We start from the raw sequence: 57,671 nt of genomic DNA on the forward strand, positions 1-57,671 counted from the left end.
AGCGTCAGCGCAGGAAGCGGCTCGTCGCTCGCCCACTGGAAAGCGAGTAGCCTGGAACGGAAATCACCTTCATTTGAATTAGTAGTATTCACAAAGAGTCCCTTGACCATTTAGTTTTTCAACACTATGAGCAGATTTTCTATAGTAACTAGAAAATCTGCTATTTCACTTTAAAATATGTATTTTATCATTTCATGTATATTGCAATAAGGATTGTCACGACTCTGTGTTTCCCGAAATGCCATCATTTCTGTGCAATTTTTTATCGCAACCTCATGACGCAATGCGATAGGTGCAATAACTGACTCGTTCGCCTTATGACGAAAATAGCGTGAGACGCCTAGATGCTGTTCCATTTTGTCATTTAATACAGCACGAGGATACTTTTCTGAAATATCGACCTCCTCAAAATGTAAGAGTAGCCATAGTTCAAATGCTTCATTTGTGTAAGCAATGTAAATGTTTTTCTCCTCACAAAAATCATTGACTTCCTCTAATTGCCTTTCCGTTAAATCATCCTTATCAAAGACAATCCAGACCTCATCAAAATATTGATAGCTTGAATCTCGATAGGCATGCTGGGCTAGCTTAATCGCTGAACGTTTAACATTTTTTATTTTGACACTTACCATCTTAGAGCGCTTTAAAATACGCATTTGCTCAAAATAAATGCGCTCTGTTTCACCTTCACAATAAATTAAAATGGTTTTACGCAGTGTTCGATTTCCTTGTTGACGTACTCTCACTGCTCAGATACCTCCACTTCACTTAAATATTGATCTGATAAATATTCATTAATAATTGGTGTTGCACCAAACTCTCCTTTTAAGTAACGCTTTGCATAGGAAATATCTCCACGTTTCTTCTGCAAATCTGCAAAATCAAATAGGGAGTATAATTCTGATTCATTTTTAAAGCTTTTATTAACAAACCAAATTTGATCGGAACGGAGTGGCTGGTCTAGTAAATCAATTTCATGGCTAGTGACAACGAATTGATTGCAGACATTTCGCTTGCTGTTCATGATAGCCATTAAAAATTCGCAAATGGATACATGAAAGGCCGTATCAAATTCGTCTATAAAAATGGTCTTTCCTTTATTGTATGCATCGACCATAACACAGGCTAAATGCAGCATTCGCACAGTTCCCTTTGAATCCATCGTCCAATTAATCGTCTCTGTTCCAATTGGTGCACCTGCTTCATCGAACGATAAATAGTGCAAATCAATATCAACCTCTTGGATAACTTCGGGTGAGTCAAATTCATAGCCAATAGTATTTTTTTCTCTACGTTCAACCCGTCTAGCTGTTACATCCTGAATAGAAAAATCAGCAATTTTTAGTAGCTTGATTACCTCACTCTTAAATGGCTCCTCTTCAAGTTTACGAATAAGAGGGTGACTTGATAACCGATTGGCCTCATCTAAGAACAGAATTTTATGTAAAAACCATTCAAATATTTTCGTAGCATCAGAATCATTAAATACATTTAAAACAGATAAAAAAGCGGTATTATTCCTTGTATATTTTGTCAATTCAAGAGCTGTATGTTGAGCCGTTTCATATAAATATTCTGCCCCATCCCACTGTCTGCTAAAGAGCTGCTCCTTCGTGGACTTTGTTTCCTTAGTAAGGCTCTCATAAAGTACCTGTGATGCATTATACTGTACCTCATAATCATATAGAATCCCATCTAATAATAATGAAATCATAAACTCAGTTGGTTGCTCTTGCTGCCCCCCTAGCTTAAACGGTTGGTAGGGCAAGCGTAGTTGTTTAACATTATTAAGGTTTTCAAAATTAAATAATAGCGTACGCAACACTTTAATAGCTGTAAACAAATTTGATTTTCCACTGCCATTTGGTCCAAAAATAAAGGCGCTTTTTACAAGTCGAAAGGCATCCAGCTGAATAGTATGTGAGTCCTTTAATTTTCGAATACGGCTTCCCGCCACCATTGAAAATAGTGTTTCATCTTTATAACTTAAACAATTTTTCACTCTAAAATCTACAAGCATGTGTAAGCCCCCGTTCAATTCCACAACATTCCTTTAAAAGATTATTATACTATAGACGTGAAAAAAGACATATTACTCAGATTAATACTAATTAAATGCAGAATCAATTTCGCCTTGGCGTAATTGCGTTCGGATTTTAAATTGTGCTCGCACAATTTATTCCTTTGAAAATCCGTGACATCCGCCGGAGGCTTTGGGCCAACATGATGTTGGTCACTCAGTCGTTGCCACAGGACGTGGCGTTCTTAGACTGAGTTCCGTTATTTCAGTTGGTTTGGACACCCACTGAAAAGGAACCACATCCGCATTCATTTCGCCACCTTCAGAGATGGGGGTCTTCTGTAACTGACATTTCATTTACGCTACAAAAAATATTTGTTGAGTGAAGATTAATCTATAAAACGCTATAAGTTTAAAGTTTCTCGTTTTTCGTGGAACAAACAATACATTAACCATTTTTATTATTGGAAGACGATGATTTCCGCTACAGGCTACTCGCTGTCCTACGAGCGAACGTCGAGCCGCTTCCTCCGCCTTATTGTTGCTGTCGCTTCGCTTTCGCACAGATAAATCATTGTTGCTGTCGCTTCGCTTTCGCACAAAACACATTCGCTCCGTACTGGGGCTCCCAATTATTTTAATTTGATGGCGATAGAATACTAGAGTTGAAAAGTTTTATTTTTATTAATATCAATACAAAAGAAAGTAGTGAAAAAATAATGCCGCTCCAAATAAGTTGATGAATTCCTAATTGAGAAATAAACCAACCGCCAAAAGATGTTCCTAAAGTTATTCCAAGATTTGAAAATGAAACAAATAGGCTATTACCAAATTCAGGGGCTTCTTTAGCTTCACTTATTAACCATGCCTGACTAATGATTAAACCGCCAGAATGTACGATTCCCCAAATGAATACCATAAAAATCATTGGAACGAAATAAGAACCTAAATAATAAACGAATAAGTAAACGAATAAATATAGTACCGGAAAAGATATTACAGTTTTCAACATGTTTCTTTGTAAAAGAAATCCAAATAAAGAATTACCTAAAATCATAATTACACCAAATATTAGCAACATAATACTAATCAAGGAGCCATTCATGTGAGTGACTTTTGCAAGGTATTCGGCAAAATAACTGTATACCGAAAACATAGCTGCAAAAATAAATACAACAGCTCCTATATTTAACCATAATTCTGTTTTTCGTAATATACCGACTTGCTTGCCAAAAGACATTTTTTCTTTAACAGGCATAGAGGGTAGCAAAATTAATATTCCTATAAAGGCTACAGCATTTACAATCGCTCCAAACAAGAAAGCAATTTCTAATGAAAACTGTTCTGTAAGATAAGAAGTTAATGGTACACCTAAAGCAAAGCCAACCGTAATTCCCATGAAAACTTTAGTAACTGCTCGACTGCTTTTTTCTGGAGGAACAAGATTAGCTGCAGTTACAAGAGCTATTGAAAAGAATAGAGGGTGAAGTGCCGCAGGTATAATACGAAAAATAAGCATAATTTCAAAATGTGTTGTATAAGCATAAAAAATATTAGAAATAACAAATATAAATATTGTTGTTAATAAAAGTAGCTTACGATTAATCCCAGACACAAGTAATATTAAAAATGGCCCAGATATAGCAACAACTAGAGCAAATATACTTACTAACAAACCTGCTTGTGCGGTTGAAACCTCAAATTTTTGAGCTATTTGTGGTAATACTCCGACAATACTCATTTCTGTTGTAATAATTCCAAATACACCTATTGCTAGTATAAAAATAAGTAAAGAATTTATTTTTCGCATTTATAAAAATCTCCAATCTTAAATTGATTTAATAAAAATTAGTTGAATATTGTTACAAAAATTGATAGATGTGAAACCATAATTTATATATACATTTATATATATCTATATATATAGATATATAGAGCAAAAAAAAAGAAATCCTCCTTTCTATTTATAATTCTTTTTGAACGTACTCTCGAAATTCTTGTATGGTTTTCTCATTCCTACGATAATAAGTCCACTTTCCAATACGTTCGGATTGTAATAATCCAGCTTGTTGCATAGTTAATAAATAATTAGAGATAACCGATTGAGCCAGTCCTGCCTTTAATTGAATATCTCTTACACATACTCCAACTTGAAAACTAATCCCTTGTTGCAAATAAAGTTTTTCATCAAAAAATTCCTCTGGATTCTTTAACCATAATAATATTTGACGTCTTGTATCGTTTGATAATGCTTTATAGATTTGTGAAGGTTCCATAAAATTCATTATATCTATTTTTATAGATTTGTAAACGGAGCTTTAAAAATTAATATTATTCGTCTATTCAGAAATTTTATAGTCTTATACATTTGAATTATTACTGTGTTAGTATTACTTAACGCTCTCTATTCTGTAACCATTAGTCAAACAGATGAAAAAAGCGCTTCAAGAAATTTCAAATAAAGTTTCAGTTATGTAAATAAAAACTCAACGCCAAGGTTCCTAGCTTGGCGTTGAATGAATAAAAATAACTCTTCTATTAAATTCCCACTATTTTTTCATTTTGTAATGCCTGCAATGTACGCTCTATGCCTTCTGCAAAGGAAATCTTAGGCTTCCATCCAATTGCATTTGTAAGCTTTTCATTATTTAAAAATGAATGCTCGATATCACCTTCTCTTGCAGGAGCATATTGTATTTCTAATGGATGGTTTAAATGCTGTAGTAATAAAATTACTTGATGAATTGACCATGCCTCATTCGTTGAAACATTATAAATTCCTTGTAATTTCGCTTGAACACCAGCATAAATCGCATCTGCAATATCATCCACATAAATGAAATCACGTGTCTGTTCTCCATCTCCATAAATCGTAAAGGGCTTTCCTTCCATACTGCTTTTTAGCATGCTAGGAATAACAGCCGCTTCTCCCTGCATATATTGCCTTGGACCAAATACATTCGCAAATCTGTAAATTAATGTTGGCAATCCATAATCCTTTTGCCATTTTTCACAGTATGTTTCCCCAATGCTTTTATTTAGACCATACATAGAAATGGGTTCACTAATATCCGTTTCTTCTAACGGTGGATAATGACTATCTCCATACACAGCTGCTGACGAAGCAAAAACAAAATGCTTTACCTTATATTTTGACGATAAGAAAAGCATCTGACTAAGCCCAATAATGTTCGTCAATATATCCTTCACTGGCTCTTGCATTGATTTTTGAACACTAGTTTGGGCTGCACAATGCACAACAACGTCAAAGGCAATTTCCTTAAAGAAATGCTCACAGACCTCATCTTCGACATTCAAAAGATAGGATTTATGTTCAAATTCGACATTGCGTAAATGACCAGTGCTTAAATTATCAATGATATATATATTTGCCCCTTCATTATGAAATCGCCTCGCCACAGCACTCCCAATAAAACCGTAGCCACCTGTCACTAACACATTCATCCCATCGCCCCCAAAAACAATATGGTGTTTTATATGCAAGCATTGCCAAAAATATGCAAGTAACTTATTTACGGATTATTTTAACAGAGTGCTGTTGTTTTGTATTTATGGAATATGGGAGCTTTTTCGGGGGAAGATTGAATCAAAAAAACTGTGTCCAAGTATACTACTTCAGACACAGTTCATCACGTTTATGCTGGATTAACTTCTAATTCAACTGTCACTTTAATATCTTTACCAACTAAGACGCCACCTGTTTCCAATGCAGCATTCCAAGTAAGACCAAATTCCTCACGATTAATTGTTGTTTCAGCTTCAAAGCCATAAACTTCTTGGCCCCATGGATTTGTACCTTTCCCATTAAATTCAGTTTCAAAAGTTACTGATTTTGTTACATCTTTAATTGTTAAATCACCTGTAAGGGCATATTGGTCTGCTGATTTTTTAGTAATATTTGTTGATTTGAATGTAATTGTTGGATATGCGTCTGCATCAAAGAAATCCTCAGCTTTTAAGTGATTGTCACGATCTTCACTACGTGTGTTAATACTTGCTGCATCAATTGTGAAGCTAATGTTTGCTGTTGTTAAATCTGCAAGGTCTGCTGCTTCAATATCTGCTGTATAGCTATCAAATACACCTTTTACTTTTGATACCATCATGTGTTTTACTTGAAAGTTAATTGCTGAATGTCCTAAATCGATGTTCCATTTTGCCATTTTAAATTTCCTCCAATTGAGTTGTTATTTATCTCGATTTCGAGATATAAGATAAAATATGAAGCAACTACATTAATTATGTTACCCAAGGTAGTGTGGATTAAACATTGTAGTTACTTTTTTGTACATCCAATATCATAAAAGTTACTAAAAGTAATCAATTACTTTATGTAACCTACTATATATTAATAAACAATTTACGTCAAGTAATTATTTAGAACTTTTACAAATACATCATGAATGGTTGAATTCCTGTGATTCGAGCAGTTATTGGCTTGACCTGAGCTTTTTTCTTTGGGCTCAAAGCAGTAGTTTCTGGCTCAACCTGAGCGTCTTTCCCTGGGGACCCGAGCTGTTTTGGACCCGGTCTGAGCGTTTTTCCTGGGGACCCGAGCTGTTTTGGGCCCGGCCTGAGCGTTTTTCCTGGGGACCCGAGCTGTTTCGGACCCGCCCTGAGCGTTTTTCCTGGGACCTGAGCTGTTTCTAACTCGACCTGAGCGTTTTTCCTGGGAACCTGAGCTGTTTTGGGCCCGGCCTGAGCGTTTTTCCTGGAGACCCGAGCAGTTTTGGGCACGGCCTGAGCATTTTTCCTGGGGACCTGAGCTGTTTTGGGCCCGGCCTGAGCGTTTTTCCTGGGGACCCGAGCTGTTTTGGGCACGGCCTAACGTTTTTCCTGGGGACCTGAGCTGTTTTGGACCCGGCCTGAGCGTTTTTCCTGGGGACCCGAGCTGTTTTGGGCACGGCCTGAGCGTTTTTCCTGAAGACCCGAGCTGTTTTGGACCCGGTCTGAGCGTTTTTCCTGGGAACCTGAGCTGTTTTGAGCCCGGCCTGAGCGTTTTTCCTGGAGACCCGAGCTGTTTTGAGCCCGGCCTGAGGGTTTTTCCTGGGGACACGAGCTGTTTCGGACCCACCCTGTGCGTTTATCCTGGGACCTGAGCTGTTTTGGGCTCAACCCGAGTGTTTTTCTTTTGGGTCCGAGCAGTTGCTGGCTCAACCCGAGCGTTTTCTCTAGAGCCTAATCAAATTCTAGCCTGGCCAGAGAAATCTCCTTATTTCTAAAGTATTTTCATCAAACAAAAAGAAGCTTTCCCATTTAAATTGGGAAAACTCCTATCTATCAGCGTTTTACTAATTTACCTTGAACAACAAAACGATGATCATCACTTAAAACTGAATCTTTACAAGTAGACAAAGTTAGTATTTTATCCTTTGGACCAACATCTACATTCATTTCAATCAAAGATCGTGCTTGAATATCGTGTAAAAATGTTTGAAAAGCCTCATCGCTATCAAATTCTGTTTCAATATAATAAAAATCAATGGTTGTCTCATAGGCTGCGAAGACTTCAACATCGTATCCTTCATATAATGTGTCTAAGTAAATAATAGGATATTGATTTGCATAATCCTGCTTTAAATAATTTTTTAGACTGCCAAACATTGTGTCATTCTTCATGGCATGACCATACAAAATAGTATTTCGATTGATAGTCTGTACTTCATTGCGGTAATCCATAAAGACACTTCCCGCACGACTTTCTCTATCTTTAAAATTATGGTTTAAATAAAAATCATTGTTGTCGCTTTGAAGAATAGGGTTATTTAACTTTGTGCCATCGATAGAAATCCATCCAACGATATTTTTATTGACAGCAAGCAAGTCTTCAAATTGCGGTCGAATAGTATAGGGCGATAGAGGTTCCTCATTCTTTTTTTCTTTAGATGCTTTATCATGAGCAGCCAATGAAGATTCATAAATCGTTTGCACTTCTTCCAGAGATTTAGAAGTTTCATAATACGTATATAAATACTTTGCTAAAGAAAAGCCAGAAAATAAAAATATAGCTAAGTATACTATTGTTAATAGCTTAGAAGTCCATTTTTTCATACTGTCACCACCTAAATACCAAGGGGAACCATGTAAAATCCAAGTTGCTTATCCTCGTGAAAAATAGCCTCGACTCCATACACCTCTTTAATAACTTCCCTTGTAATCACATCTCTTGGTGCACCCTCGGCGACTATTTGTCCTGCCTTCATCAAGATAATATGATCGCTATAACGAATTGCCTGATTAATATCATGAAGTACCATAACAATTGTGAAGCCATGTTCCTCATTTAATGTCTTTACTAGCTCCAATAATTCAATTTGATAGAAAATATCCAAATAGGTTGTCGGCTCATCCAAGCATAAAATTTCAGATTGCTGCGCTAAGGCCATGGCAATCCATACTCGCTGACGCTCTCCACCCGATAAAGCCTCTAAATCGTTATTGCGTTTTTCGAGTAAATTTGTACAAGCAAGTGCCCATTCAATAGCTTTAGCGTCCTCCTCATGATTTCTTTTCAGTATTGTCTGATGCGGTAAACGTCCAAAGCTTACTAACTTTTCAATCGTTAAATCCTTTGGAATTTCATTTTGCTGATAAACAATGGCTAATTTTTTAGCAAACTCTTTTGATTTATAATGCAGTAAATCCTTGTTTTCTAATGATACATTCCCTGACTTTGGCATATTATTACGTGACATAACACTTAATAATGTTGATTTTCCGCAGCCATTAGGTCCTATAATTGTTGTGATTTTCCCCTTTTGGATAATTGTTGATACACCATCTAAATGATTTCGGGTATTATCATGCGATACGATAATATTTTGTATGTCCATGTTTCGTCACTCTTTTCGTAATAGGAATATTAAGAACGGCCCACCGATAATCGCCATAATGGTTGAAGCTGGTACTTCAATTGGGGCAACTATTGTACGTCCAATCGTGTCAGCCACTAATATCAGTAATGCTCCAGCTAAGGCTGTAAAGGGAATAAGCACCTTATGATCATGTCCCACTAAGCGACGAGCAATATGTGGTACTAACAAACCAACAAATGAAATAACGCCCGCTACAACAACAGAAACAGCCGATAATAATACTGCTACAGCAGCAATTATTAGTCGTGCTCGTGCAACAGGAAAGCCTAAGCTTTTCGCTGTTTTATCTTGTAAGACAAGAAGATTACACCAACTATACAGCGCGAAAGCTGCTATTAAACCAACAGTACCATATGTAACAATTGTCGAAACATCTTTCCATGTACGCATCGTTAGGTTTGAGCCAATGACACCCGTGACTGACGTATTTAATGAGCCACCTAGACTTATAAATGCCTCTGTTAGTCCTGTAAACATAGCATTAATCGCGATCCCAACTAATATGAGTTTCAACGGGCTTAACCCTGACTTCCATGACAACGCAAACACGAGTGCACAGGCAAATGCCCCGCCAATAAAGGCTAATACAGGTGTCATGAAAAATAATGCGGGAAAGAAGGAAATTATAAAGAGCTGTACAAATGCTGCCCCTGAAGATATACCGATTACACCTGCATCTGCTAAAGGATTGCGCATCACAGATTGTAACAGGACCCCTGAAACAGATAAAGCCGCTCCAGCAAATAGGGCAACGATAATACGCGGAAAACGTAAATCTCGGATGGCCTCCATTTGACTATTTCCATCCTCAAACAATGCCCCTATAAATTCGAAAAAGCCCATCTTAATGCTACCTGTTGTCGCTGCATAAACTGTTGAGACAAGTAATAATACAATTACAATTGAAAAACTTACAATTTTTTTTGTCATATTGGACTTCCTTTTTCATTTCAAATTCCGTCATTTTTTAGTCAGCATTTAAGCTATAAGAAAAGCGCTCTATGACAAGACTATGCTTGTGATATGAGCGACATTTTCAGATTGCTATTCTCGATAGAAGATTTCCATCAGTTGTCCTAAAGCTTGTGGTACTTGTAAGGAGGCTGTAGTGCCAAATAACTCCTCCTCTAAATCGTAGACTTTGCCATTTTTAACCGCTTCAAAGTGCTTCCAAATATCATTTGTTTTAAATTCCTCATCAAACATTTTTACTACTTCGTCAGGCATGCCATGAGATAAGCGCAAAATGATATCAGGATTACTATTATGGAGATACTCAGTATTTGAAGCTAAGTATTCAGCGTCCTGTCCTTCCATCACATTGATACCACCAGCACGTTTCACTAAATCGCCCGCATAAGAATTTTCAGTTGCCACTAAATAACTACCAGGAATTCCAAGTAAAATGAGTACGCGAGGTCCTTCTTTATTGCCAGCTACATTTTGAACAGCTTCAATATTTTTTTGTAATCCCTTCACTAACTCTTCAGCTTGTGCTTCTCGCTCATAGCGTTCACCAAGTTTTTGAATCTCAGAAAGCATCGCATCTACACTTTGAAAGTTTAAAAAATTGACTGGAATATTTAATTGCTTGAATTTATCTTGTAAATCATACTCTAACGTAGATACTGATAACACATCTGTCGGATTTAATGATTTCACAATTTCCATGTCTGGTTCCATCGCATTACCGATAGTTGGCAGACCATCAAAACGTTTTGCTAATTTTTTCTCCGTTTCTGGTACTGCTATAGCATCCAACTCAAGCTTATCCATTATTTCTGCAATAACAACAGTACCAGCAATGATACGCTGTTCATTCTTCTCAGTAGCTTTAGCAGAAACCTGCTCTTTTTCAGTTGATTCTCCCTTATTTTCTTGTTTACTGCTATCACTACAGCCAACAACTAGTAATACTAATGACATCAATGCTGCCATTACCAGCAACCATTTCCGTTTCTTTTGCATACTGTCATCTCCTATTTATTTCTGTTCAGTCATATCTTTTTTCGAATTTTTGATACGTCGAATGAGCAATAAGCCCGATAACATACAAACTCCTATAAGCAGGATTACCTTTACTACATTTAACTGTGCAAGCTGCTGATTAACTTTTGAATCTTGCGATGGTTTTTCAGTAGTGATTTCTTTCTTTATTTCTGCTTCCTCAGCCTCTTCTTTTTCATCATCTTCTGTAGGAGCATCAAATGTACGGTCAAATGCTAACTGCTCCTCCTTTGGCATAGTTGGCTGAAGTGAAGGAAGCCTTGGCAGAGCCGGTTTGGATATGCTTTCCTCTACCACTATTACTGGAGCTTGCTTTTCAACTTCTTTCTCAATTATCTGTGGTATCACGCTATTCACTTGCTCAGAGGAATTCACTTCAAAAGGCTTATTGAAAAGCTTGGCAACTTGCTGCTGTTCAAATTTTAGATTAACGAAATATTGATGATAATAAGAGATCTCAGGAATATCAACTTTCACCCACATACGTATAGGCTGTTCAAAATCATTAACAACAAATTCAACAATTTTAACATTATCAACAATAGAGACTTGCTTTGGCTCTACCTGATTTCCATGTTGATCTACAGTAAATCCTGTTATCCATGCGGATTTTAATATTGTCATTTGAGCATAGTATATACCATCTTTTTCTATGATCTTTGCCACTGGTTTTACATATGTATTCATTATAGAAGGCTCATTTTTGCCATCTACCAGCAATACATAATTCAACGTCCGTTCTTCAGATACTGTATCTTTCGAAGTAGTTTCTTCATTATCTGTATCTGGGATAGTCTCCTCATTTAGCGGTCTTAGTGTTTGCACATTTATTTGGAGTTCCTGCAAAAAAGAGAGGGACTCCACAGAAGATGTGTGTACTACACCGTTTACCCTAATCGGTAGATGTATATCTTTGACATCAAGCTGAACTAAATTTTCGTGCCCAACAGTGGAAGTTATATCATCATCTAGCTGTTTCATTTGGATGTCTGTGACAATCCATTGCTTTTCCAGTGATAGCTCTAGTTTATACTGACCATTCTTTACATCTAGAGTAGCCACTTCGCTAAAAATATTTTCTCCCAGTCCCTCCATAGATGAAAAACTTAGTTCAACTTGATAGCTTCCATTTTCAATTATAGTTTCTTCAGCATTGACCTGAAGCCAATGAAATGGAGGGAAAAGCATCAGCAAAATAGAGCTGAATAGTAATGCTTGATATATTTTTTTGTTGCTAATCACGATGAAAATCCCTCCAAATTCTTGAAAAGCACAGTAACTTCCTTCCTCAAATAAGTGAGAAAGGAAGTTGCTGTAATAATACTATTTACTCATGTATTGTAATGCACCATTTAAAATTTTTGCCATTTGTGTGCGTTTTAAAGGACTGTTTGCATTAATCACTGTTTTACCTTCAGCATTGACAGAGCCAGTCATAATTTTACCTGTATTTAGAAGGGCAAACGCTTTTTTCGCTTCTTCGCTTGTTACAGTTGCGCCATCAGCATAATAAGATAGGCTTGGATCACCATAGTTCATTTCTTTCCCTGCAACATGCGCTACTGCACGGTAAATCATTACAGCTGCCTGCTGGCGAGTAAGTGTACCATTTGGATTAAAGTTCTCTGCTTTCACAACAATTTTAGCCTCTGCTAAAGCATTGATTGCTTGTTTACGTTCTGCATCAAGTGCTGCTGTATCTTTAAATCCAGCATCTGTTGTTGATGATAAATTTAATGCACGAGCAATCATTAACGCAAATTGAGAGCGTGTAATATTGTCGTATGGTTTGAAGTTATCTTGCCCCTTCACAATTCCCTTGCTGTATAATGCTAGAATTGCTTCTTTATTACCATCATTGCTAATATCTTTAAATGGATTCACCACTGGCTTCACTGCGCCTTCCACTGCAATGCTGAATTGTACTTGGTGGTTGGTATCATAGTTCACGCCTGACTCATTTACAACAATACGCAGTTGAGCATTCACAAGTTTCTTTAAGTCCGCCACTTCAAATGAGTACATACTTGCATTTGTTGCTTTATCTTCACTTACTAAAGTTGCTGCTTTCCCTTCGACTGTGAATCCTTTAACATATTGGCCTTGAGGGAATGTCATCGTTACGATGTTTTTACCATCTACTACTGATACGCCTACTTTAGGTGCAATATATTGCTTCATCATAGATTCTTCAGAAGTACCGTTTTTGTAAACAGTAATTGCAACATCATTGACTTTAACTTCTTCCTTAACTTCTTCTTTTACTTCTTCTTTAACCTCTTCAGTTTTTCCATTTTCTTCAGTAGACGTTGCTTCGTTATTTTCTACTGCTTTTAAATCGAATTCATACCATTTATCCATCGTACCAGCTACTACATGTACTTTTGCAGGAGTTTTAACATTTGGTACTATTGGAAATGAAATTATGCTAGTTCCATCATTTTGAGCTTCAATTTTCGCATCTACAAATTTATCATCTTGTTTTACTTGAAAACCAGGAATCACTTTACTGAAATCAGCAACTACTGCAATTTGCAGAGTGTATGTACCATTTTTATTAACAAGAACGGCTTTTTCTGAAAAATATTTATCCATATAACCAGCTTCGTCAGATCCAGTTTTAAATGTTTGGAAAGTTACTTGTGAACCATTTTGCTCTGTTGTAGTCTCAGCCTTTACTTCCGTGTTTGTCGTCACTACCTCAGCTGCTGATGCAAATGATGGTACTGTTAGAGATGCTGCTAGCAATGAAGCTAGAACCATTTTTGTTGCGCGTGATTGACGTTTTTTAGTCATTATTGACCCTCCGTTTTGGATTGTAGTTTTTTTCTATAAAGTAAAAATGCTGATCCCACTAATGCAACGATTAATAAATAGGGTGTTGTATCGCTTGTTTGTGGATTTGGCACTTGACTTTCAGTAGTTGAATTCGTTGATGCTTTTACATCATTAGCCTTTGGCGCTGCTGAGCTTCCTGTAGATGCTGCATCAAAAACTAATGCAACGCTATATTCATGATGATAATTAATATCATCAATATCAATTTTCATTGAAGTCACAACAGGTTTCGTTAAATCTTTCACTGTGAATTGCACCATTCGCGTATCTGCTGCCTTATCTTCACTGACTACGGTTGCTCCACCAGGTGGCTGAAATTTAGTAATCCATTTACTATTTTTCAAGGTAATTTGAACTGTCGCCGTACCATTTTTCACAGTTATCTTTGCTGGTTTTACAAAATAATCATTGGCAATGGAAACTGAGCTGCTTTCAGGCTTATTGACCTGATATTTTATGGAATGAGTGCCGTCAGATAGCTGGGCAGATGCTTGTGTTAACCCTAAATTGAAAATAACTACCGTTGCTAGCATGACGAACATCATTATTTTCTTCATGTGCTGAACTCCTCCTCAATGGAATATATTCGTTTAATTTCCACAAAACATTATAATTGAAAAAATTTCGGTTCACAATATTTAGATTGAAAGCATTTTCATGTAAACGAAAATTATTCTCAATTACACTTCTATTTCCAAGAATAATCGTTGATGCCAGCGTATGTCAACTGCTAAACTAAATTCGTCCTTAATATGTCAAATTTTCTACAATAAAAGGGATATCACACGAAAAATTTGTGATATCCCTTACATAAATGAACCTTCACTATCCTAAAATTTCCAAAACCCCAATCATTATGAGTAACCAGCCTGATATAGCCGCTGAGTATTTTCCAATAAAAGTTTTAGTTAGTAAATTTCCGAAATGACTACCGATTCCAACTGTAATGAATGAAAATGTTCCAATAGAAATCACTGTCCAGATGACTGAAATACCGTGTGCGCCAATAGCAATACCCCCCGCTAAGCAGTTAGCAGATAAGATAAAACCAAGTGTTATTGCTTCTCTAAATGAAATAATATGGTCCTTATCCTCATCAAATAATTCAGGTTGTTCTGCAATCCCTTGCTGAGAGAAACGATTGGACACTAATGTCCAGAATCCAATCGTACAAAGCAATAGACTTCCTAGCAAATTTGCGATATGAGGGGATATATATTCAACGATTGTTCCCCCCGCTGTTACTGCAACAAATGTGACAATCATTGACATAATAGCAATAACTGCGTTAGATAGAGCAGGTATTTTCACCCGTTTCACACCATAAGCAAGACCTATTCCTAAATTATCTAAATTAGCAGCTATTCCAATCAGAATGATGGATATCCAATGCATTCTTAGCCTCCTCAAACCCAAGTATCCATTTTCACCTATCATATGTGGGCAAAATTTTGATTTATGGGCTTCCTTAAATGCATTGATTTGAAGATGGGTCATTAGATATTCTCCCATTACATTCCCACTCAGCTCCCTGTCATTCCTAAAAATCCATGGACAATAAGTTTAGATTGTTTGTCATCTAGAGATTTATTCCATTTTAGTGATTTGACAAAAGTAACAACTCTTTGTTAATTTTAAGTTGTTACTTGCTAATTTTTAGTTTATAGTATTTTAAAATTTTTATAGAAGTAGCTATTCATGCAGTTTATCTGAAACATAAAACTTATAATAAGGAGAGATTTTATGAAGTTCGATAAATTATTAAAAATGGGATTGGCTTTGGGAATCATGTTGCTATTAACGGCGTGTGGCTCAGCTAGTGATGACTCCAACAATGAAGCGATTAATTTAGCCTATGTGGAATGGGATACTGAAGTTGCCTCTACACACGTAGTAGGACAAGTTTTAGAGAACTTGGGATACGATGTCACATTAACGCCTCTTGATAATGGCATTATGTGGGAGGCTCTTGCTAATGGTGAGGTTGATGGTATGGTATCAGCATGGCTACCACAAACGCATGCCCCTCAAGTTGAAAAGTATAAGAATAAACTAGACGATTTGGGAGAAAATCTAACTGGGGCTAAGATTGGCTTAGTTGTCCCAAGTTATATGGATGTAAATTCTATTGAAGATTTAACAAACGAGGCTAATCGAACAATTACAGGTATTGAGCCAGGAGCAAATATGATGGTGACAACAGAAAATGCTTATAAGGAGTATCATAACCTTGAGGGCTGGCATGTACTTACCTCATCAGCTGGTGCCATGACAGCAGCACTTAGTCAGGCATTAGCTAAAAACGAGGAAATTATTATTACTGGCTGGTCCCCACACTGGATCTTTAATGCTTTTGATTTAAAATATTTAGACGATCCTAAAGGTATTTACGGTGCTGAAGAATTTATTGGCACATTCGCACGCAATGGATTGAAAGAGGATAATCCAGGCGCATATAGTGTTCTTAAAAACTTCCACTGGACTGCAGAAGATATAGAAAGCGTTATGTTTGATATTATGGAAGGCACTGATCCTAAAGAAGCGGCAAAAAAATGGATTAAAAACAATGAAGAGAAGGTTTCAGAGTGGTCAAAGGATGTAAAATAACGAACAGTTGTTTTACATATTATAATATAAAACGTCAAAACAGATGTAATCTAAAAGAGTCGATTCCCGGTATAAAAAGGAATCGACTTTCTTTAATTTGATTTAAGTCATAATCGTACCCAATCATTGAAAAATGAAATTAGTGGGTCGTTTTAATTATGTACTTTTCCGTATAAAACGCTTAGCACCTAGTATAACGAGTGAGACAATGATACCCCCAATAACCATCATAATGACAGAAATTAAGGCACCGAGTTCAGGCATTGAACCGTCGTAGGTTATGATTGGTGATACACCGTATTGATGCGGTGAGATGGCAAATCTCATGATTTCTAAATATGCTAGATGAAAACCAATTGATGTCCAAAGACTCCCAGTCCATAGACGAAGTAGCTGCAAACATAATCCAAAGCATAGAATTAAAATAATATAACCGATGTTAATAGATACTCCTGGGGTTAATCCCACAAGTGCTTGAATCAAGGCAACTGCAATAGTGACTAATACAAATAGTAAGGTTTGCAATAATACTGAAAGCCAAGTGGCAAATCGATAACGTAACACATCATATAACAATCCTCGTAACCCCAATTCCTCTGGCAAAGCTTCATAAAAGAAAGCAAAAATAATATTGATTAGTAACGCACCATACCACTGATTAGGGGCATGCCAGTCTTCAATGATTAGCCATCCTTGATAACCAGCAATTATGAGTCCCAATGAAGCCAGTGCAATTGCCAAGAAAACCCCAGTAAAAAAGTGATACAGCCTTTTCCATGAATATACGGGCGTACTGGGTTTACTGCCAGTCATTCGATAGACATGCTGATATAAATACAAAACAATAGGAACGACCAGCCCACTCATCAAAAGACCCTTTATAAAATTTTGCAAATCCCTTGATGCATCAAACAAATGTGCAGAAATTTCACCAGAAAGAGAAGCTAAGAAAAGACTTGCAACTAACGTTGACCATCCTATTAATAAAAGTTTTATCCATTTCATAAATAAATTTCCTTCCCTAAGCATTTTAATGTACATTACCTTTTTTAAAACTTCTGTACCCTATTTTGAATATTGTATATATACTTTATATACAATATATACATATTTCATAAATTTTGCAAGCTCGTTTTTTTGAAAATAAAAAACATGAGATAGTGAAATCACAAATCTCATGTTTTACCACTAAGTTTGAAGTATTCATCTTAAGGGACTAATTCCGCATTTATCTAGATAAAAAAGCGCGATTACAATACTCACTCAAAGAGTTTATAAAATGGATCGTTGCATTCTTTCGTTCCCATCGATTTGTATATTTGGACTTGTCTTGGACTCTCCCTCTAATTCTAAGTGCCTCTTGAAGAATATCAGAATAGCTTAAATCGAAGTCCTTTATCACTTCTTCACACGCCAGTTCCTTTGACGTAATCTTTCCTGTTTTCAATGTATAGTACACTCGGCATAGGGTTAATACAATGAACTCAATCCAAGAATCGAATAAAAACAAATAGCTTTTGGAAACTTTACTCGCTATATAGTGGTTAAGATTGTATTCCATCTCCTGCATAACATCATCATTCAAAACTTTATTTGAGTAATAAGTAGAAAAATTTGGACCGTAAACAGCATATGAGTCATGAACAAGCTGATAAAGCGCAATTTTCATAAGCCTTCTTTTTCCCTTACACTTTGTACCTTCAAAAAACGGGTAAGCTTTATGTAAATGTAATTGATTCTGCTCATCCAAGGATAAATATTCACATTCAAACTTTTTGACCAATGGATTTTCAACTCGAATCTTCTTATGAAGATGCGATAGTTTTTTCAATTCTTTGCCCGACAATTCTTGACTAAAAACTGTAACAAAATCAATATCACTGCATTCAGGATGAAATGCACCTAAAACGGTTGAGCCATATAAATAGATACCTAGAACTTGATTTGGAAACATTTCATTCAACTTGCTACTATAGAGCATCATTACTTTCTTGATTTCGCTATGAATCATGTTTCTTTAACTCCTCTATGCTTCAAGTAGTCTAACCCCTTGTTTTACAATTCCCTCCCATAATGGATATTTTTCAGGTTCAAGCATAATCATCGTAAATCCACTTAAGAAAGATAAATAAGCCCACGTTTTATCGCGAAGCTCTTGTTCAGTTTCATTTGAACTAGAACGCTCCTTCAACAATCCAGTCATTCTCTCCACAAACTCGTAAGTGATGGAAATGGCTTCTTGCTCTAGTTCTGGAAACCTTCCAGATTGGGAAAACAGATATTGTAAAATTCGTAGGTTTGTTGGATCTTCATGATACTGTCTCACATGATGCCTCACCATCTGCTCTAATTGTTCTGCCAGTACTAAGCCTTCTGGTAAATAAAGATGTCCTTTTCTGGTTTCTTGAAATGCTTCTTTAACGGTATTCTCAAATAAATCCTCTTTGCTAGGAAAATAAAGCAAAATGGTAGCAGGATTAATACCTATTGCCTTCCCTATACTAGAAAGAGTAGTCTTAGAAAAACCCTCTCTTGGAAATTGCCTTTTTGCTTCTTTTAATATGGCATTTCGTTTCACTAGTCTCTGTTTATTGTTAATTGTTCTTGCCATTTTATCATCCCTCACAATAAAATAAATAAACGTTTATTTATTTTATTGTAAAGGAATTATTTATGGAAGTAAATACCTTTGCGTTGTATCCGAAAATCTGCATTCCTTCTAATTAAATTAAAAAAACATCTACTGATTATATACAGTAAATGTTTTTTTATGGTTAATTTAATACTTCCGGATGGAATCCATCTTTTTGGAAGTAATTATCGTGTGACCAAATATTTAATTTTTCTTGTTCGGCTTCTTGCTGAATATCTCTAAATTCATCCTCAAACGTATTATTTGGTTTATGAATAAAACGTACTGCCGCAAGCCCTTCCTTCAATAACGATTCCTGTAATAACACATCATCCACAAAAACATAGGCTAACAGTCGATCGTAATTGTCTGTTTCTGGTCCTACATCGTAAACTGCTTCTATCTTTTTGGCGTTTTCTAACAAGTTAATCGTATAGTCTCTTGCCTCTTCAGCAAAAGGCTGTGCTTCACCTTTGTTGTAATTCATTTCCGGTGTATCAACCATCAATAAGCGAATTTTTTCCTTCTTGCCATTAATTGTCGCCTGAATTGTATCACCATCATATGCTTTAATAAAGTCGACTGTAAAACGTTTATTTCCTGTTTTTTCTTCAACCCGTTCAATGGAAATGATGCCGTTTTGATCTGTCGATGTTGCATCTTTTTCTTCAGCTGGTGATCTACCAAAAATCATATATAGTGCAACAGCTAGAATAATAGTACCACTCGTTATTAATGTTTTTATATCCTGCATCTTCATGTTATAGGTCCCTCACAACTATTCATCTTCCATTACACTTTAAGGAACCTCCCTAAAGTACAACTAGTTCCACTAATCATCTCTAGGAAAACCGTAACCCTAGCAATTAAAAGTTTCACATTGCTTCTATTGTAAAATATCAAGCTACTACATTCAAGCTATGTAGCTGCAATGGCAACCCAATGATTTGGAGATACTTCAACAAGCTGACTATTTTCAATCTCATAGCTTAGTTGTGTTTCTTCATTTTCAGTTTCCGCATATTTTTGCTTTTCGATTGCTGGATCAGGAATTGGTATGGAGCGTAATAAAGCTTGTGTATAAGGATGTTGAGGATTTGCATAGAGCTCCTCACTTTCTGCAAGTTCGACAATTTTACCACCATACATGACTGCTACACGATCACTAATATGCTTCACCATAGACAAATCATGGGCAATAAATAAGTATGTTAAGCCCAGGCGCTGCTGTAAATCCTTTAACAAATCTACAATTTGCTTTTGTATAGAAACATCCAGTGCTGATAGTGGTTCATCACAAACGATAAAATTTGGCTCCACTGCTAAAGCTCTTGCTATTCCAATACGTTGACGTTGACCACCTGAAAATTCATGTGGATAACGCATTGCATGTTCTTTGTTTAAGCCTACAAGTTCAAGTAATTCCTCGACACGCTGCTGACGTTCTTCATTTGTTTTGACTAGCTTGTGAATATCTAAAGCTTCTCCAATAATATCTACGACTTTTTTTCGAGGATTTAACGAAGAATATGGGTCTTGGAAAATAATTTGCATATGACGACGCATTGCCTTCAACTGTTTCTTCGTTAATCTTGTAATGGGTATTCCTTGATATAAGACTTCTCCATATGTAGGTTGATGGAGCTGTAAAATCGTTCGTCCAGTCGTTGATTTGCCTGAGCCTGATTCGCCCACTAATCCCAATGTCTCTCCAGGGTAAATATGAAATGATAAATCATTAACTGCCTTTACTGTTTGACCACGCCCTAATTCAAATTCCTTTGAAAGATGTGTCACTTCAATTAATGGTTTATGTTGATTGCTGCCAGTTTGCATATGTGCATTCGGTTTTGGCTGCTTTTTCTCATGGAGTTTTGGCAAAGCATTCAATAGTTTTTTTGTATATGGATGTTGAGCATTCGCAAAAATCTCCTCTGTAGTTCCCTGCTCAACAATCTCTCCCTCTTTCATGACAATCAGTCGATCACACATACCGGCCACTACGCCTAAATCATGCGTTATCAAAATAATCGAGGTACCCATTTTCTTTTGCATATTGCGCATTAATTTTAAAATTTGCGCTTGAATTGTTACATCAAGTGCTGTAGTCGGTTCATCTGCTATGAGTAAAGATGGGTTACAGGCTAATGCCATAGCAATCATGACACGTTGCCTCATCCCTCCCGAAAATTCATGTGGATATTGCTTATAGCGTTCTTCAGGCTCCCGTATACCTACAAGTTTTAATAGCTCAATTGTTTGTTTATAGGCCTCAGCTTTGGACATTGATTGATGCTTGATTAAACTTTCAGCTACTTGTTCCCCAATTCGAATAGTTGGGTTTGTGGATGACATAGGATCTTGAAAAATCATACTAATATCTTGTCCGCGAATTGCTTCCATTTGCTTTTCACTCAAAGAGGTTATTTCTTGTCCTTTAAATAAAATACTGCCTGACTTCAAAAATGAAGGGGGTGTTGGTAGTAAACGCATGATTGACCGAGCTGTAACACTTTTTCCACTACCTGATTCTCCTACTATTCCAAGCGTCTCACCTTTACTTAGATGAAAGCTAACACCCTTAACTGCTTCAAATTCTGTCTCTCCTGTCAGAAAGGACACATGAAGATTATTGATTTCTAGAAACTTTTCACTCATTCCATCCACCCTTTTTAAATTTTGTGATTGACTTAAGTACAAGTATAATACATACTTTACAATACTGATAGGAATTATACAATATAGTACAAAACATGTCATCCCGCATCCAGTCAGTAGGACAATCACTTCTATAACGAGTCAGCGAGATATTGCATAAACTAATCAGTAGTGAAGGCTTAATTGCTTAAACCTTACTTAACTTACGTTTGGAGGAAATGCATGGATATATCAAACAATCATTCAGCAACTACAGAACATGTATTCTTTTTCGCGGTTTATCAAAAGCTCAAAACTCAAAAACTCTATAATGTGTTGCTCTTTCTTTTAAGTATTTTGGTCCATCCAATTACATACTATTTCTATCGAAAAAGAAAACAATCACAACAATACAAACAAGCTTTTGAACAACGGTGGCTGTACTACGAGGAAAAAGGTTTATTGGCAAAATGGCAATCTACATTTGCAGAACAAGAATTAGCAAAGGCTACATTCTTTCATGAAACAGTATCTGAAAAGCAAATACAGGAGACAGCTTCTAGATTAGCTCAAGCAAAAATCCAGCAATTTATTGAGCAGGATTTATTAAAGGAAGGCATAGAGGATCTCTCATATTTACAGTTTTTTAGTGAACAACTAAAAAATAGAAAATTCCTGTCTTTTACGTTTTTACCTGCTGCTTTATTTTATGTAGTACTCCTTTTATATGCGAATCCATTTCTACAATTCATCATTGAACGAATACTACAAAGCTTCATTGTTATTGTAGGAGTGGCTACACTAGTTTTTACAATTTTGTATTTGTCTCCATTCGATCCCGCAAGAAATTTATTAGGGGTCGAGGCAACGGCTGAACAAATTGCAAATTTTAATCGCATTCACGGCCTAGATCAACCTTATTTCTCTCAGCTGTGGAATGCTTTATCTGGTCTATTCACTTTCGATTTAGGTACTTCCTTTGCAGGGAAAGAAGACATTACTCACAGTATTGCAAATAAATTTCCTGTCACACTTGAAATTGCCGTCCTTTCATTGTTAATGGCAATTGCTATTGCCATTCCGGTTGGCATTATTTCAGCGGTTCGTCCAAATTCCTATTTGGATTATACATTTATGTTCATTGCTTTAATCGGACTATCTATTCCAAGCTTCTGGCAGGGCTTGATCTTTATTTTGACGTTCGCGCTAAAGCTACAGTGGTTACCAGCTACATATAATCCGCAAAACTGGTTATCTCTAATTATGCCAGTAATAGTTTTAGGTACATCTATTACTGCTTCTATTGCCCGTATGACTAGATCGAGCATGCTTGAGGTCATACATGAGGATTACATTATTACAGCAAAGGCCAAAGGTTTAAATGAATTTAAAGTCATTTCAAAGCATGCGATTCGTAATGCCATGATTCCTATTATTACAGTAATCGGGCTTCTCTTCGGCGGCATGTTAGGAGGGGCATCAGTTACAGAAAAGGTTTTTAATATCAGTGGTATTGGTAGCTATATCGTTGACAAACAGTTTATCCCTGATATCCCAGCGATTCTAGGTGGGGTCGTATACATCGCTATTACAATTTCGATTGTTAACCTCTTCATTGATATTTTGTATGCCTTTTTCGATCCGCGCATTCGCTCAAAAATGAAGAAGTCTTAAAGGGGGAGCATCTGTGAAAAACATCTTACATGTCAAACTACTCTTGAAGATTACACAGGAATATGTCAATGCTCATTTTACATTTGTCTTTTCCTTCCTGTTCTCTTTATTGTTTCTAGCTTATAGCTACGATTTCTCTAACCAAAGCTGGCGACCAATAGTATGTACCTTTTTTATAATTTATGCGATTACCACCGCTTATGTTGGTTTCCTAACTGTTCGAATCAAACAGAATTTAGCAAAGCTAGGTGAGATTAAAAAAAGTACTCGTCTCCTTGGATATCCATTATTTTTAACAGTAGCTACAGGTAATATTTTCTCAGCATCATTTGCTTTTATGCTTGTGTCTAAGAAAAAGACAGCTGAATATACTTTTGCTGCGTATGCACTTATTACACAGCTATTCATCATCGGTATTTCAGCACTTAACCTGTTTAAGCAGTATGTAACAGATACCTTTTTAGTTGCGATGGGGCTTTTCCTGTGCCTTGCACTCTTTTATATTGTGATGCTAATTTTATGTATCAAATTTGTTACACCAAAATCTTCTCCAAAATGGATGCTGTTGCCTGGTATATTGCTGTTATTTGCAACTCTTACTGGCAATCTTTTTGCAACATTACTAGGTTATAGCCTTATTCAAAAGGCACGAAAGACAAATCCATCATCCATAGAAAAATGGCAAAACATTTGGGAAAAGATTTTACGTAATACAATGGCCGTTTTCGGGTTATTTTTCATAGTTTTAATATTTTCATTATCTGTCACAAGCTCGTGGACATTTGACTATGATTTGGCTACGGAAAATAACTATGGTGCTTTGCTACAAACACCGTCACTGGAATACCCACTTGGCACTGATAATTATGGCAGAGATTTATTTTCTCGCATTATTTTCGGTGCACAAATATCGTTGATTGTTGGCTTTTTCTCAACCATTATTCCCGCACTTATTGGGGGGGTGCTTGGAGCGTTTTCAGGTTTTTATGGCAAAGCTACAGACAACATTATCATGCGTAGCCTTGATATTTTATATGCGATTCCTGGTATTTTATTAGCTATTGCGATTATTGCTGCTTTTGGAGCCAATACGGTTAATTTAATCATTGCTCTTAGTGTTGGAGCTATTCCTACATATGCTCGTACAATGCGAGCTAATGTTATGCAGCTTGCTAATTTCGAATTTGTGGAATCAGCTAGAGCATTAGGTGCTTCTGATGCCTCAATCATCTTTAAGCATATCGTTCCTAATTCATTAGCACCAATGATTGTTAAAGCAACTCTAACAATTGGTGGAGCTGTTATTTCAACAAGTAGTTTAAGTTTTTTAGGGCTTGGCATTGAGCCACATATCCCTGAATGGGGCAATATTTTAAAGGTTGGTAGTACGTACCTGGAAACACACTCCTATGTTGCGATTTTCCCAGGTCTTTGTATTATGCTTCTCGTTCTTTCCTTTAATTTTTTAGGGGATGGATTACGGGATGCTTTAGATCCAAAAACAAATTAAGATGGAGGTTCTTACATGAAGAGATTACTTATATTGTTATTCATAGCAGTATTAGCACTGTCCGGCTGTGTTCAAACAAAAAAGGACGTAGAAGGCAATAAAGATTCAAAAGGAAAAGGCAATTCAACAATTGAACTATTAGGCATGTCCGCTTCTGAAGAGGATATGAATATTGTACGAGATCAATTAGTGAAAAATGGCTTTGATGTAAAACTCAACATTCAGCCTGATTATGGTTCATTCTCTGCCCAAAAAGAGGCGGGCAATTATGATTTAGCACTTTCTAGCTGGACAACAGTTACAGGAAATCCTGATTATGCTGTTCGTGGTTTATTTAAAACGGGTGGTGACTATAGTGTTGTTGCTGACTCGAAATTAGATGCTTTAATTGATGAAGCAAGTACATTAACTGGTGATGAAGCTGCCGCAAAATATAAAGAATTAGAGCAGCTATTAGTTTTCGATCAGGCATATATTGCGCCTTTATATATTTCTAATAAGTATCAAGGCATATACTCTGAATTAGTGAATCCAAAAACTGTTCATTTACCTAAATCGCGTGCACAAGTTTGGGAAAGCATTGAATTTAATGATGCATCTAAAAATGTGACAGAACCATTGATTTTACACCAAACACTAGATTCTTTAACATCACTTGATCCGATTAAAGGTAATGACGGCTCAATCAATACATTGAATACAAATATGTATGTTCGACTTGTCAACTTAACGGATACAGATGAAGTTGTGTCAGATGGATCACTATCCTATAACCATGCAACTGCTGAAGGTAATCAAGAGTATTACTTTATTTTACGTGATGATATTCACTTCGCGGCTATCAAGGATGGTGCTGCAGTAGATACAGGTGAATTAGTGTCTGGGGAAGATGTTGTATTCTCATTAAATCGTGCAAAAGATTCAACATCAGTACCTGATCACCGTACTTATAGTATCCACGAAAACATCGAATCTGTAGAAATTGTTTCAGATTTAGCAGAATTACAAAATAAAAAAGTATCAGGATCAGACCAATCTATTTTAGATGTACTTTCTCAAAACCTACCTGCTTCTGTAACACAATTAGCAAAAGATAAGGGTGCTGTAAAAAATGCAACAGGTACTTACCAGGTTGTAAAAATTACAACACCGACTCCATTCCCTCAGGTGTTAAATTATTTAGCACACCAATCTGGCGGGATTGTATCTGAGAAACAAGTAACAAGTATCAATACTTATGATGTAGCTAGCTATAATCCAGATAAGGATATCGCATATGGTGATCAAGCAACAGTAACAGAGGGTACATCAACATATAACAACCATTTATATGCAAGCGGACCTTACATTCTTGTGAAGAAAAATGATTATGAAGCACAATTTGTGAAAAACCCAGCATACCGTGTTGGTAGTGAGTTTGAACCAAAAATTGCGAAAATCAATGTTCGTTTCATCGCGGATAATGATAGTGCTCTATCTTCACTTCGTAATGGAGAAATCCACGTACTTCAGACAGTACCTGAAACAAAGCTTGATATAGTAAAATCTGATAATAAATTAACTTTAAATACTGCTGACAGTAACGCTGTATCATATTTACAAATGAATACTTCAGGCCGTGCCGTATCTGATTCAGTGGACTTACGTAAAGCTATACTATACTCCATCAACCAGGATGAATTTATAAGCTACTACCAAGGCAATAAAAAACCTGCTGTATCTACTGTTTCACCATTAGTTAACACTGGATTAGAGCTTAAGGCTGACAGCGAAAAAGTAAAAGAGTTTTTAAAAGCCTATAATGACGCAAAGTAATCTTTCCATGCAATAAATTAAATAAAGCTATTTAAGTTTTAAAAGCTCAAACCCCGTTCTAAATGTAGGACGGGGTTAAAAATATGATTTTTTAATAAATCGCATTCGTTACTTGATTAATTTCATCTTCATTAAGGAAAGCCCCTTATGTAGTTTTATTTACAATACTTCCTCAAAAAAGTGTACCCTTAAATTTCTCTGGTTTTTTTACATAGCCTTCGATTATAAAACCACATTCTGTGCAAATAATATATTCAATATCCGAACCTAAACTCATCTTACCGTCCGGGTACATTGTCCCATATCCACTATGCTTGCCTTTACCCAACTCCTTCCCACCACATTTTGGACATTCAATTACATTCGAAGAATTCTTCAATATATACCCCTCCCCTTTTATATGAGAACCAACTATTTTTCTGATAATTCTACTACCTATTAATACGAACGATCTGTAAATTGGTTCCATTTTATTCAACAATTTTGTAATTAAGAGCTTCATTTTTGTTAAACAATCTGCCCCGATTATTGAATGTTTCGCATTCTTTAAACAACTTTTTTTGTCACTTTACATAAACATACAAAGTAGAATTCTAACCATACTAAAACAGAGCCTCTTCAATTAAATTTGAGGAGGCTCATTACTATTTCGTAAACACTATGTTAAATCTCATTATGTGATTTTGGTTTTGGCCCTAGCTCCTGTGGTTCAATGTCTGCAAATGTCTCGCCCTCTTCTTCCAAATCGCGCATACGATGTGCAATACGTGAGGCGGCAGATGCTGCGATGCTACCAACCAAATCATCTAAAAACGTATTGACATGATGCCCAGGATCCGTATCGAGTTTTTTTATAATACCAATTTTTTGCTTGTCTAGGTGTCCGAAAGTTGTTACTGCTATGCTGCCATATGTAAAAACAGATCCGAGTGCGATTGTTTCATCCACACCAAATAATCCTTCATCAGATTCAATTATTTGCTGTAATGGTGCTGATAATAATTTTTTCTCAGCAAGTTCATCTAATTCAATGCCTACCAATAAAGCGTGTTGAACTTCACGCTTACGTAAAACCCGCTCGACAGAATGAACGCAATGATCTAATGTTAAGCCTTCATTATAGGTTTTTTGCATTTCATAAACGATCTCTGCAATATCCTCCAGTGTTACACCGCGACGAATGAGTGCAGCTTGAGCTGCCTTTGCTACTTCATCAGAGTGTATTCGACTACTTTTATCATGCATAACTAACCCTCATTTCGTTTTTATTGCTAGTATAAGTCTAGCCCAACCTATTATACCTTTACTTTGGTAATATGGTACAATTTTGTTACAAACACAAGAAGGAGTGTCACCATTGGATAAGGGAACTGTACAGGATTTAAAGTTCTATAGTGAAGCATTACAGGAGGAATTACAGCTTTATATTTATGTTCCTGCTAATTATTCACCACTATATAAATATAACATTTTGATTGCATCTGACGGCCGGGATTACTTCCAGCTTGGGGGTATTACAAAGCTTGCTGATGAGCTGATTGATGACTATGAAATCGAAAATTTAATTATTGCATTCGTTCCTTATAAGGATATTAAGGATCGACGCTACAAATATATTCCAAGTGGAGAACAGCACGAAGCCTATCTGCGTTTTTTAGCCCATGAGCTTGTGCCATATTTAGATGCTGAATATGCAACCTACCAGATGGGAATGAGTCGTGCAGTAATTGGTGATTCGATGGCTGCAACCGCTTCCTTAATGGTCGCATTAAAATACCCAAGTATTTTTGGTAAGGTCATTATGCAATCACCCTATGTAGATGAGGATGTTCTGAAGGCTGTAGAGAATTTTAAAGATCCAGGGGCGATTTCTATCTATCACATTGTTGGCAAGGGAGAAGACAAGGTTGTAACGATGGACAAAACCGTAAAAGATTTTTTAACACCTAATCGTCAACTGCATAATCTCATGCTTAGCAAAGGATTTTCTACATTTTATGATGAATTTGAAGGCAATCATACGTGGAAATACTGGAAGCCTGATTTAAGACGTGCATTGATAGAAAATTTCAATTAATCTTAGGCGATTCAAATTACGAAAAGGTAAAAATCTGTTATACTTAATTAGAATAATTGTTTATTTTCGGGAGGTAATGGACTATGAAGTACGGTATTGTGGCATTTCCATCAAAAAAATTGCAAGATTTAGCGAACACTTATCGCAAACGTTACGATCCTCATTATGCGCAAATTACTCCGCATATGACGTTAAAAGACAGCTTTGATGCTACGGAAGAAGATATTCAATCCATCGTAAAGCAATTAGATGAGCTTACTGCCAATTATGCACCTTTAAATATTCATGCATCACGCATAAGTTCGTTTTTCCCAACAACCAATGCGATTTATTTCCGCATTGAACCAACTGAACAGTTAGTAGCATTCAACGAAGCTATACAAGAAAAAGTACCATTCGGCGAACCAAAGCATGTCTTTGTCCCACATATTACAATTGCACAAAAAATGACAGACTCTGAGCACGATGATATTTTTGGACAATTACGTATGACGGGCGTTGATGAAAAAGATACGATTGACCGCATTCATCTACTATATCAATTAGAGGACGGCTCATGGACAACTTATGAAACATTCCGATTGACTGGAGCTGAGTAAGTTTTGTACAACGTAAAGATAGTGGAAACAAAGAAAGAACATGATGATGCGTTTGCAGTCCGCAAAAAAGTTTTTGTAGAAGAACAAGGTGTTCCTCTTCATCTTGAATGTGATGCAGAGGATGCAACCGCAACGCATTTCATTATGTATGAGGGCGACAATCCTGTTGGTGCTGCACGTTTACGCAGTATTGAAAATGATGCTGTGAAAATTGAACGTGTTTGCATTTTACAAGATCAACGTGGAAAAAAACTGGGTGCTTTAATTATGAAGGAAATGGAGAAACACGCCATTTCCATGAATAAGCTAAAACTAAAGCTCCATGCCCAAAGCTATGCTATCCCTTTTTATGAGAAGCTTGGCTACACAGTCACTTCACCTGAATTTATGGATGCTGACATTCCGCATCGTGCTATGGAAAAAGAGATTTAACAAATAGGTGTTACGATAATGCTGCAGCATATCGTAACACCCTTTTTATTTCTCTACACTGTTTAAAAGATTGATTTATAAATGAACATTCATTTAACCAATCCTTATGCTGTCTTATTTGACATATTTTCTTGCATAATAGTAAACTCATATTATTTCATCATTCTAGTAATTTTATCTAAATCTAGTGAAGCTCCATCTTGAATAATAGATTGTACTAACTTATCCTCAAGCTCTTGAGTTATTTGTCTATTGGACACCTTAGCCACACGTCGTACGATTTTTCTTACTTGTTTTTCGCTTTTAAAATCTGCATGTTGAATAGCATTTGCTAATGCGAAGATTTCCTCCATTGATACTCCTGTTTTTTGTTCAATTGAATTAAAAAACGAGCGATTCATGTTTCCCCTCCTATCATTACAATTCAGTTTAATTCTCACTATTGTATGCATGTCATAGCAACAAGTGAAGGCTTTAACTTGTTTTAGAAATGTTACTCCAAAGAAAAGTTAAAGCCCTTTATCTAATGTCACATTAATTTACGAAAGTAGCGCCTACAATAATTAAAAGAATGAAAAGTACAACAATTAGAACAAATGTTGAACTATTGCCACCGCTATAGCCTCCATAGCAATAGCCACCATAGTCATTGCCTCCGCAATAATTATTGTTCCAGCTACCAACATTACCTCCATACGGTTGAGCGCACCAGCCTTGATATCCCATAAAAGCAACCCTCCCTTCTACAACCTATAATATGTTTTCGGTGTAGAAATGGGAGGGTTATTCGTCTAATCGATATTTCCTTTTGGTTTAAAAATTAATGCTCCAATAAAGCCAAAGATTATAGCTGCACTGATACCTGAACTTGTCACTTCAAACATACCCGTTAATACACCTACAAGCCCATGTTTTTCTGCCTCTGCAATTGCACCATGTGTTAATGAGTTTCCAAAGGATGTAATCGGCACAGTTGCTCCAGCTCCTGCAAAATCAATAATGGGTTCATACAATCCCATACCATCTAGTATGGCACCCACTACAACTAATGTACTTAATGTATGAGCTGGTGTTAATTTACCAACATCCATCATTAATTGACCGATAGCACAAATAATACCTCCGACAATAAATGCAAACACAAATGTCATTACCATAATTTTTGCCTCATTTCATTGTAATTTCAACTGCATGTGCCGTACACGGAATTGTTTCACCTTGCTGAAATGAAAGCGGAGATAGTAATGCCCCTGTTGCAACAAGAAGCACTCGCTTATAGGTACCCGCTCGCATTTGCTGGATAACGTAACTAAAAAAAACAGCTGCTGAACAGCCTGCACCACTTGCACCAGATTGGAATGCTTCATCCTGTCCATAAAACTCCGCACCTGCATCACGTAAAATCGTTAGCTCTTCATTTTTTATGCCACTATCCACAAGCATTCCCTTTAAAAGCTTCAAGCCAAGCTGACCTAAATCACCCGTTAAAATAAGATCATAATTGTATATTTTTTGATTACGCTGCTCTAAATGAGATTGGATCGTTTGAAAGGCAGCTGGCGCCATTGCCGCACCCATATGAAAAGGATCATCCATACCATAATCAATAGATTTTCCGACAGTCGCAGCCTCTATCGAAGGGTACTCCTCTCGATGCTTACCAATTATGGCATATCCAGCAGCAGTTACTGTCCATTGTGCGGTTTGGGGCTTTTGCGAGCCATAATTAACGGGATAACGGAATTGCCTCTCTATAGCATTATGCTGACTCGATGCTCCAGCTAATGATAAATTGGCTGCACCAACCTCTGTTAAAAGACTCGCTACAATAACTGAAGAAATGGAGGTCGCACAAGCAGAAAATAAGCCAATAAAGGGGATGGCTAAATCTCTAGCCGCAAAATTGGTTGGTGTCATTTGATTGACTAAATCACCACCCATTAAATAATCAATATCTGGGTTATGCACCCCTGCTTTTTTTATGGCAAATTCACAGGCCTCCTCCACCATTTTCCGATGTCCCTGTTCATTAGTCTTCATTTGCCATCGTTCATCATCATAAATTGCATCAAAATATTGGCTAAATATGCTTCGTTTCTCAAGTGGACCTGCTACTACACCACCTGCTATTAAGGATGGCTTCGATTGAAAAATAATTACCATGAAACCACTCCTATCGTCACTAAAATATATTTAATAAGTGCAACAAAAAAGGCAGATACTACACCAAATAACACGACAGATCCAGCTAATTTAAATAAATTTCCACCAACACCAAGTACTAGTCCTTCTGATCGATGCTCAATAGCTGCTGAAATAACAGCATTACCAAAACCTGTGACAGGCACAGCTGAACCTGCACCAGCAAATTGACCAATTCTTTTATATAAGCCAAAGCCTGTTAAAATCATGGCAAAAAAGACCATTGTAGCAACTGTTGGATTTCCTGCTGTTGCTTCCGTAAAATTAAAGAAAATGATGTAGAACAGTGACACGGCTTGTCCAATCGTACAAATTAGGCCACCAACGAAAAATGCCTTTACAACATTCTTTAAAATAGGGGGCTTCGGCGTAACATTTTGTTCGAGCTGCTTATATTGCTCTTTTTCCACTTATGTCTCCTCCTTTGCAAGTTTTATCAATTCAGTGATTTTATCGTTAAGTATATTGTTTTCAACTTTATCCTTTTTTATTTTATTGGCTTCATAATAAATTTTATAATCAGCTGAAACAAAAACTTCTTTATTTGGATATTTCTTATCAAATTTCTTTTGTAATTTTTTCTCTAATTTAGTCTTTCTCCACTTATCCCATGGTTTAATTTGAACTGCTACAAGCATACTATCGTCATATTGAATAACCGTTGTTTTGTCCACATAGTCTTCTTTTAAAATGGATTCAACTTCTTTTTCGTTTTCTGACGAACCGTAGATAACGAATTTTTCTTTTTCACCGCAACCACTTAATAATGACAAACTGACTAATAGAGGTAACATTAATCCGAGTAGCTTCAAGTCTCTCCCTCCTTTTGTTTAAAGTTTCTCCATACATAAAAAAACTATTCATTTGTCGATACATACAAAAGCCCGAGTTCATTTTTCATAAGGACATATTGTAGAAGTAGTAACGAGGAAAGGAGGTGACAATATGGGTTGTGGTAAGCCAACAAATCCTATTGGACCAATCCAATCAGCAGGCTGCGTTTGTGACGTAGTTCGCGCTATATTAGATATTCAAAATCAAGCGGTGAGAGAAGAGTGTCAACCATGTACAGCTAACTGCTTCTTAGAACCACTTGGAGGCATTGTAAGTCCTGCACGTTCTCACGCAGATACACGTGTATTCATGTTAATTACAAAAGATGGTACTCCATTTAAAGCATTCTTTAATTCTCCAACAGCAGATCCATGTATCTGTACATCTGTCTTCTTCCGTGTAGAAGATATGTTTGATGAGTGCTGTGCTACTTTACGTGTGTTAGAGCCTTTATGTTCCTTTGACTCTAGCGAAACTACAGTAGATTTATTGAGCCGCGATGGCTGCTGTGTCAACATGAAAAAAATCTGTAAAGTAGATGATTGGAATTCTACTGAGAGCTGTATCACTGTAGATTTATCTTGCTTCTGCGCAGTACAATGTATTGCTGATGTTGACTTAGGGATATGTGACTAAAATCTTTTCTCCTTTGACACACTACACATAAAAAAAGTGTACAGCATCCTCTGCTGTACACTTTTTTCATGTTGTTGAAATACTATTATGTCAATGAAATCAAGGTGATAAATAAAAAAGTATAGCCCTTTTTCAAAAATGAGAGGTTGATCTCCGTTCCGACTGAGTGTTTTCCTGGGGGCGTCCGATGAGCCGCTTCACTCGCATTGCTCGCTCCAGGGTCTCATCTGTGACGCTGAATCCCCGAGGAGTCACTCAGTCTACACTCTAATCAACCTTTGCTCATAGTATTTTTTTCTGGCCATTCAAACAAATATATAGTGATAAATTTGAAGTCTTAGCCATCATTATATTGTGCAAAAATGGAGCTTTGATAACATTTTTCTATGCGAAAACAGAGGAGTACTTTATGTAAAGTGACAAAGTAGTTTTACGCATAAAATGTAGGTTAACAGATATAGAATTGTACCAATATTCTATCCATTTAATGATGGTGAGTAACATGCTTTTACTTTACTTTTCTTTTGAGAGAAGAAAATATTTAAAGTTCTACACTATTGCTGATTGGAGTGCAAGGCTACTCGACTCCCGTGGGATAGCGAGACAGACGAGACCCTGCACGGAGCGTCAGCGCAGGAAGCGGCTCGTCGCTCGCCCACTGGAAAGCGAGTAGCCTGGAACGGAAATCACCTTCATTTTGACTAAATATTCACAAAGAGTCCCTTGACTATTTAATTTTTCATAGGGTTGGCAATTTTCTTCCTCGCCAAAATATTTGATCAATATCCTCAAAATATATAATCTCTTGTGTCTTAAATTCTAAAGAAGTAAGCTTCAATGAATCAATCTGTACTTCTGATGCTGAACCGCTTAATTTCCTGCCATCTTTTAAACAAATTAATAATGGCTGATACGCTTTTTGTCGAAATGGCTTTTCTAAAAACTGAAGTTGCTTTAGTAAATAGGGATCTATTTGTACTTCTTCGATCACTTCTTCTTTTTCTTCAAGAGGCTGCCCACTAAAATAGCCATCCTTTACATATACAGATGTACTTTCATCCAACTCAAGTTCATGTAACACCTTGGAAATATTCAGGAAATATGATGGTGATTTTATAAATAAGCGTGGCTCACGATCCACATTACTCACTTCCCTTTTTTTCATACAATATGCAAAAGTAAGTAATTTGGTTCTTAGCCTATTTGACTTAATAATGCTGTTGCCAAACCTAAGTAAATTAAAATACTTGTAATATCATTTAATGTTGTAATAAAAGGACCTGATGCAACGGCTGGATCAATTTTTAAGCGATGCATTAGAAGTGGGATAAAAGAGCCTGCAAGTGTTGCAACTAAAATAGAACCACATAATGCTGCCCCAACTAACATTCCTAATAAGAGCTCTTGCTTCCAAATATAGATAATGCCAATAACAATTACTCCGCATACTACTCCAGACATTAAGCCTGTGCCTGCTTCACGTGCTAATAATTTTAGCTTGCTATGTTCTTCTACATCACCTGTTGCGATTCCTCGTATCGCTACTGCTAAAGCCTGTGTTCCACTATTTCCAGAGGTACCTGAAATAAGTGGAATAAACACAGCAAGTAACGCAACTTTTTCTAATGTTGCCTCAAATTGCCCCATTAAATTTGCTGTAAGCATACCTAAAAATAGTAGTATCACAAGCCATGGCAAGCGTTTCTTTGCAGCTTGTAAGGAAGTCGTATCAAATTTATCCATATCGGAAATACCCGCTAATTTCGAGTAATCCTCTGATGCTTCTTCATCGATAACATCAATAATATCATCGACTGTAATAATACCCAGTAATTCTCCCTTATCATCAATAACTGGCGTTGCTAAGAAATTATAATCCTTCATAATTTGAGCAACCTCTTCTTGGTCATCTCCTGCATGCACCATCACGACACGTTCATTCATAATAGAACGTATTAACGTATCCTCATCTGCAATAATTAAGTCACGAAGAGAAATAACCCCTGTTAATCGATGCGCCTCATCGACAACAAAGATATAATAAATAGTCTCTGCATCTGGCGCCTCTTTCCGTAAGATGGCCATAGCTGAACGAACTGTCGAATTTTCTGGAATTGCTACATACTCTGTCGTCATAATTGAACCGGCTGTATATTCATCATAGCTAAGTAGCTCATTAATTTCTTCAGCCGTTTCCTCATCCATCATGCCTAAATAGCTTTCACGTTGCTCTGTATCTAATTCATTTAATACATCCGCTGCGTCATCTGCATACATATGCGAAAGCATTTCAGCACCATAAGAAGGTTCCATCTCAGCTAAATATGCTGTATATTCATCATCATCTATATCAATTGCCTCAAAAATATCAGCCATTTCAGTCGGAGCCAAGAATGAATAGATGATCTTCCTTATATCAGGTTCCACCTTCTCATAAAACGTTGCCTGATCATACGGATGAAGCTCTAAAAACTCTTCACGGAATGCATCAATATCATGTGCTTCCAGCATTTCTCGTAAATGTGCTTCGTCGAATTGCACATCATCCTTTTCATTTCTTTCCTCTATCATGCTTGTCCCCTCCTTCCGAGCATTTAATGATAAATAGGTTGTCGTAAATCTACCTTCTATATAATAGAGGGTATTATACCTTTTCTGCAAACCCTTTTTTTATTTCATAACAATTGAAACTAATCTCAAGCCAAAACTTCAATATTACTTACTATATTGACTTAGATATAGAACTTTATTTTACTATACCCTACAATGGCTATAATTTCTGTAAACATAACGTTAAGAAAAATTATTCACTGTATCATCAACCAGCGTTCATTATTCGCTACAGTAAAACGATAAGGAGATGCCCGATTGCGCGAACATCTCCTTGATTATTTAGCATTAGCTTTCACTGAAAATATTGTGACACTATGACTGATTATTTAGTCAAGCCAAGGAGTCATGAATTAATCGCTGCATATCTTCTTTTAATGCACTTGTAAAGTGGAGACTTTCTCCTGTCAATGGGTGGAGCATAGCTAAGGAAACACAATGCAGGGCTTGTCTATTTAACTGTTCTCGACTACCACCATAAAGTTCATCACCAATAAGCGGATGTCCTAGATACGCCATATGCACCCTTATTTGATGTGTACGACCGGTGTGAAGCTTTAATCTTATATGAGTCATAGGTATATTATCAAAACTAAAACGCTGTAAAACAGTCATATCCGTATGGGCAAATTGACCATCCTCACGTACCTCTCGCTCAATGATGCTTGTATCCTTCCGTCCGATAGGCGCAATAATGGATTGTCTATCCTGACCTACATGTCCATGCACAATTGCTTCATATTGTCGGGAAATTTCTCCACTGCGCTGTGCAAGTCCTGTTAAGTGATGAATATGAGCATGTTTAGCAATGCATAGCAAACCAGAAGTGTCACGATCGAGCCGCGTCACAATATGAGCAGTAGATGCTAGACCTTGTTGTTGAAAGTGACCGCATACAAGATTGGCTATGCTGTTAGAAGGATGCTCCCTTGAAGGAATCGTACTTTGATATGCTGGTTTATTAAGTACTAAAATAGCATCATCTTCATAAACAATGGAAAGATTACCATATTCAACAGTGAGACTTTCACTTTTCTCTTCAGGTGGAAACTTCACCTCCACCTGATCGCCAATGTGCAGGATATGTCTGACATTGCATTCCACATTATTGACTGTTAATAAGCCGCCATCAAATTTAATGGCTGTTAGCGCTCGCTTTGAGATACGCCACTCTTGTAAGGCCTCCCGAAGTATTTGACCTTCCCTTTCTGCAATAAAACGTAGCGTAAATCTTGTATCCATCTTATTCATTTGCGACAAAGGATTCATGAACCCGCTCCCAGAATGGGAATGGACGGAAACGGGCAAAGCGTACACGTTCATTTGCTACATTAAAGGCTATTGACTTCACATCTCCTTGTGTGACTTGTAAATGATCTACTGTCATATTAAAGTTTTGATCATTTACAGGACGTAATATACAGTGATGATGTGCTGGCAGTATTAATGGTGAACCAACTGTACGGAAAACGCGATTATTAATGGAAGCAATTTCAGTGATTTGAAGTGCTGCTAATGTTGGATGGATAATGGCTCCTCCAAGGGCTTTATTATAGGCAGTACTACCAGAAGGCGTTGACACACAAAGACCATCTCCACGGAAACGTTCAAATTGATTACCATTTAACTCTACATCCATCACTAGTGTAACATCAGGTGATTTTACTGTTGCCTCATTCAATGCTAAATACGTGTTAGATTCCGCATTATGATGCTCTACTTTTACTTCTAATAGAGGATACTCCACTACATTAAAATCCTTTTTGGCAATAGAAAGAACAAGTTTTTCTAATTCAGATGGCTTCCAGTCTGCATAAAAACCTAAGTGCCCTGTATGGATACCCACAAATGCAACTTGATCTAATAAATGTGAATAGCGGTGAAAGGCATGTAATAACGTACCGTCCCCACCTATAGAAACAACAATTTCTGGTGATTCCTCATCATAAGTTAGGCCAAAATCCTGTAAATATGTTTTGGCTAGCTCCATTAATTCGTTCGATTGTGCATCTCTACGTGATTGAATGGAAAATTTCATTGTGTGTCACGCTCCTTCTCTGATAGTAAATTAGGATTTGATGCTTCCTTGTATTCACTAAAGTAAGCCTGTGCTTCCTGAATCTCACTGCGGATAGATGACATTTCCTCATCCAAACGGAAAGCGGCCTCTGCAGCACTTTGAAGACGATTTTTTATTTCCTCTGGGAACATACCTTTATATTTATAATTTAATGAATGCTCAATAGATGCCCAGAAATTCATGGCTAGTGTTCGTATTTGAATTTCAGCCAAAACCACTTTTTTCCCCTGAATCGTCTCTACAGGATACTCAACAATCATATGATAGGAACGATACCCACTTGGTTTATTATGTGTAATATAGTCACGTTCTTCTACTACACGCATATCTTTACGTTGCCGTATAAGTTCCGTCACTGTCGAAATATCATCCACAAATTGACACATGATTCGAAGGCCGGCGATATCACCCAGCTCATCGCCTAATTGTTTAGATGGCTCAAAGGCTAGTCCTTTTTCTAATGTTTTGTCATATATACTAGCTAAAGGCTTTACACGTCCAGTGACAAATTCAATTGGTGAATTTGCATTGACAATACCAAACTGTGAGCGCATACCCTTTAACTTCACTTTTAATTCATCTACTGCTTGTTTGTAAGGACTTAAAAATATTTCCCATTGTCCCATCGCAAAAACCTCCCGACATTCGGTATCGAACAAAACCAACACCGTCTGTTCGTTTTGTCTTTTTATTCAGCGAGAATTGTCTTAAAGTGCTGCTCCACTGCTTGGACAAATTCTGCTCCATAATTGTAATTTCCTTCAATATTATACACGAGCATTTCTAATTCATCGTAGAAATTTATAAGTTCAATCACTTTTTCACCTAGTTGCAGTTTTGGATTTTGCTTTTTTTGTAAAATATGTACAAGATTCTCCCAACTACTCGGTGGAAAACGCAAGTAATGATAATCTTCTCCTGCATCAAGTAAATAAATAAAAGCAAAGTCATCAGAATCTGCTATTAATTGTGCAGCAGGTTTTAGCTGTAAATTTACTTCATTGTCGTTTAAACTAAAATGAAGCTGATCGTTTTCAAAATTCAATGTTTCAATTGTATAAATTTTACGCACACGTGGTTCCCCTTTTCGTCTTACTCTTCCTCTTATTTTATCATACAGGGTAAATAGTTGCAGTGTGTAAATGTTAAATCAAAAAATTATACTTTATTCAAAATAGCTATGTTGATCAGCAATTTGGATCTGTCCCACAGTTAACTTTCATTTTTTAATTGCCTTGAACAAAACGAGAAAAATAAAAATAGATAGGTGAACAAAATATGACACAACAACTTGAAATTGAATTTAAAAATCTTTTGACGAAGCAACAATACGAGCATTTACTGCAAGAATTTGGCATTCAAGAAAATGCTATTCATCGTCAAATAAATCATTATTTCGACACGCCTTCACACATGATAAAAAAAAGACAAAGTGGGCTACGTATTAGACAAATTGACAATTATTATGAATGTACGTTAAAAGAAAAAAGTGAAGAGCACACACATATAGAAACGACTGATGTATTAACTGCTGAGCAGGCTCAACAAATGTTAGAAGGTCAAGGCTTTTATGCACAGGAAGTAGCAAAAAAGCTAGCTCTCTATCAAATTCCTCTTGATGAACTAGCCGTTTTTGGATCACTGACAACTGATCGTGTTGAAATACCATACAAAGACGGACTTCTAGTTTTAGATCATTCTTTCTATTTGCAGTGTGACGATTATGAGGTAGAATATGAATCAAAAGATGCAACAAAAGGAAATGTGATTTTCGACGAATTTTTGCAGCAATATCATATTGACAAAAAAGATACAGATAAGAAAATCGCACGCTTTATGAAGGCTTTACAAACAGAAAATAATAATATGAATTACTATAACAATATCAAAAGAAAGGGTGACCAATTTCTTGGATATCCAATCAATTAAAACATTACTTGAAATTCAAGCATTGCAAACACTTGGAACGACAGAAAACTCTTCTAGCACCGTTACGGACAGCAGTTCCATATTTTCTGATATGATTGGCGAATTGCTTGGCGACGCTACAACCGCTAGTAATGCAAAATTTTCTAGTCTACTTGGATTAAATGGCTCCTCTGCACTTCCAAGTGACTTATCTGAAAATGCACAAGCTTTATTATATAAAGGTTCTAATGCCGTTTTCGTACCTACCTATTTGCAAGCTGCATTAGCAAGCTCACAATCTAGTACAAAGCTTGATTCCTATGTTTCAGATGATGTTATCGGTTCACAAGCGTATGCTAATTCATTAACAGGAGCGAATAAATATGCTTCAATCATTGAAAAGGCAGCTACAACGTATAATGTACCTGAAAAGCTTATCGCTGCGGTTATCAAACAAGAATCTAACTTTAATCCTTTAGCGCTAAGTCATGCTGGAGCACAAGGTTTGATGCAATTAATGCCAAAAACAGCTCAGTATTTAGGCGTTTCAGATGCTTTTGATCCTGAGCAAAATATTATGGCTGGGGCAAAATATTTACGCCAAATGCTAGATAAATTCGATAATGATCCAACGCTGGCTTTAGCTGCTTATAATGCTGGAGCATCACGTGTTACAAAATATGGTGGTATTCCACCTTTCAAAGAAACACAGAATTATGTCAAAAAAGTGATGAATTACTTCACAGTTTAATAGCATAATCACTGTTATTACGATCTTTTTCAACAAATTTCACCCATGATGGTGAAATTTGTGCTTTTCTAGCAAAAAACAATTCGAAAGAGCGCTTTGTTTGTGTTAACGAAAAGACGTTGATAGAATGAAGGTAGTCACAAGAATTTCACATTTTTCTGATGACAAAGTGTCACTTCTGCCTTGGCGATAGTGTGTTGCGTTCAAACTTTCATCTCATCACTGTCAGAGTTGAGAGTCTTCTAGTGAATGAAGATACAAAAATTGTACTTTATGATATAAAGAATTAAAGGAGCATTTAACTTATGACTCGAAAATACACTGTTCCTTATGAGGAGCTGGGAGCTGAAAAACTGTCAGAACTTATTCATGCGTTCTATAAAAGAGTTGCACAGCATCCTGATCTTATTCCAATCTTTCCTAAAGATTTGACAGAGACAGCCCGCAAACAAATTCAATTTCAAACACAGTATTTAGGTGGTCCGAATCTTTTTACTGAGGAGCATGGACATCCAATGATGCGTGCACGTCATATGAATTTTCAAATTACACCCGATCGTGCTCAAGCATGGCTTGAATGTATGTCCGAAGCAATGGATGAAGTTGGCTTGGAAGGGAAGTTCCGCGAAACTTATTATCAACGTTTAGTTTTAACAGCTCATCACATGATTAATACGCCAAATGACGATGAGGGGGAATTGTTACGTGAATAATATTCAAATGCTACAAGAGCCAACTCCAGTGATTACTACTGCTAATAAGCCTATTGAATTGTATATTTTCGTAGATCCACTTTGTCCTGAAGCTTACAGTATGCAAGCCATTCTTCATAAATTACAGCTTGAATACCACCATTACTTTACATGGCGCTTTGTCCTTAGCACAGAGCTTTCATCGTTGAATTGTCTCAGTAAGCGTGTAAAGGGATGTGTATCAGGTATTGAACTCGACATCAATCACCCTGTTTTGCCTTCTATCGCTATTAAAGCAGCTGAGTTACAGGGTAAACGTTCTGGTGCACGTTATTTGTCGAAATTACAAGAATATGTATTACTAAGCCATGAGGATGTAAATTCCTATGCTACCCTGTTAAAAATTGCAGAGGATGTTCAATTAGATATGAATGAATTCACTGCGGATTTTGGTTCAAAGGAAGCTGCACGTGCTTTCCAATGCGATTTATATATAAAACGCGAAATGGAAGTAGAAGAAGTGCCGAGTATTGTATTTTTCAATGAATGCATTGAAGATGAGGGTCTTAAAGTTAGCGGTAGCTATTCCTATGAAGTTTATGAACATATTTTACAAGAGATGCTAGACCAACAGCTTGTACGTCAACCATTACCAACAATAGAAGAGTTATTTTCGAAATTTCATACAATCTCAACAAATGAAGTGGCTTTCATCTACTCATTAACAGAGCAAGCAGCCGAACGTGAATTAAAGAAACGTATGCTTCAACAAAAGATTGAACGAATTCAGACAGATCACGCTACACTATGGCGTATTAAATAATGCAATTATACTATTATCTTAAAGAATAGAGACTCGACATTTTTGTTGGGTCTCTATTTTTTAATGATATATTTTTAATACAAATAAAAGAAGCGTCTCTATCCTCGACAGATAGAGACGCTTCTTTTTCACAAAGGGGATGGGAGAAATGTTCACGTTCAAACAAAGGGGTGTATGTTTGTTTTGTGATTTATTTCACATGATTTACTTTATCACGGAATAATAAATATAGCAATGATACCGATAGTAGATTCACAAATTTGTCAAATAGAAAGCGATTACAGACAGTATTTTTCCAAGATGTGCACTTTCAAACATTTAGAAATCAAAAAAAATCATTATTCTTTTCTTTTTTATCCATCGACTTATGATAGAAAAAAGGCTGTAGTGATTTTCCTACAGCCTCCTCAATTAATTATTCAACAATAATTTTTCCAACTCATCTAAACGTTCTGCAAATACTTTACACGCATCATCAATTGGTTGTGCCACGTTCATATCAACACCTGCTGCCTTTAATACCTCAATCGGGAAGTCAGAGCAGCCTGCTTTTAAGAAATTATTAATATAACGTTCCACAGCTGGTGCTCCTTCTTCTAAAATTTGTTTACTTAATGCCGTTGCTGCTGATTTACCTGTAGCATATTGATAAACATAATAATTGTAATAAAAATGTGGGATACGTGCCCATTCTAAGCCAATTTCCTCATCTAAAACAATATCCTCACCAAAGTATTGTTTATTTAAATCATAATAAACCTCTGTTAAACGTTCTGCAGTTAAAGATTCACCATTCTTATCCATTTGATGGATTCGGTGTTCAAACTCCGCAAACATTGTCTGTCTGAAAACAGTGCTTCTAAAGCCATCTAACCAATGATTTAATAAATATATTTTTTGTTGCGGATCTTCAATAGTTTTTAGTAAATAATCATTTAACAGCTCTTCATTGCATGTTGAAGCTACTTCAGCTACAAAAATGGAATAATCTCCATAGACAAACGGTTGATTGTTACGCGAATAATAGCTGTGTACACTATGACCAAATTCATGAGCTAGTGTGAAGAGGTTATTCACATTGTCCTGCCAATTCATTAATATATATGGGTTTGTTCCATATGCACCTGATGAATAGGCACCACTGCGCTTCCCTTTGTTTTCCAGAACGTCTACCCAGCGGTTATCAAAACCACTTTGTACAATGCTTTGATATTCCTCACCAAGCGGCGCTAATGCTTTCACTAAAATATCCTTGGCTTCATCATAAGTGACCTTCATCTCAACTTCCTTAACAAGGGGTACAAATAAATCCCACATATGCAGCTCATCTACGCCTAATAGCTTTTTACGTAATGAAATATAACGCTGCATGGCTGGCAAATGTTTATGGATTGTTTCTACTAACTGATCATAAACATTTTCTGGAATGAAGTTATTGGACATTGCTGCCTGGCGAGCAGAATCATAATTTCGAATACGCGCACTGACATTGTGCTTTTTCACATTACCAGTTAATGTAGCCGAAAATGTATTTTTAAAATTGCCATACGTTTCGTACACTGCTTTAAAGGCATTTTCTCGGACAGAACGATCTTTACTTTCTAAAAACTTAATATAATTTCCATGTGTAAGCTGAACTTCTTCTCCCTCTTCGTTTTTCACTTTAGGGAAAACTAAATCAGCATTGTTTAACATGCCAAATGTATTTGAAGCTGTACCTGTTACCTCAGACATTTGTGCCAGTAATGCTTCTTGTTCTGCTGGCAAAATATGAGGACGAGCCATCGTTATTTCTTTTAAGGATTGTTTATATAGTTGTAGGTCTTTATTTTCCGCTAAATATTGTTCTATTGTCTCTTCGCTTAATGATAAAATCTCTGGTGTTAAAAACGACAGGGCAGCTGAGATGCTAGTCGCTAATGTTTGAATACGACTATTCATATCCTGATAGACGCTGTTCGTTGTGTCTTGGTCGTAACGCATATGGGCATATGTGTAAAGCTTCATTGCACGTTCATAAATATGGTCGTGAAAAGTTAGAACTGCTAATAAAGCGTCTGCTCCATTTTTTAAAGTACCTGCATAGCTAGGTGCCTTCTTGGCAATTTCTGCGACTTCCTTATACTCTTCTTCCCATAGAGCATCAGTTGCAAATATGTCTTCCAAGCGCCAAGTCAGCTCTTCTGGAACTTCATTTCTTACTAAAACTTTGTTACTAGCCATGTGTGCCAGCCCCCTTATTATGTGAGTTTTTCCTATACTCTCATATTTTCTCAGTATATTGTGGCAATTGCAAATAAATGTGCATACACATGCTCACATATATCTGGAGGAAAATAGTTTTGAGAATTTTTTGCAAGTATGGCACCGTAATTTTGAATGGCCTCTACTGCTCGATCTGTAACATCAATATTTTGTTCCCTTAAAAATAACCGAATCTCGCTCGTATTTAGTTCATGAGGTAATTGCTGAATACCTCGGCAAAAATGGTGCAAAATGGTTTGCCACTCGATAGAGAACATTGGTATTGCCTCACTAGCTTTTACAGGTATACCTACGTACTCAGGCATAGTAGTAAGAGTAAAACCTAATTCATAGCAGCTTCGTAGAAATGCATCCTGTACACCCTTATAATTATGTAACAGCCGCTGATAAACGTATTGCCGACAGTATCTTTTATAAAGCTGCCAATATAGTTGGAATTCTTCTACTGTTATCACTACTGGTTCATAAAATGGAAAATGTTGCTTATTTATTGACATATCTTGAACTTTGCCTATAAAAGTATGCCCATGAACATGCAAAAGATTCGTCCAATAAATAAATCTAGCGGTCTTTGCATCATAGGTCATTAAATAGGGCTGGCCTAACACTGTATACGCAATGACTTTTTGCAAAATAGGAGAAATGAAAAGCTTTTGAATACCTTGTAAGGTTGAATTTTTTAGAGTTGTCTGGAAAAGCCATAATACTTGGATATCATTATTCTTATATCCAGCTGTACGTAATAACCACTTTTCATGCGAGATTGTACTGCATTGAAATTCGATAGCAACTTGCCTTTGGTCACTCATTACAAGTATGTCTGGCCTCTGCGAAAACTTTTTTAAATAAGGCTCTAGCATTACTATATGCCCTATCTTTTTTAGCCATTCGAATATTTGAATTTTTCCTTGCAAGTGAAGTTGTGACTCTCTCTCTGAAAATAACTTAGCACAGTTATTTTTTGATTGATGAGCAAAGTGAGGGATATTATATTTACCAATTTTTAAGAGAACGGGTAGCTGACATTGTGGACAATAAAATTTCATATGTTGCCTATATCTTTGTAAGTCCTCCCTCGTATATTGATATGGGAGAAAAAGCTGACGCTCCTCATTATAGGCAATTAACATACAATCGTCTCCTTTTTGCCTAATTGTATGGGAGTACTTTACTAGCAGCAACTTTTTAACGGCTTTTTCTTGAAATTTAAAATTTGCCTTAAAAAAAGACTGTAAACAAACTTGATAAACATCAAGAGGTTTACAGCCTAAAAGCTAAATTATTTATTTAATGAAAGTATTTGCGTACTGTTTCAAAGCAATTAAACTCCATAATTTTTTCACCGTATTCCTCTAAGCGATGAATTGTGAAATTTGATGGACTTAAAAATTCTTTGATAACAGCATTTCTGTCGTGACGATTTAACTCTTCGTCTGCGTTTGTAAAATCAACTACTAAATAGTACCAACTTTCATATTTGAATAATGAGGAATCCACTAATTCGTCTGTCATACGTTTCGCTACAGGGATTAACTCATCAATGTCTTTAAATTTATAAACATAAATATCTGTATCGGTAAATAATTCTGACTCATCTATGTCACCAAATTGAGTTAGCTGGCTAAGAAGATCCTCTCCAACTTCGTCAAAAGGGGCATACATATCTTTTTGTTCATCAAAATGCGAATGACCATCTAATGTTTCACCGTCTTTTAATATGTGTGCACGTGTGACAATGATTTCCAAGCCTACTTCAGACGCATTGATATGAATCCAAATCGGACCTTCTACATCAAAATAATCATCCGTGTTTACTTCATCAATCATATCCCAAAAAAGTTGTTCACCCTTTGCTCGATTGTACCAAATTTCTTCACGACTATAGCCGCGATCCTCTATATCATTGTACGTAATAAAGAGCTTGAGTGTATTTTCATTTACACGCTCGATGTCCACTAGACCTCATCTCCCTTCACTGTCATTTGTCGAAAAACAGTTTTGTTTCATTAGTATGCTTTTATTCATCTTTTTTAACCTTCATACTCCATTTGTTTTTCAACCTTTGACTACACTACAGTAAAACCGTCGAGCAACCGATGAATGATAAATTTTTATTTCACAGTTGTCTCTAATTCTATTGTATGCTGTTCCGTCATAAAATGAAAAGGATATACACCGTTTCACAGAAGATATTTGAATTATTGAAATTGTAGTAAACTATTTATCTTAAATCAAGTTTAACATACTTTAACGGAAATATATGACTTTTCCCTATTAATTATTATACTTTATATAGAGGATTTTACATAAGTAAAACACAAAAAAATAGATGTCACAATATGATTTGTAACATCTACTATTTATTCTATGCAGTAATGGAGAAAATTAGTTCACCATGCGCTGTGCTTCTTGTAGTTGATAAGCACGAACCTTACGAGGTAAGAAACGTCGAATTTCATCCTCATTATATCCAACCTGTAAACGCTTTTCGTCTAAAATAATAGGACGACGTAATAACCCTGGATGTTCTTGAATTAATTCATATAAACGTTGCAATGGTAAGCTTTCAACATCAACATTTAATTTTTGGAAAATTTTAGATCTCGTTGAAATAATTTCATCTGTACCATCCTCTGTCATCCGTAATATTTTTTTAATTTCACTAATGCTTAACGGCTCAGAAAATATATTCCGTTCTGTATATGGAATTTCATGCTCCTCTAACCATGCTTTCGCTTTTCGGCAAGACGTACAACTTGGTGAAGTAAATAAAGTTACGATCATACTGACACATCCTTCCTTTTATTCGTTATCTATAAACCAGTGTGTTAAATTAGAATTAATGTAATGTAAAACTACATAACCATTATACAGTACTCTAGGGTGTTTGAATATAGTTCCAATAAAAAAAGACAAACCTTATCTCATCGAAATATTCTGTCTATTTACAGCTTTCACTATAAGAACTTCTTTGCATGTCTAAGGAACTACTATTAATATTCCCATTTACAAAGCATTTTAAACCTTCAATTTTTCTTTGTTATTGTTCTCATTTATAATTATTAAACGAGAATATTGTCAATTCAGTGTGTACAAATTAGACGTTTATTGCATAATTTTGGTTGCATTTTCTAATAAAAAACATAGCTTAGTAAGCATATTATTTTTTTCTGCAAAAAAACACCGCCAAAAGTCTGACTTTACATACTTGCAATTCACTAAGTCTTTATAATATAATTTTTTGCAATACATCAAATAAGTCTTTGGTAATTCCCTTGTAGGTAAGAGACTGTTTTTGAATGAATTAAAAACTTTGACGAAGAGTAGTACATATGCATTTTACACGTTTAGAGAGTCTGTGGTTGCTGTAAACAGATCGTGTAAGCATCTGGAATGGACTTCCGAGTTAGCTTTGTGAACGACTAAGTGTGTCTAATAGCAATGCTCGTCCCTTCACGTTACGGAGTAGAGTGGCCTTTATTTGGCAAGCTGGGTGGTACCGCGGATTCAAACATCATTCGTCCCTTCATTAGTAAACTAATGAGGACGCATGATGTTTTTTTATTGAATAATAAACAGCAGCCTCAGCTAGGTAATTATGTAATAGACATTCACTCTGAGGTAATGAATTCAAGGAGGAAACGACATGACAACTATTTTTTCTGGCGTACAGCCAACGGGTATTGTAACTTTAGGGAACTATTTAGGTGCATTCAAGCAATTTCCTGCATTACAGGATGAAGGTAATGCCATCTACTGTATCGTTGATCAACATGCCATAACAGTGGCACAGGACCCTCAAGAATTACGTAAAAATATTCGTAATCTTGCTGCTACGTATATCGCTACTGGCATTGATCCTAAAAAGTCTACGTTATTTATTCAATCAGAGGTACCGGCTCATGCGCAGGCAGGCTGGATGCTGCAATGTGTCGCATCAATTGGAGAGCTTGAACGTATGACCCAGTTCAAGGACAAATCTCAAGGTAAGGAAAGTGTATCAGCAGCTCTTTTAACATACCCACCATTAATGGCGGCTGACATACTTCTGTATAACACAAATATTGTACCTGTAGGCGATGATCAAAAGCAGCATATCGAGCTAACTCGTGATCTTGCAGAGCGCTTTAACAAACGTTATGGTGAAGTTTTAACGATTCCTGAAATCCAATTACCAAAGGCAGGAGCCCGCATTAAATCGTTGCAGGAGCCTACAAAAAAAATGAGTAAGTCTGATCCAAATACAAAAGCAACCATCAAGCTTTTAGATTCAGCGAAAGATATTGAGAAGAAAATTAAATCGGCAGTCACTGACTCTGATGGTATTGTGGCATTTGACGTAGAAAATAAACCTGGTGTTTCTAACCTACTAACAATCGAATCGGCTATTTCAGGTGTTTCTATTGAGGATCTTGTGCAAAAATATGAAGGTGTCGGCTATGGTGGATTCAAACAAGGTGTTGCCACAGCAGTTATTGATCACCTGACACCAATCCAAGATAAGTTCTATCATTTGGTAGAATCCTCCGAATTAGATATTATTTTAGATGAAGGTGCTGAAAAGGCAAATGCTATTGCAAGCGCTACATTAAAACGCATGGAAGAAGCAATGGGTCTAGGCCGTATACGTAGATAAAGAGCTAGATCTAATGCTTGACCAATTTTAGGGTATACTAAAGTTCACACTTTATCTTCTTGGCTAGAAGATTTCTCAAAACGGAGACCCAAGACAATAGCTCCTAGCACAATAGCTGATCCAAGGGCTATATAAAATTCTGTTGTATGCATCATAAATTTAAAGACAACGATCCAGGAATATCCTAGTGTTCGATAATTTAAATACAATATAAGATTCCCTACGGAGAGAATTATTAAGCCATAGCTCATTAAAAATAAGAAGAGACGGAACATGGTCACAGCATCCTTTCAATTTATTTCTCATTAATCATCTATTCGAAAAAAGATAAAAAAAGACGTCAGCCTTGTAATTTAGGCTGACGTTTTTTAAAATTTATTAATTATCCCTCGTGTTTTTTAAATAGAAGACTAGCATTATGTCCACCAAACCCTAGTGAGTTACTCATCGCATAGACAATGTCTGCTTCTCGGGCTTCATTTGGAACATAATCTAAATCACATTCTGGATCTGGCTCATATAAATTAATTGTTGGAGGTAAAATACCTTCTTTCAGTGCTAACGCTGTAAAAATAGCTTCAATACCACCAGCGGCACCTAATAAGTGACCTGTCATCGATTTTGTGGAGCTCATTGCTAATTGATAGGCATGTTCACCAAAGGCTTTTTTTACTGCCTGTGTTTCAAATAAATCATTATAAGGTGTGCTTGTTCCATGTGCATTAATGTAGTCAACCTGTGAAGGTTCCACGCCTCCATCCGCTAATGCTTGTAGCATTGCACGTGCAGCACCTTCTCCTTCTGGTGCAGGAGCAGTAATATGATGAGCATCTCCTGTTGCACCGTAGCCAAGTACTTCTGCATAGATTTTTGCACCACGGGCTTTGGCATGCTCATATTCCTCTAGAATAACAATGCCTGCACCCTCACCAATAATAAAACCATCGCGGTTTTTATCGAATGGACGGCAAGCTGCTTCTGGATCTGTATTTAAAGATAGCGCTGTATTGGCACAGAAGCCTGCAACAGACATTGTCACGATTGGTGATTCTGCTCCACCCGAAATCATTACATCTGCGTCACCACGTTCAATTACTTTAAATGCATCACCAATTGAATTTGTACCTGAAGCACATGCAGTCACAGAACAAGAGTTAATGCCCTTTGCACCAAGATAAATAGACACCTGACCTGAAGCCATATCTGGAATCATCATTGGAATAAAGAATGGGCTTACACGTCTTGCACCACGCTCTTGGAACGTTAAAAATTGTTGTTCATATGTCTCCATACCACCGATACCAGAGCCAATCCAAACACCTGCACGAGGTGCTAGCTCCTCATCGATTGTTAATTGTGCATCTTCCATTGCCATGATAGACGCTGCAAGGGCATAATGTGTAAAGCGGTCCATTTTACGAGCTTCTTTACGATCAATATATTTTTCAATATCAAAATCTTTCACTTCAGCGGCAATTTTTGCTGCGAATAAATCTTTATTTAAACGTGTTAATTCGCCAATGCCTGATTTCCCAGCTTTAATATTAGCCCATGTTTCTTCGATGCTATTTCCTAGTGGTGTAACTGCGCCAATTCCTGTAATTACTACTCGTCGTTTACTCATTGTCTTACTCCCCTCAAGCATTTTTCGTTATTATTTTCCCCATCGCAATGCAACAGCGCCCCATGTTAAACCGCCGCCAAATCCAACAAGTACTAATAAATCATCATCTTTAATCTTACCTGCTTCAAGCTCTTCTACCAAGGAAATCCCAATGGATGCTGCTGAAGTATTACCATATTTATGAATGGTTTTTGACATTTTCTCAGCCGGTAGCTCCAGTCGCTCACGAGCAGACTCCATAATTCGAATATTTGCCTGATGCGGCACTAAGAAGTCTACATCTTCTTTTGTTAAGCCCGCTTTATCAAGAACATTAACAGCAGACTCACCCATCTGGCGCACAGCAAATTTAAACACTTCTCGACCATTCATGGCAATTGTATCTTGCTGTGTTAAATACAGATTTTTCCCTCCTGTACCATCTGCACCAAGCTCAAACGATAGTATGCCTCTGCCTTCCGATACTGGTCCAACTATCGCTGCACTTGCTCCATCACCGAATAACACAGCTGTATTACGATCATTCCAGTCAATTACCTTTGATAGCTTTTCAACACCTACTACTAAGACATATTTATAAGCATTTGACTCTACAAAATGCTTTGCTGTCACTAAACTATATATAAATCCTGCACAAGCTGCAGCCTGGTCCATCGCTGCTGCATTCACTGCACCAATTTGCTCCTGAACCATACATGCTACACTTGGAAATGTTTGGTCTTGTGTTACTGTTGCTACTAGGATTAAACCGATTTCTTCAGGTGTAATACCGGCATTTGCAATAGCCTCTTTTGCAGCAGCAACTGCTAAATCTGAAGTTTCCTGATTGTCTGCGGCAAAATGACGCTCTTCGATCCCTGTACGAGTTCGAATCCATTCATCTGAGGTATCCATAATTTTTTCTAAATCAAAATTTGTCATTACCTTCTCTGGAACATATTTACCTATTCCTATAATACCAGCGTTCATTTAGCAACCCCTCTGCTTTCTTACTATCAATTATTAGTAACTGGTCATAATTATAACTCATAATGAAGGAAGGGTGCAAGATGAATTAAAATTAATGTCCATTGCCCCTATGTCTTTGAAGGTTCTGGAAGGTAGTTTGAATGGATTGATGTGGTTAGCACTTAATTGAACGGCTTGTCCTTTCTATGGAGCGCAGTGAGCTCTTTTCTGAGCGTTTAATCCTTATTTTTGATTGTGTTTCTCTCATTGATTGGTTCATCTATATTTTTGAGCTAAGTGACCTCTGTATTGAGCACTTTCCCACATTAAAGAGGATAAGAAGGCTTTTAATAAGCAACCCTTTCATTATTTGAACACAATGAATAACTACTACTAAAAATTTCCAAATAATTGTTGTGACAATTTCGCCATGTTTCACAGAAAAGATTCTTTTTTTTTCGATTTATGTTATGATATGATAATGAATATGTAGTAAAACTTTATGATATAAAAAGTTCGGTTGAGGTGAAATTAATGCAATATATCGTAACATTCATATGGTCATTCCTACTAGTATCAATGTTAAACTACGTAGTAAGCTCTGTACTTGGTGCACCATTTGATTTTAAAACAGGTGCAATCCTTTCAGTTGTATTCTCTATCTTAGTTTTCATTATTGGTGCAATTTTGCCAAACGATCCAGTACCAGAAGCAGCAGACCATCATTAATTTAACAAGAAAAAACCTGTTTACGTAAAATGAAACAGGTTTTTTCTTGTTTATTTTTCAACGGCACATTGTCCATCGTGCATTCTAATATGCAATGTTTCTCCTGGTAATACCTCACCACGTAGTAATTCCTTCGCTACGGCTGTTTCTATATAACGTTGAACAAAGCGTTTTAATGGTCTTGCACCGAATTGCGCATCTGCCCCCTGTTGGACAACCCAGTCAATTACTTCTTCATCCACCTGTAAAGTAATTTCCTGCTCTGCCACTCGTTTGACAAGCTGTTCAACATATTTCCAAGCAATGGCAGTAAAATGTTCATCTGAAAGTGCGTGGAACATAATGATATCATCCATACGATTTAACAGCTCTGGTTTAAAGTGCTGACGCAATGCGGCCATCACTAAATCTTCAACTGCTGCATCTTCTTGCGCCTCCATTAAATAGCTTGAGCCAATATTAGAAGTTAAAATCACTACAGTGTTTGTAAAGTTAACCATACGACCTTGGCTATCTGTAATGCGACCATCATCTAAAATTTGCAATAAAATATTTGCTACATCTGGGTGTGCTTTTTCAATTTCGTCTAGTAGGACAACGGAATACGGGTTACGGCGAACAGCCTCCGTTAATTGTCCTCCCTCCTCATAGCCAACATAGCCTGGAGGTGCACCTACAAGTCGAGATACGCTATGTTTCTCCATATATTCACTCATATCAATACGAATAAAATGATCCTCTGAATCAAACAACTGTGCCGCTAATGCCTTGGCAAGCTCGGTTTTACCAACACCTGTTGGTCCAAGGAATAAAAAGCTGCCAATTGGACGATGTGGGTCCTTAATACCTGCTCTAGCACGCCATACCGCTTCTGTAACAAGCTGAACAGCATTATCTTGTCCAACGACACGCTCGTGCAATGTATCTTTTAAGCGCAATAACTTTTCACGCTCACCTTCCACTAATTTCGTTACTGGTATACCTGTCCAGCGAGAAACAATAGATGCAATTTCATCAGCCGTTACTTCTTCACGTAAGATGCGTGATTCTGTACCACTCTCTAACTGTTTCTCCATTTCTTGAATTTCTTTTTCTAGGGTAGGTATTTTCCCATGACGTAATTCGGCAGCTTTGTTTAAATCATATTTGCTTTCCGCCTCATCTAAATCACGGCGATATTTGTCTAATTTTTCTCGTTTCTTTTGAATACCATGTAATGCTTCTTTTTCTGCTTCCCATTGTTTGCGCATGCCATCCGATGATTCCTTGAGCTTTGTTACCTCCCCCCGTAGCTGCTCTAAACGTTTTTTACTTGCCTCGTCTTTTTCTTTGCGCAGCGCTTGCTCCTCAATTTCTAGCTGCATAATACGACGAGTCACTGCATCCAATTCCTGAGGCATAGAATCTATTTCAGTTCGAATCATGGCACATGCTTCATCAATTAAATCAATGGCTTTATCAGGTAGGAAACGCTCTGTAATATAACGATTTGAAAGCTCCGCCGCTGCTACAATAGCACGGTCATGGATACGTACCGCATGATGCAGCTCAAAGCGCTCCTTAAGACCACGTAAAATGGAAACTGTATCTTCTATCGAAGGCTCACGCACAAGCACTTGTTGGAAGCGTCGCTCTAAAGCTGGATCTTTTTCAATATACATTCGATATTCGTCTAATGTTGTAGCACCGATACAATGAAGCTCACCTCGTGCAAGCATTGGTTTCAGCATATTTCCAGCATCCATTGCCCCATCTGTTTTCCCAGCACCTACAATGGTATGAATTTCATCAATAAATAAAATAATCTGTCCTTCAGATTCCTTTACTTCCTTCAAAACGCCCTTTAAGCGCTCCTCAAATTGCCCTCTATAACTTGCTCCAGCAATAAGAGCACTCATATCAAGCTCATATAAGACGCATTCTTTTAACCCCTCAGGTACATCACCTTTTACAATTCGTTGTGCTAACCCCTCAACAATAGCTGTCTTCCCAACGCCAGGTTCACCAATTAATACAGGATTATTTTTTGTTTTACGCGTTAAAATACGAATAACATTGCGAATTTCCTCATCACGACCAATAACTGGGTCCATTTTGCCGTTTTTAACTTCTTCAATTAAATTTCGTCCAAATTGCTCTAAAGGCTTTTTGTTATCTGTTTGTTGAAACTGCATATTTAGCTCTCCTTTTCAATAATGTTCAGCATAATTTCTATACCCATTCTTTTAACTATAAAAATGTTTGACCTTTTTTGACTAACTTTATTTTACATGAATCAATAAAACATGGCAAAGAAAAAGCGCTAAAAATTTACACTTAAAAATGGAAATTTACGTTATAATAATAGTATGTTTCTTAGTTTTTGTATCGAAATTCACCATTCTTTTGTGATAATAGCCAATTATTACAAAAAGAAAGCGATGTGTTGAAGATATGGTATTAATGGATAATATGCATGAGAAAATTCTTGAGCTTTTCCAAAAGCACGGAGTATTTATCAAAGTGAATAAAGGGAATAAAATTTTTTTAGAGGGTGAACGTGCGAAGGAAATCTACTATATTAAAACAGGAGTTGTGTCAATTAGCCAAGAAACGGAGAGCGGTAAGGAATTAACCATTCGGATTTGTGGCCCTGACAGTATTATTGGAGAGGGTTCATTATTTTGTAATCTATCCTATAATTCTATGACTGCAAAGGTTTTAGAGCATTCTACGCTATATGTTTTAAGCCGTAAATCGTTAGAGCTCTTATTAGTAGAACAACCTGCTTTTATGCTGGAATATATGAAGTGGCTGCAGGCAGAAAATTTAAAACATCAAAGTCGTTTACGCGATTTAGTGTTAAATGGTAAAAAAGGCGCTTTATTTTCAACCTTAATTCGACTTTCGAATACCTACGGCAAACCCTTAGAAAATGATACAATTATTATCGATTGCCCTTTAACCAATACTGAAATTGCAAATTTGTGTGGAACGAGCCGAGAAATGATTAATCGCATGCTCAATGATTTAAAAAAGCATAATATTCTATCTTTTGATAAAGGCTATATTACCATACACGATTTACAATTTTTGAAGGATGAAATTGCCTGTGAGAATTGTCCATTGCAAATATGCCGTATCGATTAATTCGTTACATGTTAAATCCCCGCTTACCGTTATAAGCGGGGATTTATTTATCTTCATTCAGCAAATGTTTTCAGTAGCGAAAGCGAAGCGACTGCTACAAATGTTTTCTGTAGCGAAAACATAGCGGCAGATACAATTACGCCAAGGCGAAATTGATATTATCGAACACCTAAAGCCATTTTGGCATAGCGTGACATTTTATCTTTTGACCAAGGTGGGTTCCATACAATATTGACATTCGTGGATTTTACTTCTGGAAGTTCACCTAAAGCTGTATTAACTTGGTCCACAATAACTGGTCCAAGCGGGCACCCCATAGAAGTTAATGTCATTGTAACAATTGCAGCACCCTCATCATCTAATTCTACATCATATACTAAACCTAAGTTTACAATATCAATACCAAGCTCAGGGTCAATTACATTCTCTAGTGCACCTAACATGCTATCTTTCATATCTTGATCCATTTCATTTCTCCTTTCACCATAGTGTTAACTTTATCATAGCAGATGCATCTTATTATGCCAAATGCTGCGCAAGCCATTCAGTTGCTGCTAACATGCCCTCTCGCGACACAGCATGCCCTGCCTTTTTATCTGCAATAAATTTTAGATCTTCAGGGTTTGCCTCATAGTATTTGCGCAAAGATAAATAAAAATCATACGTTTCTTTAAAAGGGACTGTTTTATCCATTTCTCCATGCCAAAATAGCACTGGACGATGTGCAAATTTTTCTGGTGTTCGTGTGACATCATAAGTGGCAAGAAGCTCATTAGCCTGCTGTATTTCTTCCTCTGACATTGGCCATTGCACCCCACTTTTAGCAAACTGCTGTAATTGGTATTCACCTAATTTTACAAAGCCTGGAGCTCCCATACATACTGCCGCAGTTTGTATCCACCCATAGCGTTTTAAGCAGCCAGAAGTGACAATCCCTCCCATTGACGTACCAGCAATACCAATTTTATCATGTACTAATAAATGTTTATCCTTTAATCCATTATATAATTGTTCTATCTCATGAATAGAATTTAGAACGATATTCCAAAAATGGTTATTCATTTGTATCTCATTTAGACCCTCGCTCCGATCACCATGGAATTTAGCATCCGGTAATAGGACACGCACCCCTTTATTTACTAATTGATATGCATAATGTAAGTTATGTTCTTTCGCACTCATAAAGCCATGTAAGAAAATTACGACGGGGGTTTCTTCATTCATATGTTCATTATGTATATGCAATAATGGAATATTTCCCCACATTTCTTTTTCTACAATCATTTTTGTCACTCCCAACTTTTGTCTCTTCTTTATGTTAGCAAACTTTTTTCACTGTGACAAAATTTTGACGAATGGATAACAAAGAGATACTATTCAAACTATAGGAAAGGGGCAACGAGCTATGAAACCTCATTTAATCGTTTTAGATTTAGACGGTACTTTATTAACTGATCAACAGCAAATTTCAGCAAAAACGAAAAAAACATTATTGCAGGCAAAGGAACAGGGTCACCAGGTTATGATTGCTACTGGCCGACCATATCGAGCAAGTGATATCTACTATCATGAGCTTGGCCTGACAACACCTATCGTAAATTTTAATGGTGCTTACGTCCATCATCCAAAAAATGCTGCATGGCAGACTGTGCATACGCCAATCGATTTAGGGGTTGTACATGATGTCGTTGATTCGATAAATACCTATGAATACGAAAATATTATTGCTGAAGTAAAGGATGATATTTACGTGCATACAGAGGATGAACGGATATTAAATATATTTAATATGGGGAATCCAAAAATTACGCTTGGTGATCTCTATATCCACTTATTAGAAAATCCAACAAGCCTTCTGATTCAAGCAAATGAAGTAAACTCGATGATTATCCGTGATCATTTGCAGGCTGTACATGCAGAGGTTATTGAGCATCGTCGCTGGGGTGCGCCACTTCATATTATTGAGATTGTTCGACGCGGCTTAAATAAAGCAGTAGGAATTGCACACGTCGCAAAGGATTTAGGAATACCACGCGATCGGATTATCGCATTCGGTGATG

Annotated in this window: 59 protein-coding genes and 1 other annotated feature (1 of these 60 running past the window's edge); of the genes, 16 read left to right on the forward strand and 43 right to left on the reverse strand. The window is 36.7% G+C overall.

Translation table 11 applies throughout. The features are described from left to right. Nucleotides 1–170: 170 nt before the first annotated feature. The 14 genes from AC3WOM_RS00005 to AC3WOM_RS00070 all read right to left on the reverse strand — a co-directional run bounded on the left by AC3WOM_RS00005 (nt 171) and on the right by AC3WOM_RS00070 (nt 15,156). On the reverse strand, nt 171–746 hold the full coding sequence (locus AC3WOM_RS00005; RefSeq protein ID WP_492444156.1) for an RloB family protein: 576 nt from the start codon (nt 744–746) through the stop codon (nt 171–173). After that, nucleotides 743–2,020: an AAA family ATPase gene (locus AC3WOM_RS00010; RefSeq protein WP_492444157.1), complete on the reverse strand. Its 1,278-nt coding sequence runs from the start codon at nt 2,018–2,020 to the stop codon at nt 743–745. Before AC3WOM_RS00010 ends, AC3WOM_RS00005 begins: the two co-directional genes overlap by 4 nt. Before the next feature lie 637 nt (nt 2,021–2,657). Next, complete coding sequence (locus tag AC3WOM_RS00015; RefSeq protein ID WP_427538470.1) at nt 2,658–3,830, reverse strand: MFS transporter; 1,173 nt, start codon at nt 3,828–3,830, stop codon at nt 2,658–2,660. Between the two features lie 154 nt (nt 3,831–3,984). Further along, nucleotides 3,985–4,296: an ArsR/SmtB family transcription factor gene (locus tag AC3WOM_RS00020; RefSeq protein ID WP_387079579.1), complete on the reverse strand. Its 312-nt coding sequence runs from the start codon at nt 4,294–4,296 to the stop codon at nt 3,985–3,987. A 262-nt stretch (nt 4,297–4,558) separates the two neighbouring features. Continuing rightward, the gene (locus tag AC3WOM_RS00025; RefSeq protein ID WP_492444158.1) at nt 4,559–5,485 is read right to left on the reverse strand and encodes an NAD-dependent epimerase/dehydratase family protein; all 927 of its coding nucleotides are present in this window, start codon (nt 5,483–5,485) and stop codon (nt 4,559–4,561) included. A gap of 191 nt (nt 5,486–5,676) precedes the next feature. Beyond that, a complete protein-coding gene (locus AC3WOM_RS00030; RefSeq protein ID WP_427538476.1) occupies nt 5,677–6,204 on the reverse strand; it encodes a YceI family protein in 528 nt (175 codons plus the stop codon). A gap of 1,117 nt (nt 6,205–7,321) precedes the next feature. Next, nucleotides 7,322–8,092, reverse strand: a complete 771-nt coding sequence (srtB, locus tag AC3WOM_RS00035; RefSeq protein ID WP_492444159.1) for a class B sortase — start codon at nt 8,090–8,092, stop codon at nt 7,322–7,324. Nucleotides 8,093–8,103: 11 nt separating this feature from the next. Then, a complete protein-coding gene (locus AC3WOM_RS00040; RefSeq protein WP_492444161.1) occupies nt 8,104–8,874 on the reverse strand; it encodes an ABC transporter ATP-binding protein in 771 nt (256 codons plus the stop codon). 6 nt (nt 8,875–8,880) lie between these two features. Continuing rightward, complete coding sequence (locus AC3WOM_RS00045) at nt 8,881–9,846, reverse strand: FecCD family ABC transporter permease (protein WP_492444163.1); 966 nt, start codon at nt 9,844–9,846, stop codon at nt 8,881–8,883. Between the two features lie 114 nt (nt 9,847–9,960). Continuing rightward, on the reverse strand, nt 9,961–10,884 hold the full coding sequence (gene isdE / locus AC3WOM_RS00050; RefSeq protein WP_492444165.1) for a heme ABC transporter substrate-binding protein IsdE: 924 nt from the start codon (nt 10,882–10,884) through the stop codon (nt 9,961–9,963). Between the two features lie 15 nt (nt 10,885–10,899). Continuing rightward, a complete protein-coding gene (locus tag AC3WOM_RS00055) occupies nt 10,900–12,165 on the reverse strand; it encodes an NEAT domain-containing protein (RefSeq protein WP_492444167.1) in 1,266 nt (421 codons plus the stop codon). A gap of 81 nt (nt 12,166–12,246) precedes the next feature. Then, complete coding sequence (locus AC3WOM_RS00060) at nt 12,247–13,719, reverse strand: NEAT domain-containing protein (RefSeq protein WP_492444169.1); 1,473 nt, start codon at nt 13,717–13,719, stop codon at nt 12,247–12,249. Then, complete coding sequence (gene isdC, locus AC3WOM_RS00065; protein WP_492444171.1) at nt 13,719–14,318, reverse strand: heme uptake protein IsdC; 600 nt, start codon at nt 14,316–14,318, stop codon at nt 13,719–13,721. Before isdC ends, AC3WOM_RS00060 begins: the two co-directional genes overlap by 1 nt. Before the next feature lie 268 nt (nt 14,319–14,586). Further along, nucleotides 14,587–15,156: a manganese efflux pump gene (locus AC3WOM_RS00070; protein WP_492444172.1), complete on the reverse strand. Its 570-nt coding sequence runs from the start codon at nt 15,154–15,156 to the stop codon at nt 14,587–14,589. 348 nt (nt 15,157–15,504) lie between these two features. Here AC3WOM_RS00070 and AC3WOM_RS00075 point away from each other — a divergent pair, with 348 nt between their 5' ends. Further along, nucleotides 15,505–16,368 (forward strand): glycine betaine ABC transporter substrate-binding protein, encoded by an 864-nt coding sequence (locus AC3WOM_RS00075; protein ID WP_492444173.1) that lies wholly within the window; start codon nt 15,505–15,507, stop codon nt 16,366–16,368. 156 nt (nt 16,369–16,524) lie between these two features. Here AC3WOM_RS00075 and AC3WOM_RS00080 read toward each other — a convergent pair whose 3' ends face one another. The 5 genes from AC3WOM_RS00080 to AC3WOM_RS00100 form a co-directional block, all read right to left on the reverse strand. After that, nucleotides 16,525–17,373, reverse strand: a complete 849-nt coding sequence (locus tag AC3WOM_RS00080; protein ID WP_492444174.1) for a CPBP family intramembrane glutamic endopeptidase — start codon at nt 17,371–17,373, stop codon at nt 16,525–16,527. A 223-nt stretch (nt 17,374–17,596) separates the two neighbouring features. Beyond that, nucleotides 17,597–18,379 carry an aminoglycoside adenylyltransferase domain-containing protein gene (locus AC3WOM_RS00085; protein ID WP_492444176.1) on the reverse strand — a complete coding sequence of 261 codons (783 nt, stop codon included), beginning with the start codon at nt 18,377–18,379 and terminating at the stop codon, nt 17,597–17,599. Between the two features lie 15 nt (nt 18,380–18,394). Further along, on the reverse strand, nt 18,395–18,979 hold the full coding sequence (locus AC3WOM_RS00090) for a TetR/AcrR family transcriptional regulator (RefSeq protein WP_492444177.1): 585 nt from the start codon (nt 18,977–18,979) through the stop codon (nt 18,395–18,397). A gap of 163 nt (nt 18,980–19,142) precedes the next feature. After that, nucleotides 19,143–19,760 (reverse strand): thermonuclease family protein, encoded by a 618-nt coding sequence (locus AC3WOM_RS00095; protein WP_492444178.1) that lies wholly within the window; start codon nt 19,758–19,760, stop codon nt 19,143–19,145. A gap of 158 nt (nt 19,761–19,918) precedes the next feature. Next, nucleotides 19,919–21,658, reverse strand: a complete 1,740-nt coding sequence (locus AC3WOM_RS00100; protein ID WP_492444179.1) for an ABC transporter ATP-binding protein — start codon at nt 21,656–21,658, stop codon at nt 19,919–19,921. 222 nt (nt 21,659–21,880) lie between these two features. Here AC3WOM_RS00100 and AC3WOM_RS00105 point away from each other — a divergent pair, with 222 nt between their 5' ends. Genes AC3WOM_RS00105 through AC3WOM_RS00115 form a run of 3 tightly spaced genes read left to right on the forward strand, consistent with a single transcriptional unit; the run spans nt 21,881 to nt 26,636 of the window. Continuing rightward, a complete protein-coding gene (locus tag AC3WOM_RS00105) occupies nt 21,881–23,311 on the forward strand; it encodes an ABC transporter permease (RefSeq protein ID WP_492444181.1) in 1,431 nt (476 codons plus the stop codon). 13 nt (nt 23,312–23,324) lie between these two features. Further along, nucleotides 23,325–24,821 carry an ABC transporter permease gene (locus AC3WOM_RS00110; RefSeq protein ID WP_492444183.1) on the forward strand — a complete coding sequence of 499 codons (1,497 nt, stop codon included), beginning with the start codon at nt 23,325–23,327 and terminating at the stop codon, nt 24,819–24,821. A 15-nt stretch (nt 24,822–24,836) separates the two neighbouring features. Beyond that, nucleotides 24,837–26,636 (forward strand): ABC transporter substrate-binding protein, encoded by a 1,800-nt coding sequence (locus AC3WOM_RS00115; protein WP_492444184.1) that lies wholly within the window; start codon nt 24,837–24,839, stop codon nt 26,634–26,636. A gap of 172 nt (nt 26,637–26,808) precedes the next feature. Here the strand turns inward: AC3WOM_RS00115 and AC3WOM_RS00120 are convergent, their stop codons facing one another. After that, nucleotides 26,809–27,015: a transcription initiation factor TFIIIB gene (locus AC3WOM_RS00120; protein WP_427538529.1), complete on the reverse strand. Its 207-nt coding sequence runs from the start codon at nt 27,013–27,015 to the stop codon at nt 26,809–26,811. Nucleotides 27,016–27,299: 284 nt separating this feature from the next. After that, nucleotides 27,300–27,881 (reverse strand): phosphatidylglycerophosphatase A family protein, encoded by a 582-nt coding sequence (locus tag AC3WOM_RS00125; protein ID WP_492444186.1) that lies wholly within the window; start codon nt 27,879–27,881, stop codon nt 27,300–27,302. Between the two features lie 112 nt (nt 27,882–27,993). On the opposite strand from AC3WOM_RS00125, the gene AC3WOM_RS00130 reads away from it, so the two are divergent. The 3 genes from AC3WOM_RS00130 to AC3WOM_RS00140 all read left to right on the forward strand — a co-directional run bounded on the left by AC3WOM_RS00130 (nt 27,994) and on the right by AC3WOM_RS00140 (nt 29,744). Then, complete coding sequence (locus AC3WOM_RS00130) at nt 27,994–28,713, forward strand: alpha/beta hydrolase (protein WP_492444187.1); 720 nt, start codon at nt 27,994–27,996, stop codon at nt 28,711–28,713. Nucleotides 28,714–28,796: 83 nt separating this feature from the next. Beyond that, complete coding sequence (locus tag AC3WOM_RS00135; protein WP_427538538.1) at nt 28,797–29,312, forward strand: YjcG family protein; 516 nt, start codon at nt 28,797–28,799, stop codon at nt 29,310–29,312. A gap of 3 nt (nt 29,313–29,315) precedes the next feature. Further along, on the forward strand, nt 29,316–29,744 hold the full coding sequence (locus tag AC3WOM_RS00140) for a GNAT family N-acetyltransferase (RefSeq protein WP_427538541.1): 429 nt from the start codon (nt 29,316–29,318) through the stop codon (nt 29,742–29,744). Nucleotides 29,745–29,896: 152 nt separating this feature from the next. On the opposite strand, the gene AC3WOM_RS00145 is transcribed toward AC3WOM_RS00140, so the two are convergent. From AC3WOM_RS00145 to AC3WOM_RS00170, 6 genes are all read right to left on the reverse strand, one after another. Further along, nucleotides 29,897–30,145: a stage VI sporulation protein F gene (locus AC3WOM_RS00145; protein ID WP_283870892.1), complete on the reverse strand. Its 249-nt coding sequence runs from the start codon at nt 30,143–30,145 to the stop codon at nt 29,897–29,899. A 133-nt stretch (nt 30,146–30,278) separates the two neighbouring features. After that, complete coding sequence (locus AC3WOM_RS00150; protein WP_427538546.1) at nt 30,279–30,470, reverse strand: YjcZ family sporulation protein; 192 nt, start codon at nt 30,468–30,470, stop codon at nt 30,279–30,281. A gap of 65 nt (nt 30,471–30,535) precedes the next feature. Then, complete coding sequence (gene spoVAE / locus AC3WOM_RS00155; RefSeq protein ID WP_492444422.1) at nt 30,536–30,895, reverse strand: stage V sporulation protein AE; 360 nt, start codon at nt 30,893–30,895, stop codon at nt 30,536–30,538. Between the two features lie 16 nt (nt 30,896–30,911). Next, nucleotides 30,912–31,907, reverse strand: a complete 996-nt coding sequence (locus tag AC3WOM_RS00160) for a stage V sporulation protein AD (protein ID WP_492444190.1) — start codon at nt 31,905–31,907, stop codon at nt 30,912–30,914. Beyond that, nucleotides 31,901–32,356, reverse strand: coding sequence for a stage V sporulation protein AC (gene spoVAC, locus AC3WOM_RS00165; RefSeq protein ID WP_427538552.1), 456 nt, complete (start codon nt 32,354–32,356; stop codon nt 31,901–31,903). Before spoVAC ends, AC3WOM_RS00160 begins: the two co-directional genes overlap by 7 nt. Continuing rightward, nucleotides 32,357–32,758, reverse strand: a complete 402-nt coding sequence (locus AC3WOM_RS00170; RefSeq protein WP_492444192.1) for a YhcN/YlaJ family sporulation lipoprotein — start codon at nt 32,756–32,758, stop codon at nt 32,357–32,359. 133 nt (nt 32,759–32,891) lie between these two features. Here AC3WOM_RS00170 and AC3WOM_RS00175 point away from each other — a divergent pair, with 133 nt between their 5' ends. Next, complete coding sequence (locus tag AC3WOM_RS00175) at nt 32,892–33,416, forward strand: CotY/CotZ family spore coat protein (protein WP_427538558.1); 525 nt, start codon at nt 32,892–32,894, stop codon at nt 33,414–33,416. Between the two features lie 739 nt (nt 33,417–34,155). Here the strand turns inward: AC3WOM_RS00175 and AC3WOM_RS00180 are convergent. From AC3WOM_RS00180 to AC3WOM_RS00205, 6 genes are all read right to left on the reverse strand, one after another. Next, a complete protein-coding gene (locus AC3WOM_RS00180) occupies nt 34,156–34,557 on the reverse strand; it encodes a hypothetical protein (RefSeq protein WP_427538561.1) in 402 nt (133 codons plus the stop codon). A gap of 53 nt (nt 34,558–34,610) precedes the next feature. Further along, nucleotides 34,611–35,987: a magnesium transporter gene (mgtE, locus tag AC3WOM_RS00185; RefSeq protein ID WP_427538564.1), complete on the reverse strand. Its 1,377-nt coding sequence runs from the start codon at nt 35,985–35,987 to the stop codon at nt 34,611–34,613. A gap of 372 nt (nt 35,988–36,359) precedes the next feature. Further along, the gene (locus AC3WOM_RS00190) at nt 36,360–37,268 is read right to left on the reverse strand and encodes an RluA family pseudouridine synthase (RefSeq protein ID WP_492444424.1); all 909 of its coding nucleotides are present in this window, start codon (nt 37,266–37,268) and stop codon (nt 36,360–36,362) included. Nucleotide 37,269: 1 nt separating this feature from the next. Then, nucleotides 37,270–38,064 (reverse strand): NAD kinase, encoded by a 795-nt coding sequence (locus tag AC3WOM_RS00195; protein WP_427538567.1) that lies wholly within the window; start codon nt 38,062–38,064, stop codon nt 37,270–37,272. Next, the gene (gene yjbM / locus AC3WOM_RS00200) at nt 38,061–38,732 is read right to left on the reverse strand and encodes a GTP diphosphokinase (protein ID WP_283870885.1); all 672 of its coding nucleotides are present in this window, start codon (nt 38,730–38,732) and stop codon (nt 38,061–38,063) included. The genes AC3WOM_RS00195 and yjbM overlap by 4 nt, the downstream gene beginning before the upstream one ends. A 62-nt stretch (nt 38,733–38,794) precedes the next feature. Further along, nucleotides 38,795–39,178, reverse strand: a complete 384-nt coding sequence (locus AC3WOM_RS00205) for a UPF0738 family protein (protein WP_427538570.1) — start codon at nt 39,176–39,178, stop codon at nt 38,795–38,797. A 206-nt stretch (nt 39,179–39,384) separates the two neighbouring features. Between AC3WOM_RS00205 and AC3WOM_RS00210 the strand changes: the two genes are divergently transcribed. From AC3WOM_RS00210 to AC3WOM_RS00225, 4 genes are all read left to right on the forward strand, one after another. Then, nucleotides 39,385–40,035: a CYTH domain-containing protein gene (locus tag AC3WOM_RS00210; RefSeq protein ID WP_492444195.1), complete on the forward strand. Its 651-nt coding sequence runs from the start codon at nt 39,385–39,387 to the stop codon at nt 40,033–40,035. After that, on the forward strand, nt 40,016–40,765 hold the full coding sequence (locus tag AC3WOM_RS00215; RefSeq protein ID WP_492444197.1) for a lytic transglycosylase domain-containing protein: 750 nt from the start codon (nt 40,016–40,018) through the stop codon (nt 40,763–40,765). Before AC3WOM_RS00210 ends, AC3WOM_RS00215 begins: the two co-directional genes overlap by 20 nt. 305 nt (nt 40,766–41,070) lie before the next feature. After that, nucleotides 41,071–41,478, forward strand: coding sequence for a globin domain-containing protein (locus AC3WOM_RS00220; protein ID WP_427538579.1), 408 nt, complete (start codon nt 41,071–41,073; stop codon nt 41,476–41,478). Then, nucleotides 41,471–42,280, forward strand: coding sequence for a DsbA family protein (locus AC3WOM_RS00225; protein WP_492444198.1), 810 nt, complete (start codon nt 41,471–41,473; stop codon nt 42,278–42,280). The genes AC3WOM_RS00220 and AC3WOM_RS00225 overlap by 8 nt, the downstream gene beginning before the upstream one ends. Before the next feature lie 411 nt (nt 42,281–42,691). Here the strand turns inward: AC3WOM_RS00225 and pepF are convergent, their stop codons facing one another. From pepF to spxA, 4 genes are all read right to left on the reverse strand, one after another. Continuing rightward, on the reverse strand, nt 42,692–44,503 hold the full coding sequence (pepF, locus tag AC3WOM_RS00230) for an oligoendopeptidase F (protein ID WP_492444200.1): 1,812 nt from the start codon (nt 44,501–44,503) through the stop codon (nt 42,692–42,694). A 50-nt stretch (nt 44,504–44,553) separates the two neighbouring features. Next, nucleotides 44,554–45,675 carry a competence protein CoiA gene (locus AC3WOM_RS00235; RefSeq protein ID WP_492444202.1) on the reverse strand — a complete coding sequence of 374 codons (1,122 nt, stop codon included), beginning with the start codon at nt 45,673–45,675 and terminating at the stop codon, nt 44,554–44,556. 157 nt (nt 45,676–45,832) lie between these two features. Next, nucleotides 45,833–46,501, reverse strand: coding sequence for an adaptor protein MecA (gene mecA, locus AC3WOM_RS00240; protein ID WP_492444203.1), 669 nt, complete (start codon nt 46,499–46,501; stop codon nt 45,833–45,835). Between the two features lie 429 nt (nt 46,502–46,930). Then, complete coding sequence (gene spxA / locus AC3WOM_RS00245) at nt 46,931–47,326, reverse strand: transcriptional regulator SpxA (RefSeq protein ID WP_427538889.1); 396 nt, start codon at nt 47,324–47,326, stop codon at nt 46,931–46,933. A 523-nt stretch (nt 47,327–47,849) separates the two neighbouring features. Next, nucleotides 47,850–48,074, forward strand: a binding site (T-box leader). A 117-nt stretch (nt 48,075–48,191) separates the two neighbouring features. Between spxA and trpS the strand changes: the two genes are divergently transcribed. Continuing rightward, nucleotides 48,192–49,181 carry a tryptophan--tRNA ligase gene (gene trpS, locus AC3WOM_RS00250; RefSeq protein WP_492444205.1) on the forward strand — a complete coding sequence of 330 codons (990 nt, stop codon included), beginning with the start codon at nt 48,192–48,194 and terminating at the stop codon, nt 49,179–49,181. 44 nt (nt 49,182–49,225) lie between these two features. On the opposite strand, the gene AC3WOM_RS00255 is transcribed toward trpS, so the two are convergent. The 3 genes from AC3WOM_RS00255 to AC3WOM_RS00265 all read right to left on the reverse strand — a co-directional run bounded on the left by AC3WOM_RS00255 (nt 49,226) and on the right by AC3WOM_RS00265 (nt 51,774). Continuing rightward, complete coding sequence (locus AC3WOM_RS00255) at nt 49,226–49,456, reverse strand: YuzI family membrane protein (RefSeq protein WP_492444207.1); 231 nt, start codon at nt 49,454–49,456, stop codon at nt 49,226–49,228. Between the two features lie 107 nt (nt 49,457–49,563). Then, entirely contained in the window at nt 49,564–50,805 is a 1,242-nt protein-coding gene (gene fabF / locus AC3WOM_RS00260) for a beta-ketoacyl-ACP synthase II (protein WP_492444209.1), read from the reverse strand. A gap of 30 nt (nt 50,806–50,835) precedes the next feature. Continuing rightward, the gene (locus AC3WOM_RS00265) at nt 50,836–51,774 is read right to left on the reverse strand and encodes a beta-ketoacyl-ACP synthase III (RefSeq protein WP_492444212.1); all 939 of its coding nucleotides are present in this window, start codon (nt 51,772–51,774) and stop codon (nt 50,836–50,838) included. Nucleotides 51,775–52,287: 513 nt separating this feature from the next. On the opposite strand from AC3WOM_RS00265, the gene AC3WOM_RS00270 reads away from it, so the two are divergent. Next, nucleotides 52,288–52,482 (forward strand): YjzD family protein, encoded by a 195-nt coding sequence (locus AC3WOM_RS00270; protein WP_427538605.1) that lies wholly within the window; start codon nt 52,288–52,290, stop codon nt 52,480–52,482. Nucleotides 52,483–52,532: 50 nt separating this feature from the next. Here AC3WOM_RS00270 and AC3WOM_RS00275 read toward each other — a convergent pair whose 3' ends face one another. After that, the gene (locus tag AC3WOM_RS00275; protein ID WP_492444215.1) at nt 52,533–54,656 is read right to left on the reverse strand and encodes an ATP-dependent Clp protease ATP-binding subunit; all 2,124 of its coding nucleotides are present in this window, start codon (nt 54,654–54,656) and stop codon (nt 52,533–52,535) included. A 268-nt stretch (nt 54,657–54,924) separates the two neighbouring features. Here AC3WOM_RS00275 and AC3WOM_RS00280 point away from each other — a divergent pair, with 268 nt between their 5' ends. Next, nucleotides 54,925–55,611: a Crp/Fnr family transcriptional regulator gene (locus tag AC3WOM_RS00280; protein ID WP_492444425.1), complete on the forward strand. Its 687-nt coding sequence runs from the start codon at nt 54,925–54,927 to the stop codon at nt 55,609–55,611. A 158-nt stretch (nt 55,612–55,769) separates the two neighbouring features. Here the strand turns inward: AC3WOM_RS00280 and AC3WOM_RS00285 are convergent, their stop codons facing one another. Together AC3WOM_RS00285 and AC3WOM_RS00290 are read right to left on the reverse strand one after the other, a co-directional pair. Beyond that, on the reverse strand, nt 55,770–56,078 hold the full coding sequence (locus AC3WOM_RS00285; RefSeq protein ID WP_492444217.1) for a metal-sulfur cluster assembly factor: 309 nt from the start codon (nt 56,076–56,078) through the stop codon (nt 55,770–55,772). 52 nt (nt 56,079–56,130) lie between these two features. Further along, nucleotides 56,131–56,895, reverse strand: a complete 765-nt coding sequence (locus tag AC3WOM_RS00290; RefSeq protein ID WP_492444220.1) for a prolyl oligopeptidase family serine peptidase — start codon at nt 56,893–56,895, stop codon at nt 56,131–56,133. Between the two features lie 121 nt (nt 56,896–57,016). Between AC3WOM_RS00290 and AC3WOM_RS00295 the strand changes: the two genes are divergently transcribed. Beyond that, on the forward strand, nt 57,017–57,671 hold the 5' portion of the coding sequence (locus AC3WOM_RS00295) for a Cof-type HAD-IIB family hydrolase (RefSeq protein ID WP_427538617.1). The gene runs 155 nt beyond the window's last position; the window shows 655 of its 810 coding nt (coding positions 1–655); it begins with the start codon at nt 57,017–57,019; its stop codon lies off the right edge, out of view.

This window comes from Lysinibacillus sp. FW301-JW8 (assembly GCF_058788755.1).

What these genes read in the sequence shown, in the direction of transcription:
- AC3WOM_RS00045 (WP_492444163.1), bottom strand. Translation starts at nt 9,846, where the DNA reads ATGACAAAAAAAATTGTAAGTTTTTCAATTGTAATTGTATTATTACTT.
- AC3WOM_RS00125 (WP_492444186.1), bottom strand. Translation starts at nt 27,881, where the DNA reads ATGCATGATAAAAGTAGTCGAATACACTCTGATGAAGTAGCAAAGGCA.
- AC3WOM_RS00060 (WP_492444169.1), bottom strand. Translation starts at nt 13,719, where the DNA reads ATGACTAAAAAACGTCAATCACGCGCAACAAAAATGGTTCTAGCTTCA.
- spoVAE (WP_492444422.1), bottom strand. Translation starts at nt 30,895, where the DNA reads ATGACATTTGTGTTTGCATTTATTGTCGGAGGTATTATTTGTGCTATC.
- AC3WOM_RS00075 (WP_492444173.1), top strand. Translation starts at nt 15,505, where the DNA reads ATGAAGTTCGATAAATTATTAAAAATGGGATTGGCTTTGGGAATCATG.
- AC3WOM_RS00015 (WP_427538470.1), bottom strand. Translation starts at nt 3,830, where the DNA reads ATGCGAAAAATAAATTCTTTACTTATTTTTATACTAGCAATAGGTGTA.
- AC3WOM_RS00195 (WP_427538567.1), bottom strand. Translation starts at nt 38,064, where the DNA reads ATGAAATTTTCCATTCAATCACGTAGAGATGCACAATCGAACGAATTA.
- AC3WOM_RS00040 (WP_492444161.1), bottom strand. Translation starts at nt 8,874, where the DNA reads ATGGACATACAAAATATTATCGTATCGCATGATAATACCCGAAATCAT.
- AC3WOM_RS00265 (WP_492444212.1), bottom strand. Translation starts at nt 51,774, where the DNA reads ATGAACGCTGGTATTATAGGAATAGGTAAATATGTTCCAGAGAAGGTA.
- AC3WOM_RS00275 (WP_492444215.1), bottom strand. Translation starts at nt 54,656, where the DNA reads ATGCAGTTTCAACAAACAGATAACAAAAAGCCTTTAGAGCAATTTGGA.
- yjbM (WP_283870885.1), bottom strand. Translation starts at nt 38,732, where the DNA reads ATGGGACAATGGGAAATATTTTTAAGTCCTTACAAACAAGCAGTAGAT.
- isdE (WP_492444165.1), bottom strand. Translation starts at nt 10,884, where the DNA reads ATGCAAAAGAAACGGAAATGGTTGCTGGTAATGGCAGCATTGATGTCA.
- pepF (WP_492444200.1), bottom strand. Translation starts at nt 44,503, where the DNA reads ATGGCTAGTAACAAAGTTTTAGTAAGAAATGAAGTTCCAGAAGAGCTG.
- AC3WOM_RS00235 (WP_492444202.1), bottom strand. Translation starts at nt 45,675, where the DNA reads ATGTTAATTGCCTATAATGAGGAGCGTCAGCTTTTTCTCCCATATCAA.
- AC3WOM_RS00280 (WP_492444425.1), top strand. Translation starts at nt 54,925, where the DNA reads ATGGATAATATGCATGAGAAAATTCTTGAGCTTTTCCAAAAGCACGGA.
- AC3WOM_RS00290 (WP_492444220.1), bottom strand. Translation starts at nt 56,895, where the DNA reads ATGATTGTAGAAAAAGAAATGTGGGGAAATATTCCATTATTGCATATA.
- AC3WOM_RS00135 (WP_427538538.1), top strand. Translation starts at nt 28,797, where the DNA reads ATGAAGTACGGTATTGTGGCATTTCCATCAAAAAAATTGCAAGATTTA.
- AC3WOM_RS00220 (WP_427538579.1), top strand. Translation starts at nt 41,071, where the DNA reads ATGACTCGAAAATACACTGTTCCTTATGAGGAGCTGGGAGCTGAAAAA.
- AC3WOM_RS00025 (WP_492444158.1), bottom strand. Translation starts at nt 5,485, where the DNA reads ATGAATGTGTTAGTGACAGGTGGCTACGGTTTTATTGGGAGTGCTGTG.
- AC3WOM_RS00070 (WP_492444172.1), bottom strand. Translation starts at nt 15,156, where the DNA reads ATGCATTGGATATCCATCATTCTGATTGGAATAGCTGCTAATTTAGAT.
- AC3WOM_RS00190 (WP_492444424.1), bottom strand. Translation starts at nt 37,268, where the DNA reads ATGGATACAAGATTTACGCTACGTTTTATTGCAGAAAGGGAAGGTCAA.
- AC3WOM_RS00080 (WP_492444174.1), bottom strand. Translation starts at nt 17,373, where the DNA reads ATGAAATGGATAAAACTTTTATTAATAGGATGGTCAACGTTAGTTGCA.
- AC3WOM_RS00160 (WP_492444190.1), bottom strand. Translation starts at nt 31,907, where the DNA reads ATGGTAATTATTTTTCAATCGAAGCCATCCTTAATAGCAGGTGGTGTA.
- AC3WOM_RS00105 (WP_492444181.1), top strand. Translation starts at nt 21,881, where the DNA reads ATGGATATATCAAACAATCATTCAGCAACTACAGAACATGTATTCTTT.
- AC3WOM_RS00010 (WP_492444157.1), bottom strand. Translation starts at nt 2,020, where the DNA reads ATGCTTGTAGATTTTAGAGTGAAAAATTGTTTAAGTTATAAAGATGAA.
- AC3WOM_RS00175 (WP_427538558.1), top strand. Translation starts at nt 32,892, where the DNA reads ATGGGTTGTGGTAAGCCAACAAATCCTATTGGACCAATCCAATCAGCA.
- AC3WOM_RS00085 (WP_492444176.1), bottom strand. Translation starts at nt 18,379, where the DNA reads ATGATTCATAGCGAAATCAAGAAAGTAATGATGCTCTATAGTAGCAAG.
- AC3WOM_RS00210 (WP_492444195.1), top strand. Translation starts at nt 39,385, where the DNA reads ATGACACAACAACTTGAAATTGAATTTAAAAATCTTTTGACGAAGCAA.
- AC3WOM_RS00150 (WP_427538546.1), bottom strand. Translation starts at nt 30,470, where the DNA reads ATGGGATATCAAGGCTGGTGCGCTCAACCGTATGGAGGTAATGTTGGT.
- trpS (WP_492444205.1), top strand. Translation starts at nt 48,192, where the DNA reads ATGACAACTATTTTTTCTGGCGTACAGCCAACGGGTATTGTAACTTTA.
- AC3WOM_RS00145 (WP_283870892.1), bottom strand. Translation starts at nt 30,145, where the DNA reads ATGAATCGCTCGTTTTTTAATTCAATTGAACAAAAAACAGGAGTATCA.
- isdC (WP_492444171.1), bottom strand. Translation starts at nt 14,318, where the DNA reads ATGAAGAAAATAATGATGTTCGTCATGCTAGCAACGGTAGTTATTTTC.
- AC3WOM_RS00090 (WP_492444177.1), bottom strand. Translation starts at nt 18,979, where the DNA reads ATGGCAAGAACAATTAACAATAAACAGAGACTAGTGAAACGAAATGCC.
- AC3WOM_RS00255 (WP_492444207.1), bottom strand. Translation starts at nt 49,456, where the DNA reads ATGTTCCGTCTCTTCTTATTTTTAATGAGCTATGGCTTAATAATTCTC.
- AC3WOM_RS00020 (WP_387079579.1), bottom strand. Translation starts at nt 4,296, where the DNA reads ATGGAACCTTCACAAATCTATAAAGCATTATCAAACGATACAAGACGT.
- AC3WOM_RS00270 (WP_427538605.1), top strand. Translation starts at nt 52,288, where the DNA reads ATGCAATATATCGTAACATTCATATGGTCATTCCTACTAGTATCAATG.
- srtB (WP_492444159.1), bottom strand. Translation starts at nt 8,092, where the DNA reads ATGAAAAAATGGACTTCTAAGCTATTAACAATAGTATACTTAGCTATA.
- AC3WOM_RS00115 (WP_492444184.1), top strand. Translation starts at nt 24,837, where the DNA reads ATGAAGAGATTACTTATATTGTTATTCATAGCAGTATTAGCACTGTCC.
- fabF (WP_492444209.1), bottom strand. Translation starts at nt 50,805, where the DNA reads ATGAGTAAACGACGAGTAGTAATTACAGGAATTGGCGCAGTTACACCA.
- AC3WOM_RS00095 (WP_492444178.1), bottom strand. Translation starts at nt 19,760, where the DNA reads ATGAAGATGCAGGATATAAAAACATTAATAACGAGTGGTACTATTATT.
- mgtE (WP_427538564.1), bottom strand. Translation starts at nt 35,987, where the DNA reads ATGATAGAGGAAAGAAATGAAAAGGATGATGTGCAATTCGACGAAGCA.
- AC3WOM_RS00100 (WP_492444179.1), bottom strand. Translation starts at nt 21,658, where the DNA reads ATGAGTGAAAAGTTTCTAGAAATCAATAATCTTCATGTGTCCTTTCTG.
- AC3WOM_RS00030 (WP_427538476.1), bottom strand. Translation starts at nt 6,204, where the DNA reads ATGGCAAAATGGAACATCGATTTAGGACATTCAGCAATTAACTTTCAA.
- AC3WOM_RS00285 (WP_492444217.1), bottom strand. Translation starts at nt 56,078, where the DNA reads ATGGATCAAGATATGAAAGATAGCATGTTAGGTGCACTAGAGAATGTA.